51 protein-coding genes (1 of these 51 running past the window's edge) are annotated in these 55,964 nt (G+C 68.7%); 22 read left to right on the forward strand and 29 right to left on the reverse strand.

Annotation, left to right across the window (positions count from 1 at the left end):
* Positions 1-56: 56 nt before the first annotated feature.
* Positions 57-500 (reverse strand): DUF2784 domain-containing protein, encoded by a 444-nt coding sequence (locus tag ACFPOU_RS02470; protein WP_379716697.1) that lies wholly within the window; start codon positions 498-500, stop codon positions 57-59.
* A gap of 180 nt (positions 501-680) precedes the next feature.
* Between ACFPOU_RS02470 and ACFPOU_RS02475 the strand changes: the two genes are divergently transcribed.
* On the forward strand, positions 681-1,049 hold the full coding sequence (locus tag ACFPOU_RS02475; RefSeq protein WP_379716700.1) for a hypothetical protein: 369 nt from the start codon (positions 681-683) through the stop codon (positions 1,047-1,049).
* Between the two features lie 66 nt (positions 1,050-1,115).
* On the opposite strand, the gene ACFPOU_RS02480 is transcribed toward ACFPOU_RS02475, so the two are convergent.
* The 3 genes from ACFPOU_RS02480 to ACFPOU_RS02490 all read right to left on the reverse strand — a co-directional run bounded on the left by ACFPOU_RS02480 (position 1,116) and on the right by ACFPOU_RS02490 (position 4,171).
* Positions 1,116-1,625, reverse strand: a complete 510-nt coding sequence (locus ACFPOU_RS02480; RefSeq protein ID WP_379716703.1) for a pyridoxamine 5'-phosphate oxidase family protein — start codon at positions 1,623-1,625, stop codon at positions 1,116-1,118.
* Between the two features lie 129 nt (positions 1,626-1,754).
* Positions 1,755-3,425 (reverse strand): FAD-binding oxidoreductase, encoded by a 1,671-nt coding sequence (locus ACFPOU_RS02485; protein WP_379716706.1) that lies wholly within the window; start codon positions 3,423-3,425, stop codon positions 1,755-1,757.
* Complete coding sequence (locus tag ACFPOU_RS02490) at positions 3,422-4,171, reverse strand: N-acyl amino acid synthase FeeM domain-containing protein (RefSeq protein WP_379716709.1); 750 nt, start codon at positions 4,169-4,171, stop codon at positions 3,422-3,424. The genes ACFPOU_RS02485 and ACFPOU_RS02490 overlap by 4 nt, the downstream gene beginning before the upstream one ends.
* 372 nt (positions 4,172-4,543) lie before the next feature.
* Between ACFPOU_RS02490 and ACFPOU_RS02495 the strand changes: the two genes are divergently transcribed.
* Positions 4,544-5,713 (forward strand): glycosyltransferase, encoded by a 1,170-nt coding sequence (locus tag ACFPOU_RS02495; protein ID WP_379716711.1) that lies wholly within the window; start codon positions 4,544-4,546, stop codon positions 5,711-5,713.
* Between the two features lie 61 nt (positions 5,714-5,774).
* Here ACFPOU_RS02495 and ACFPOU_RS02500 read toward each other — a convergent pair whose 3' ends face one another.
* Positions 5,775-7,601, reverse strand: a complete 1,827-nt coding sequence (locus ACFPOU_RS02500) for an asparagine synthase-related protein (protein WP_379716714.1) — start codon at positions 7,599-7,601, stop codon at positions 5,775-5,777.
* A complete protein-coding gene (locus ACFPOU_RS02505) occupies positions 7,598-9,229 on the reverse strand; it encodes an AMP-binding protein (protein ID WP_379716717.1) in 1,632 nt (543 codons plus the stop codon). The genes ACFPOU_RS02500 and ACFPOU_RS02505 overlap by 4 nt, the downstream gene beginning before the upstream one ends.
* A gap of 226 nt (positions 9,230-9,455) precedes the next feature.
* Between ACFPOU_RS02505 and ACFPOU_RS02510 the strand changes: the two genes are divergently transcribed.
* The 6 genes from ACFPOU_RS02510 to ACFPOU_RS02535 all read left to right on the forward strand — a co-directional run bounded on the left by ACFPOU_RS02510 (position 9,456) and on the right by ACFPOU_RS02535 (position 15,868).
* On the forward strand, positions 9,456-10,298 hold the full coding sequence (locus ACFPOU_RS02510) for a hydrolase 2, exosortase A system-associated (RefSeq protein WP_379716719.1): 843 nt from the start codon (positions 9,456-9,458) through the stop codon (positions 10,296-10,298).
* Positions 10,295-11,065, forward strand: coding sequence for an alpha/beta hydrolase family protein (locus ACFPOU_RS02515; RefSeq protein WP_379716722.1), 771 nt, complete (start codon positions 10,295-10,297; stop codon positions 11,063-11,065). The genes ACFPOU_RS02510 and ACFPOU_RS02515 overlap by 4 nt, the downstream gene beginning before the upstream one ends.
* Before the next feature lie 117 nt (positions 11,066-11,182).
* The gene (gene nadB / locus ACFPOU_RS02520; RefSeq protein WP_379716725.1) at positions 11,183-12,823 is read left to right on the forward strand and encodes an L-aspartate oxidase; all 1,641 of its coding nucleotides are present in this window, start codon (positions 11,183-11,185) and stop codon (positions 12,821-12,823) included.
* Between the two features lie 58 nt (positions 12,824-12,881).
* Positions 12,882-13,778: a DMT family transporter gene (locus ACFPOU_RS02525; RefSeq protein ID WP_379716728.1), complete on the forward strand. Its 897-nt coding sequence runs from the start codon at positions 12,882-12,884 to the stop codon at positions 13,776-13,778.
* A gap of 153 nt (positions 13,779-13,931) precedes the next feature.
* Positions 13,932-14,825: an NAD-dependent protein deacetylase gene (locus ACFPOU_RS02530; protein ID WP_379716731.1), complete on the forward strand. Its 894-nt coding sequence runs from the start codon at positions 13,932-13,934 to the stop codon at positions 14,823-14,825.
* Between the two features lie 35 nt (positions 14,826-14,860).
* Positions 14,861-15,868 (forward strand): alpha/beta fold hydrolase, encoded by a 1,008-nt coding sequence (locus tag ACFPOU_RS02535; RefSeq protein ID WP_379716734.1) that lies wholly within the window; start codon positions 14,861-14,863, stop codon positions 15,866-15,868.
* A 55-nt stretch (positions 15,869-15,923) separates the two neighbouring features.
* On the opposite strand, the gene nadC is transcribed toward ACFPOU_RS02535, so the two are convergent.
* The 8 genes from nadC to queE form a co-directional block, all read right to left on the reverse strand.
* On the reverse strand, positions 15,924-16,790 hold the full coding sequence (gene nadC, locus ACFPOU_RS02540; RefSeq protein WP_379716737.1) for a carboxylating nicotinate-nucleotide diphosphorylase: 867 nt from the start codon (positions 16,788-16,790) through the stop codon (positions 15,924-15,926).
* Positions 16,787-17,920, reverse strand: coding sequence for a quinolinate synthase NadA (gene nadA / locus ACFPOU_RS02545; protein WP_379716740.1), 1,134 nt, complete (start codon positions 17,918-17,920; stop codon positions 16,787-16,789). Before nadA ends, nadC begins: the two co-directional genes overlap by 4 nt.
* A 155-nt stretch (positions 17,921-18,075) precedes the next feature.
* On the reverse strand, positions 18,076-19,677 hold the full coding sequence (locus ACFPOU_RS02550; RefSeq protein WP_379716743.1) for an ABC-F family ATPase: 1,602 nt from the start codon (positions 19,675-19,677) through the stop codon (positions 18,076-18,078).
* Between the two features lie 118 nt (positions 19,678-19,795).
* Positions 19,796-20,710: a muramoyltetrapeptide carboxypeptidase gene (ldcA, locus tag ACFPOU_RS02555; protein WP_379716746.1), complete on the reverse strand. Its 915-nt coding sequence runs from the start codon at positions 20,708-20,710 to the stop codon at positions 19,796-19,798.
* A 6-nt stretch (positions 20,711-20,716) separates the two neighbouring features.
* On the reverse strand, positions 20,717-21,643 hold the full coding sequence (locus ACFPOU_RS02560; RefSeq protein ID WP_379716995.1) for an alpha/beta fold hydrolase: 927 nt from the start codon (positions 21,641-21,643) through the stop codon (positions 20,717-20,719).
* A 228-nt stretch (positions 21,644-21,871) separates the two neighbouring features.
* Entirely contained in the window at positions 21,872-22,345 is a 474-nt protein-coding gene (gene tadA / locus ACFPOU_RS02565; RefSeq protein WP_379716999.1) for a tRNA adenosine(34) deaminase TadA, read from the reverse strand.
* 52 nt (positions 22,346-22,397) lie between these two features.
* Positions 22,398-22,844 carry a 6-carboxytetrahydropterin synthase QueD gene (gene queD / locus ACFPOU_RS02570; protein ID WP_379716749.1) on the reverse strand — a complete coding sequence of 149 codons (447 nt, stop codon included), beginning with the start codon at positions 22,842-22,844 and terminating at the stop codon, positions 22,398-22,400.
* A 15-nt stretch (positions 22,845-22,859) separates the two neighbouring features.
* A complete protein-coding gene (gene queE / locus ACFPOU_RS02575) occupies positions 22,860-23,495 on the reverse strand; it encodes a 7-carboxy-7-deazaguanine synthase (RefSeq protein ID WP_379716751.1) in 636 nt (211 codons plus the stop codon).
* Between the two features lie 227 nt (positions 23,496-23,722).
* Here queE and ACFPOU_RS02580 point away from each other — a divergent pair, with 227 nt between their 5' ends.
* A complete protein-coding gene (locus ACFPOU_RS02580; protein ID WP_379716754.1) occupies positions 23,723-24,658 on the forward strand; it encodes a sensor histidine kinase in 936 nt (311 codons plus the stop codon).
* Between the two features lie 229 nt (positions 24,659-24,887).
* Positions 24,888-25,856: a sensor domain-containing diguanylate cyclase gene (locus ACFPOU_RS02585; RefSeq protein WP_379717002.1), complete on the forward strand. Its 969-nt coding sequence runs from the start codon at positions 24,888-24,890 to the stop codon at positions 25,854-25,856.
* A 398-nt stretch (positions 25,857-26,254) separates the two neighbouring features.
* Here ACFPOU_RS02585 and ACFPOU_RS02590 read toward each other — a convergent pair whose 3' ends face one another.
* The 4 genes from ACFPOU_RS02590 to ACFPOU_RS02605 form a co-directional block, all read right to left on the reverse strand.
* On the reverse strand, positions 26,255-27,817 hold the full coding sequence (locus ACFPOU_RS02590; RefSeq protein ID WP_379716757.1) for a YsnF/AvaK domain-containing protein: 1,563 nt from the start codon (positions 27,815-27,817) through the stop codon (positions 26,255-26,257).
* Positions 27,818-27,854: 37 nt separating this feature from the next.
* Positions 27,855-28,280: a YsnF/AvaK domain-containing protein gene (locus tag ACFPOU_RS02595; protein WP_379717005.1), complete on the reverse strand. Its 426-nt coding sequence runs from the start codon at positions 28,278-28,280 to the stop codon at positions 27,855-27,857.
* 306 nt (positions 28,281-28,586) lie between these two features.
* The gene (locus ACFPOU_RS02600; protein WP_379716760.1) at positions 28,587-28,847 is read right to left on the reverse strand and encodes a hypothetical protein; all 261 of its coding nucleotides are present in this window, start codon (positions 28,845-28,847) and stop codon (positions 28,587-28,589) included.
* A gap of 32 nt (positions 28,848-28,879) precedes the next feature.
* Complete coding sequence (locus ACFPOU_RS02605) at positions 28,880-29,659, reverse strand: DNA/RNA non-specific endonuclease (protein WP_379716767.1); 780 nt, start codon at positions 29,657-29,659, stop codon at positions 28,880-28,882.
* Between the two features lie 184 nt (positions 29,660-29,843).
* Here ACFPOU_RS02605 and ACFPOU_RS02610 point away from each other — a divergent pair, with 184 nt between their 5' ends.
* From ACFPOU_RS02610 to ACFPOU_RS02625, 4 genes are all read left to right on the forward strand, one after another.
* Positions 29,844-30,236: a hypothetical protein gene (locus ACFPOU_RS02610; protein WP_379716770.1), complete on the forward strand. Its 393-nt coding sequence runs from the start codon at positions 29,844-29,846 to the stop codon at positions 30,234-30,236.
* A complete protein-coding gene (locus ACFPOU_RS02615; protein WP_379716773.1) occupies positions 30,237-30,494 on the forward strand; it encodes a DUF5985 family protein in 258 nt (85 codons plus the stop codon).
* 1 nt (position 30,495) lies between these two features.
* Positions 30,496-30,765, forward strand: coding sequence for a DUF5985 family protein (locus ACFPOU_RS02620; RefSeq protein WP_379716776.1), 270 nt, complete (start codon positions 30,496-30,498; stop codon positions 30,763-30,765).
* 67 nt (positions 30,766-30,832) lie between these two features.
* Positions 30,833-31,084 carry a hypothetical protein gene (locus ACFPOU_RS02625; RefSeq protein ID WP_379716779.1) on the forward strand — a complete coding sequence of 84 codons (252 nt, stop codon included), beginning with the start codon at positions 30,833-30,835 and terminating at the stop codon, positions 31,082-31,084.
* 86 nt (positions 31,085-31,170) lie between these two features.
* Here the strand turns inward: ACFPOU_RS02625 and ACFPOU_RS02630 are convergent, their stop codons facing one another.
* The 6 genes from ACFPOU_RS02630 to ACFPOU_RS02655 form a co-directional block, all read right to left on the reverse strand.
* The gene (locus ACFPOU_RS02630) at positions 31,171-32,007 is read right to left on the reverse strand and encodes a phytanoyl-CoA dioxygenase family protein (protein ID WP_379716781.1); all 837 of its coding nucleotides are present in this window, start codon (positions 32,005-32,007) and stop codon (positions 31,171-31,173) included.
* Positions 32,008-32,119: 112 nt separating this feature from the next.
* The gene (locus ACFPOU_RS02635) at positions 32,120-32,545 is read right to left on the reverse strand and encodes an NUDIX hydrolase (protein ID WP_379716784.1); all 426 of its coding nucleotides are present in this window, start codon (positions 32,543-32,545) and stop codon (positions 32,120-32,122) included.
* A 42-nt stretch (positions 32,546-32,587) separates the two neighbouring features.
* The gene (locus ACFPOU_RS02640; RefSeq protein WP_379716787.1) at positions 32,588-36,598 is read right to left on the reverse strand and encodes a PAS domain S-box protein; all 4,011 of its coding nucleotides are present in this window, start codon (positions 36,596-36,598) and stop codon (positions 32,588-32,590) included.
* A 196-nt stretch (positions 36,599-36,794) separates the two neighbouring features.
* A complete protein-coding gene (locus ACFPOU_RS02645; RefSeq protein ID WP_379716790.1) occupies positions 36,795-37,979 on the reverse strand; it encodes a glycosyltransferase in 1,185 nt (394 codons plus the stop codon).
* A gap of 435 nt (positions 37,980-38,414) precedes the next feature.
* Positions 38,415-39,620: a hypothetical protein gene (locus tag ACFPOU_RS02650; RefSeq protein WP_379716793.1), complete on the reverse strand. Its 1,206-nt coding sequence runs from the start codon at positions 39,618-39,620 to the stop codon at positions 38,415-38,417.
* Between the two features lie 77 nt (positions 39,621-39,697).
* On the reverse strand, positions 39,698-41,944 hold the full coding sequence (locus ACFPOU_RS02655; RefSeq protein ID WP_379716796.1) for a hybrid sensor histidine kinase/response regulator: 2,247 nt from the start codon (positions 41,942-41,944) through the stop codon (positions 39,698-39,700).
* Positions 41,945-42,151: 207 nt separating this feature from the next.
* Here ACFPOU_RS02655 and ACFPOU_RS02660 point away from each other — a divergent pair, with 207 nt between their 5' ends.
* From ACFPOU_RS02660 to ACFPOU_RS02670, 3 genes are all read left to right on the forward strand, one after another.
* On the forward strand, positions 42,152-43,450 hold the full coding sequence (locus tag ACFPOU_RS02660; RefSeq protein WP_379716799.1) for an NCS2 family permease: 1,299 nt from the start codon (positions 42,152-42,154) through the stop codon (positions 43,448-43,450).
* Positions 43,451-43,618: 168 nt separating this feature from the next.
* Positions 43,619-44,425 carry a DUF481 domain-containing protein gene (locus tag ACFPOU_RS02665; protein WP_379716802.1) on the forward strand — a complete coding sequence of 269 codons (807 nt, stop codon included), beginning with the start codon at positions 43,619-43,621 and terminating at the stop codon, positions 44,423-44,425.
* Between the two features lie 20 nt (positions 44,426-44,445).
* Positions 44,446-44,628 carry a hypothetical protein gene (locus ACFPOU_RS02670; RefSeq protein ID WP_379716805.1) on the forward strand — a complete coding sequence of 61 codons (183 nt, stop codon included), beginning with the start codon at positions 44,446-44,448 and terminating at the stop codon, positions 44,626-44,628.
* Positions 44,629-44,643: 15 nt separating this feature from the next.
* Here ACFPOU_RS02670 and ACFPOU_RS02675 read toward each other — a convergent pair whose 3' ends face one another.
* On the reverse strand, positions 44,644-45,729 hold the full coding sequence (locus ACFPOU_RS02675; protein ID WP_379716808.1) for an endonuclease/exonuclease/phosphatase family protein: 1,086 nt from the start codon (positions 45,727-45,729) through the stop codon (positions 44,644-44,646).
* 198 nt (positions 45,730-45,927) lie between these two features.
* Between ACFPOU_RS02675 and ACFPOU_RS02680 the strand changes: the two genes are divergently transcribed.
* Positions 45,928-47,379, forward strand: a complete 1,452-nt coding sequence (locus ACFPOU_RS02680; protein ID WP_379716811.1) for an App1 family protein — start codon at positions 45,928-45,930, stop codon at positions 47,377-47,379.
* A 45-nt stretch (positions 47,380-47,424) separates the two neighbouring features.
* On the opposite strand, the gene ACFPOU_RS02685 is transcribed toward ACFPOU_RS02680, so the two are convergent.
* Together ACFPOU_RS02685 and ACFPOU_RS02690 are read right to left on the reverse strand one after the other, a co-directional pair.
* A complete protein-coding gene (locus tag ACFPOU_RS02685) occupies positions 47,425-48,708 on the reverse strand; it encodes an MFS transporter (protein WP_379716814.1) in 1,284 nt (427 codons plus the stop codon).
* Positions 48,705-49,022: a thioredoxin family protein gene (locus tag ACFPOU_RS02690; RefSeq protein ID WP_379716817.1), complete on the reverse strand. Its 318-nt coding sequence runs from the start codon at positions 49,020-49,022 to the stop codon at positions 48,705-48,707. The genes ACFPOU_RS02685 and ACFPOU_RS02690 overlap by 4 nt, the downstream gene beginning before the upstream one ends.
* A 408-nt stretch (positions 49,023-49,430) precedes the next feature.
* Here ACFPOU_RS02690 and ACFPOU_RS02695 point away from each other — a divergent pair, with 408 nt between their 5' ends.
* The 3 genes from ACFPOU_RS02695 to ACFPOU_RS02705 all read left to right on the forward strand — a co-directional run bounded on the left by ACFPOU_RS02695 (position 49,431) and on the right by ACFPOU_RS02705 (position 51,905).
* Complete coding sequence (locus ACFPOU_RS02695) at positions 49,431-49,613, forward strand: DUF3606 domain-containing protein (RefSeq protein ID WP_379716820.1); 183 nt, start codon at positions 49,431-49,433, stop codon at positions 49,611-49,613.
* A 276-nt stretch (positions 49,614-49,889) separates the two neighbouring features.
* Positions 49,890-51,032, forward strand: coding sequence for a mechanosensitive ion channel family protein (locus tag ACFPOU_RS02700; protein WP_379716823.1), 1,143 nt, complete (start codon positions 49,890-49,892; stop codon positions 51,030-51,032).
* 33 nt (positions 51,033-51,065) lie between these two features.
* A complete protein-coding gene (locus tag ACFPOU_RS02705; RefSeq protein WP_379716826.1) occupies positions 51,066-51,905 on the forward strand; it encodes a glucose 1-dehydrogenase in 840 nt (279 codons plus the stop codon).
* A gap of 67 nt (positions 51,906-51,972) precedes the next feature.
* On the opposite strand, the gene ACFPOU_RS02710 is transcribed toward ACFPOU_RS02705, so the two are convergent.
* A complete protein-coding gene (locus ACFPOU_RS02710; protein WP_379716829.1) occupies positions 51,973-54,393 on the reverse strand; it encodes a penicillin-binding protein 1A in 2,421 nt (806 codons plus the stop codon).
* A 139-nt stretch (positions 54,394-54,532) separates the two neighbouring features.
* Here ACFPOU_RS02710 and ACFPOU_RS02715 point away from each other — a divergent pair, with 139 nt between their 5' ends.
* Positions 54,533-55,027: a MarR family winged helix-turn-helix transcriptional regulator gene (locus ACFPOU_RS02715; protein WP_379716832.1), complete on the forward strand. Its 495-nt coding sequence runs from the start codon at positions 54,533-54,535 to the stop codon at positions 55,025-55,027.
* Positions 55,028-55,165: 138 nt separating this feature from the next.
* Here the strand turns inward: ACFPOU_RS02715 and ACFPOU_RS02720 are convergent, their stop codons facing one another.
* On the reverse strand, positions 55,166-55,964 hold the 3' portion of the coding sequence (locus tag ACFPOU_RS02720; RefSeq protein ID WP_379716835.1) for a hypothetical protein. It continues 170 nt past the right edge of the window; the window shows 799 of its 969 coding nt (coding positions 171-969); its start codon lies beyond the right edge, outside the window; it ends in the stop codon at positions 55,166-55,168.

Genomic DNA, 55,964 nt, shown 5'->3' on the forward strand with positions numbered 1-55,964 from the left:
GTTCGGCTCATCGCCTTCTGACCTCCTGGACTCAATTTCGTTCAGTCAGACACACCCTAGCGCGGCGGCGCCGTCCGGCCACGCCAGACCCAGGCGTAAAGCGAGAGGTTGATGACGAGGACCACGCCGGCCAGCACGAACTGGACCTCGCGCGTCAGGCCGCCCGGATACAGCAGCCACAACAGGTAATGCTCGAGGAAGCCTTCGCCGTAGCCGTCGAGGCCTGCGCGCAGGCGCAGGCTGTTTTCCAGCAAGGTCAAGGGACAGCCGCGCCCGCTCACTTCGATGAACACGCCCCAGACGGCCGCCGGCAGGTGCAGCCAGAGCAGGCGCGGCCAGCGCCGCACCAGGCAGGCGCCGAACACGACGAACAGGACAAAAGCGAGGTGGGCGGCCAGGACCAGGACGGCGGCGGCGGCGTACAGCATCGGCAGGCTCCTGGCGCGCGGGTTGGCAAGACTGTCATCGGCCGTGCGCCCGGCGTCGGGCGTCTGTGCCATGCGCGAGGATACACGAAGCGCGGGTCCGTGATTCGACGCCCGCCTGCTTTTCCCCCTGCGCACCCTGCATGGTTTGCGCGTTCGAGCTGGCCTGGCCTCCTACAGGCGCACGGTACGCGCACCGATGGCGCCGGCAAGGTCCACGCGCATAATAGGCGCATTCATCAACGGGAGACCCAAATGACAGCACCAGCTTCGAATCCAGGCACGGGACAGAATGACGCCTCGACCACGGTCGGCATCGGCGGCGCCACCAGCGGTCAGGCCGGCGCCACGCCGACGCACGAAACCCAGCAGGAAACAGGCGGCAGCGGCGGCGCCCAGCTGACCCATAGCACCGGCGAGATCGATGCGCCTGCGGGCAAGCCGTCCGGCACCCCGCAAGCCGAAGCCGCAGCCGGCACCGAGGCGCACGACAGCGCCGTGCAAAGCGGCGCGCGCGGGTCGCTCGACACGCGCGCGCGGCAGGGAGGCGGTACCGGTACCGGCCTGGGGACGCCCGAAACCGGGGCCAACCAGTCGGAACAGGACTTGCCGCCCGCGCGCTAGGCGCTCCGACGCACGCCGGCACCGGGGCGCCGGCGGCGTCCCGGTGCAGCACGCCCCGGCGGCCGGTCAGGATTGCAGGTGGATCATGCCGTGCTCGCCGGGATCGACGTCCGGCGTGGTGCCGGTGACGGCTGCCTTGGCCATCTGGAACAGGCGCACCATCTTGCTGTCGTTCGAATCCCAGTATTCGGCGCTGTGCGGCGCCACGCGCACCAGCACCACGTGCTCGTCCTCGGGACCGTGCGGGAACCAGGCCTGCACCATCGGATTCCACAGGGCGCGGATACGTTCGCGGTCGACCACGCGCTCGGCGGTTCCGCTGATGGAAACGTACAGGCTCTCGTCCGGCTGGGCGAAGCTGACGTTGACTTCCGGTTGGACGGCGATGTTCTGCCACAGCGGCGCGTGGATCGACGTGTAGAACCACAGGCTGCCCTGCTCGTCCGTTTCCTGGTTGGTCATCGGATGGCTGATCAGGTGGCCGTGCTCGTCGACGGTCGTAAACATCGCAAAACGCATCGAGCGGATCTTGTCCGCCAGCGCGGCCGCCTGGGTGGACGCATTCGTCATGGGCATGGTGTTTCCTCGAATATTGAATGAACCGCCATCCTAGACCGCCGCCATGCGGCGCTCCGTGCGGCGCCGAACGCTGGCGCACGCACGGGAACGGGACCGGCCGCGATTTCATCTTTCGCCGCCGACGCTTCAGCTTCCACCGCGGCCCGCGGCGGCGGCGGCCGCGGGCTGGTAGCGTCCGGGCGCCAGAATGCCGGCCGGATCGAGCGCGCCCTTGATCGCCGCCACCGTGCGCCAGTAGCTGTCGCCTTGCGGGTCGAGCCGCCCCATCGCGTGGTTGCCGACACGGTAGGGAATATAGCCGGCCTCGAACATGGCGCCGAACACCTCGTCATGGCAGGCGCGCGCGCGCGCGGCCTCCTCCGGGTCGTCCTTGTCGTAGGCCACCGTCAGCACGCCGCCCAGCGATCGCTCGTTGATCATGCTGAAGGTGGCGAACAGGTCGAAGCCATGCCGCTCGAAGCCGGTGCGTGCCAGCGCATGGACCGCCAGCATGTCTTCGCCGCGCAGCGGCAATACCGGCGAGATCCAGAGCAGGCCGCAATTGTCCTGGGCCGGATCGGCGTGGGCGGGAAAGGTGGCGGGCACGCCGCCGCGGCGGCGCCAGTAGGCGCCCGCCAGGAAGCGGCCGTCGGGCACGCCGCGGTTCATCGCGAACAGCGATTCGCCCAGGGCGACGCGGGCGCGCAGGCGGCGGCCCGCGCGGGTGCCGCCCAGCAGGCGCGCGGCCAGGGCCCCGAGGCGCAAGCTGCGCTCGCTGACGAAGGCCGGCCTTGCGCCTGTTCCGCGCAAGGCGCGCCGGAGCGCCGCGCGCGCGGCCGCCACCTGGGCATGCGAACCGTAGAGCGCGCCGGACACGGTCCAGGCGCCGACCCCGGCGGCGGCACGCATCTGCGCGCGCAGCGCCTCGGGCAGGCGCGCGCCCTGCGCGACCAGCTCGCGCGGGAAAGCGCCGCCGCCGGAAAACACCCGCATGTCGTTGCCGATGTGGACGATGCTGCGCAGGGTACCGTCCAGGCGCAGAGGACGCAGGGCGTCGACCACCGGCCCGATGTCGGCATGGGCCGGCACGGCGCACAGGAAATGGTTGACGCATGCGGCCTGCGGCATCAGCCACAGGCCCAGGCGCGTGACGATGCCCATGTTCGATTGGGTGAACAGGCCGTCCAGGAACGGCCCGACCCCGTAGGGAAACAGGTGCGCGGCGCGTGCCTGGCGGTAGTGCCCGAAGCCCGTCTCGAGCAGTTCGCCCGAAGCCAGCACGACCTGCATCCCGGCCACGTGCTGCAGCCGGTTGCCGTAGGGCGAGTGGCCGAAGCCGCGCTCCATGATGTTGCCGACGTAGCTGGTATCCGGCCCGGCGCCGGTGCAGTCGGCCCAGAGCCGATAGCCGCGGTCGCGCAGGAAATCGGACAGCTGGCGCTGGGTCACGCCCGGCTCGATCACGGCATACGCGAGCTCGGGGTCGACGTGGACGATACGGTTCATGCGCGACAGGTCGAGCAGCACCTGCCCGGCGCCGATGGCGCAGGCATCGCCATAGCCCCAGTTCTTCCCCGTGCTGACGGGATACACGGCAAGGCCGGCACCGGCGGCGACCCCGAGCACCTGGGCGACCTCGGCGGCATTGCCCGGGCGCACCAGCGCCAGCGGCAGGACCGGGGACGCCGCCGTGCTGCGCGCATAGCGTTCGCGCGTGGCCTCGTCGGCCCGCACATGGGCGGCGCCGAGCGCGCCGGCCATCGCCGCCAGCGCGGCCTCGATGCGGGCGCGCTCGTGCGGATCGCGCATCCGGCTCATGCCCGTTCCCTTCCCTGGCACAGCGCCCGCAGGCGCGCGCTGATGCCGGGCTCGTCGCGCGAGGGGAAAAACCACGGATAGAAGGACCGTTCGCCGGCGTGCTGCCCGAAGCTGCCGGCCCACTTCCCGATCTGGGCGCCCATCTGGTCGAGCGGCAGGCGCAGCAGGACCGCGGGCGCGCCGACGCGGCTGCATGCGCGCTCGCCGCCGAAGTCGGTGAAGCCGAGCATGCGCCGGTAGAACGCGACATGGCGCGGGTTGACCTCGATGACGTAGTCGGTGAAGCCGTGCAGCTTGCAGGCGTACAGGTAGGAAATGTGGATCAGGGCGGCGAAGACCCGCTTCGACATGCCGGCGTCGATCGCCAGGCGCGAAGGTTCGCACAGGCGCCGGCCCTCGCGGCGCAGGATGGCCAGCCGGTCGCCGAAATTCTCGTCGGCAGGCAAGTCATTGCCGCGGTCCAGGCACAGGCTCATCGTGCCGACCAGCTCGCCGCCGGTCTCGGCATACAGGGTCAGCTTGTCGGCCGTGGCCGCGCCGCTTTCGAAGGCATAGCCGCGCCAGGCGTACATGCGGCGCACCAGCGCGCCCGAGTCGGCGCGGCGGTCGGCCGACAGGGCGACCCGGATATTGAATACCTGGGGCGCGCCCGGGCGCGGCGCCGGCCCGTGACCGCCGGCGCGTGCAGCCGGCGGCGATACGGGTGGCGCCTGGAACGATACGATCGGCATTTCATCTACCAACATGCTGGTCTCCCTGTGAAAGCGTCCCGCCGCTATTGGCGAAAACGTCATGACTGGTTTTCAGACAAGGTCAGCAGTAAGGGGTTCCCGGTGTTTCGCGAAGTTCTTTGCTATCTGGATATGGATCAAGCCTTCGCGACAGTTCCAGCGACAACGCGGTCGCTTTGACCGGTATCAACCGAAAAAAGGGTTACGCGGCGCGCCGTCGGCGCGGCCATATAATCGACGGACCTGCCGATCCGCGCCGTCCAGGCATTCACCGGAGACCGTTCCATGCTGCTCGCACACCGTCAACGGCCGGCCCGGCCTTTCCAGATCGGGCGCGAATGAGCGCCGTTTCCATCGCGGCGTACGCGCCGTCCCCGGCCGCACGCCATGGATAACCGTCCCCTCGCCGCCATGGCGCCCGGCTTCGCACCGCCCCGGCTGATCGCCCACGTGATCAACCGGCTCGATGCCGGCAGCGGCAACGGCCTGCTCGACCTGATCGCCCACATGCCGGGCGAGCGCTACCGCCATGCGGTGCTGTGCCTGCGCGATCACGGGAAATTCCACGACGACCTGCGCGAATACGGGGTCGAAGTGATCGCCCTCCACAAACGCGAGGGCGCCGATCCCGGGCATTTCCTGCGCATGGTACGGGTGTTGCGGGCGCTGCGGCCCGACCTGGTCCACACGCGCAATGTCGGCGGCCTCGAGGGCCAGCTGGCGGCGGCCCTGGCCGGCGTGCGCCTGCGCGTGCATGGCGAATACGGACGCGATCCCGCCGAACGCTGCCGCGCGCGGCCGCCGGGCCTGTTGCGCCGCGCGCTGCGACCGCTGGTCGGCCACTACATCGCCGTCAGCGCCGAGCAGGAGCGCTGGCTGATCGAGCAGGTCGGCGCCGAGCCTTCGCGCGTCTCGCACATCGCCAACGCCGTCGACAGCCTCGAATTCCACCCGCGCCTGGGGCCGCATGCCGCGGTCGGTCCCGACGGTTTCATGCGCGACGACGCCTTCGTGATCGGCAGCGTCGGGCGCATGGACGACGCCAAGAACGACACCACGCTGATCGAAGCCTTCCTGCGGCTCATCTCCTCGCCGCATGCCTCGCACAAGCGCCTGCGCCTGCTCCTGGTGGGCGACGGGCCGATGCGCGCCGAGTGCCAGGCGATGCTCGAACGCGCCGGCGCCGGGCACCGCGCCTGGCTGCCGGGCGAACGCCCCGATACCGCGCAGCTGATGCGCGCCATGGACTTGATGGTACTGCCGGCGCTGGCCGAAGGCAGCGGCAATGTGCTGCTCGAAGCGATGGCGACCGGGCTGCCGGTGGTGGCGACCTCGGTCGGGGTCCACAAGGAGCTGGTCCAGCCCGGCCTCACCGGCATCCTGGTGCCGCCGATGTCGCCGGACGTGATGGCCTCGGCCATCGCGGATTATTGCCGCATTCCCGAGATGGGCGCGCGCCACGGCGCCCGCGCGCGCGGCCAGGTGATCGCCCATCACAGTCTGCCGGCGATGGCGCGCAGCTACCTGGCGGTGTACGACGCGCTGGCCGGCGCCTGAGCGCGCCGGGCGCAAGCGCGAACCGGGACGGCAGGCGCCGTTCCGGCCGCCCGCGACACCTTTATTCCTGGCCCAGCGCTGCGCCTTCCAGGGCCGGCGTTTCCGCGCTCGCCTCTGCGAAAGCGCTATCGCGCCCTTCGCGCGCCAGCCAGTGTTCCAGCATCATCAGCCGCCACACGGTGTCGCCATGCGCCGCCGGATCCTCGGGCAAGCGACGCGCCAGCAGCAGGTCGATGAATGCGCGGCGCAGGATGCCGCGCCCGGCCAGGGTCGAGAGGCTGTCGCAAGCCAGCGCGCGCAGCCGGGCGTCGCTTTGCAGCCAGCGGCCGAAGGGCAGCACCGGCGCCGAGGCGCTGCGCGCGGGCGGCGCCGCGCCGAGCTCGCGCAGGGCCCGCAGGAACAGGCGGCGCGGACCCTTGCCGCTCTTGTGGCGCGGCGCCAGGCGCGCGGCCATGGCGACCACCGCGTCGCCCAGGTAGGGAACGACCGCCTGGACGCCTGCCGCCGTGCAGGCCGCGGCAAAGGCCGGCACGATGCGGCACGGGAGATCGCCCTGCAGGTCGAGGTCGAGCGCGCGGTTGACGCTGCTGCGGGCCTGCGCCAGCCACCATGCCGCGTGCTGGGCGTTCGCCGGCGCGTCCGGGTCGACCAGTTCGAGGAAGGCCGGTTCGAAGATGTCCGCCGCACCCTGCACGAGCAGCGCATTCCGGTTGCGCAGCCGCAGCAGGGGCGGCGCCATCGCCGCCTCGATGCGGGTACGCAGTCCCTGCAAGACGGCCAGGCGGGCGCCGGGTCCGAACAGGAGCGGCTCGATCAGCAGCTGGCGTAGCGCGCCGGGAAGGCGTTCGTAGCGGTTCGCCCGGGCCAGGCAGGCATAGCGGCTGCCGCGGCCGAACAGCTGGGCCGCGCCGAAGGCGCCATGCAGCCGCAGCAGGCCATCGGCGCGCGCCATGCGCGCCGCGAACAGCATCGCGACGGCGCCCGGGTCGCCGCAGGGGGCGTCGCAGGCGCGTGCCAGCGCGGCCACGGCGTCGGCGACATCGGCGGCGTCGATGCATTGCTCGCGGTGCCGGCTTCCGGCGCGGCGCGCCGCCGCGCGCGCCCCCGAGAGCGCGGCGCCGCCCTCGATGCCGAAGCCGACCGCATAGCTGTTGACAGGTGCTTCGGCACCGCGCTGCAGCAGGTGGGCCAGCAGCGTGCCGGCGCAGCCGCCGCCCAGCATCAGTCCCGCTTCCTGGCGCGCGCCGGCGGCCTCGACGGTGCAGGACAAGGCATCGGCCAGTTCGGTGTGCGGCGCGGCCGCGGCGGCGTGTTCGGTATAGCGCATGCGCCAGTAGCCGATGCGCTCGACCCGCCCGCCATGCAGGTGCAGGCATTCGCCCGGGGCCAGGCGACGCTGGCCGGCGAAGAGCGAGCGCGGTCCGTGCACCGCGTGCAGGCAGAGGTAGTCGAACAGCGCCTGCGGATCGAGCTCGCGCCCGCCGCCCGGGTGGCGCGCCAGCGCCTCGCCGCTGCTGGCGAACAGCAGGCTGCGCCCGGCCATCCGGTAGAAGATCGGATGGGTGGCGCAGCGGTCGACCGCCAGCAAGGCTTCGGCCCCCCGTTCGTCGAGCAGCGCGAACGCGAAATGGCCGGTCAGCGCCGCGCAGGCCCGCGCCCCGTGCGTGCGCCAGAGGCGCGCCAGGGTATCGGCGCGCACGCCGAAGCTGGCGATCAGGAGACCTTGCCGGTGATACAGGCTCGCCTCGTCGAGCCCGGCGACCAGGGCCACGCTGCCCAGGCCGTGGCCGGCACTGCGCACAGCGCGCGTTCGCGCGAACGGCGCGGCCATGTCTGCCGGCGCCAGCGCCGCCGGTTCGCGCGAAAACCACCCGCACAGGCCGCTCATGGCGCCGCGTGCAGGGCCACGTCGGCAAACAGCGGTGCCAGCTCGCCGGCCAGCAGGGCGCGGTCGATCTGGCCGTCGCGCGCGCGCGGCAGGGGCGAGCGCCGCACGTCGACCATCGCCGGCAGCATGTGCTGCGGCAGGCGCGCGCGGCAGGCGCCGAACAGGATCGTGGAGTCCAGCCTGGCGCCGCGCCGCGGCGTGGCCAGCACGGCGATGACCTGGCCCAGCACCGGATGCGCCACCCCGACCGCGGCCGCTTCGGCCACGAGGCCGGTGCCGACCACGATCTTCTCGACCTCGCGCCCGCTGATCCGGAAGCCGCCGCTGGTGATGGTGTCGTTGCGCCCTTCGCTCAGGTACAGGTAGCCGTCCAGGTCCTTGCGCGCGCCGACGCCGGGCCAATAGCCGGTGGCGCGCCCCGCCAGCCCGGGCGCGGGCGGCAGGAAGCGGAAATGCTCGGCGCTGGCGCGCGCATCGTTCCAGTAACCCAGCGCGACCTGGGCGCCACGGCGCACCAGTTCGCCGGTCTCGCCGGGCGCGCATTCGCTGCCGTCGGCGCGCACCACCAGCCAGTCCGAATAGGGCAGCGCGCGCCCGATCGAGCAAGGACGCTCGTCGAGCTGGGCCGGCGTCAGGCTGGTCGAGCGGCAGGCGTCGCCGACGTCGTACAGCAGGTGGATGCGGGTGCGCGGCAAGGCCTGGCGCAGCGCCGCCAGCGCCTCGCCTGCGAGCCCGCCGCCGGCGCAGGCGGCATAGCGCAGGCAATCGGCGGCGCGTCCGAGGTCATGGCCGGCCAGGGCCTGCCAGGTGGCGGGCAGCGCGACGATTCCGGTGATGTCGCCGCGCTCGAGCAGACCGGCCAGGGCCGCATGATCGGGGCCAGCGCCAGCGGCCAGCGCGCGCGGCGCGGCCGGCACCATGTCGAGCACGGCGGTGGCGCCGGCGGAAAAGGCCGCGAGCAAGACGTTCAAACCGTCGTCGCCATGAAACGGCAGTGCCGCCAGGACCCGGTCGCCCTGGCGGATGCCCAGGCATCGCGCGGTCGAGACCGCCCCGGCCACGAGGTTGCGGTGCGACAACGCCAGCATGCGCCCGGCCGCGCCGCCGACGGCGGCCGTGTGCACCAGTGCGCCCAGGGTCGCAGCGGCCGGCGCCGGCGGGCCAGCCTGAATCGCCGAAGCCAGGAAGTCCTCCCAGGCGAGCACGGGGACGGGGCAAGCGCGCGGTGCGGCGCCGCCGTGCAGGACGACGGTGCGCAGCGACGGACAATCCTCGAGCAGTTCTTCCAGCGCGTCGAGGCCGGCCGGGTCGGTGACCAGCAGGCGCGCGCCGCTGGCGCGCAGGAAGGCGGCGCCGGCGCCGGGCTCCCCGTGCGGATCGAGCGCAACAAATGCGCAGCCGGCGCCGGAGGCCCCGAGCAAGGCCGTCACCGCGGTGGCCGACGCCGGCAAGCGCACGGCGACGCGCTCGCCCTCGGCCAGGCCGAGCGCCTGCAGGGCGGCGCCGCAGGCCGCGATGGCGCCGGCCAGCCCGGCGTAGCTGATGCGCTCGGCGCCGTGGCGCAGGGCTGCCGCGCCCGGCGCCCAGGCGGCCACCGCTTCCACCAATTCATGTGCCAGCTGGGCCATTCTTTCCTCCAATCAAGCAAACGTAACAATGCATGATTGAGAAAAACTGCAAACAGGTCATTGAGCCCTATCAATAGAACCTGCTTAGGTTCAGCTGTCTGCGCGCAAGGTCAGCCAGTGGCACGCGTGTCTAATTGACATAAATACACGATCGCAGCACCGACAAACCGGCTTCGACACGCGTGTCCAGCGCGCCGGGCCCCACCAGTGCAGGAGATGACCGGCCATGAATGCTCCGCTGTTGACCACGCCCCGCGTGGAGCCGTTTTTCTTCGACGCCGAGCCTGGCACCCGATTCAGTCTCTACCATGCGCCGAATCCCCAGGCCGCCCCGCGCGGCGCCATTCTCTACGTCCACCCCTTTGCCGGCGAACTGGGCCGCACGCGGCGGATGGCGGCGCTGCAGGCGCGCGCGTTTGCCGAGCTCGGCTACGCCGTATTGCAGATCGACCTGTTTGGTTGCGGCGACAGTTGCGGCGAATTCAATGCCGGACGATGGCAAATCTGGCATGAGGACCTGGCCCTGGCCGCAGCCTGGCTTGCCGAGCGCGACAGCGGGCCCCTGACCCTGTGGGGCTTGCGCCTGGGCGGCCTGCTCGCGCTCGACGCGGCGGCACGCCTGGACGTGCGCCGCGTCTTGCTGTGGCAACCCTTCATGAGCGGACGCGCCTGCATCAACCAGTTCCTGCGCCTGTCCGAGCAGCTCCATGACCCGGCGCCCGGCGCGCCGCGCAGTACCGCCGCCTTGCGGGCGCAACTGGCCGTGCATGGCGCGATCGAGGTCGGCGGCTTCGAGGTGGCGGTGCCGCTGGTGAAGGCGATCGATGCCTGCGACGCCGCCCATGTGGTCTTGCCGCGCTGCGCCGTGCACTGGTTCGCCCACGGCGGCCCGGCGCCGGCCAAGGTCGGGGCCGGCGCCGCGCGCCTGGGCGAACGCTGGGCCAGGGCGGGCGCCGCCCTGCACTTTCACCCGCTCGACGGCGCGCCGCTCTGGCATGGAGCGGGCGAACTCGATCTGCCCGGCCTGCGCGCGGCCACCACCCGCCTGTTTTCAGGAGACCCGGCATGAAACTCGAACAACGCGCCCTGCGCTTCCACGCACGCGGCCATGCACTGATCGGCATCGTCGACGTCCCCGAGCGGCCGCTCGCGCGCGGCATGCTGATCCTGGCCGACAGCACCGAGACGCGCTCGGGCAGCCATCGCCAGTTCACCCTGCTCTCGCGCCTGCTGGCAGCGCGCGGCGTGGCCGTGATGCGCTTCGACCGCCTGGGTGGCGGCGACAGCGAGGGCGAGGCGGCGCAACAGGGACTCGACGACATCGGCGCGGCGATGAAAGAATTTTTCATCCATGTGCCCGAAATGAAAGAATCTGTCATCCTCGCCCCGGGCGACGCCGCCGCCTGCGCCGCCCTGTACGCCGTCGGCGACGCGCGTATCACGGGCCTGGCCCTGCTCGATCCGCTGCTGCCGCCGGAGGCCGAGGTGGCGGGAACCGGGCACCGGGCGGCCGAGGCAAGGCTGCGCTACGGTCCGCGCTCGGCCGCGGACCGCCTGTTGCGGCGCGCGGCCGCCTTCGGGCGCGCCGCCAGCCGCGCCATCGGGCGCGACGTGCCGGAGCCGCGCGGCGCACCGAGGCTGGCCGGATTCGGCGGCCGTGTCCTGCTGGTCTGCGCCGGCGCGGCGGCCGCCGGCCAGGACGCCACCCGCGCCCTCGACGAACGGCACCCGCGCAGCCGCCGCGTCGAGATTGCCCATGCCGGGCGCGACGTGCGGCGCGGCGCCTGGCGCGACGCGGTGGCGTTCGCCTGCGCGAGCTGGCTCGGTTCCTGGTGAAACGTGAAGCCCGGCGTCAACCGGGCCGATGCGCGCCCGGCATGGCCCCGGGCTGCGCGGGACGCATGCAGCGCAAATGGTCTATGATGATGCCTCTGTACAAAACATCAAAGTGCCATGAAATTTGACGTCGCAATCGTCGGCAGCGGCCTAGCCGGCCTGTCGGTGGCCCTGCACCTTGCGCAAACGCGCACGGTCGCCATCATCTCGAAACGCGCGCTGCTCGACGGCGCCAGCAACTGGGCTCAGGGCGGCATTGCCGCCGTCCTCGATTCCGGCGACAGCCATGACCAGCACATCGCCGACACCCTCGTCGCCGGCGCCGGCCTGTGCGACGAGGCGGCCACCCGCTACATCGTCGAACACGGCCGCGAGGCGATCGAATGGCTGATCGAGCAGGGCGTGCCCTTCACCCGCGACGCCAGCGCCGAGCTGGGCTTTCACCTGACGCGCGAGGGCGGCCACAGCCAGCGCCGCATCATCCACGCCGCCGACGCCACCGGCCACGCGGTCCAGGTCACGCTGGAACAGAAGGTGCGCGCCCATCCGAACATCAGCCTGTTCGAGCAGCACTGCGCGATCGACGTCATTACCTCGGACAAGCTGACCGGAAAGGCCGGACAGGGCGGCGTCCACGGCGGCACGCCGCATCTGGTCGGCCAGCCGCGCTGCCACGGCCTCTACGTGCAGGACGAAAAAAGCGGGCGGGTACTCACCTTCGAGGCCGAGCACACGGTGCTGGCCACCGGTGGCGCCGGCAAGGTCTACCTGTACACCACCAATCCCGACACCGCCACCGGCGACGGCATCGCCATGGCCTGGCGCGCCGGCTGCCGCGTCTCGAACATGGAATTCATCCAGTTCCATCCCACCTGCCTGTACCACCCGTACGCGAAATCCTTCCTGATCACGGAAGCGATCCGCGGCGAAGGCGGGCTATTGATGCTGCCGCCGGAAGCGGGCGTCGCGGCCGGCACGCGCTTCATGCCGGCCCACGACGAACGGGGCGAACTGGCGCCACGCGACGTGGTCGCGCGCGCCATCGACTTCGAGATGAAAAAGCGCGGCCTGGACTACGTCAACCTCGACATCAGCCACCAGCCGCCGGAGTTCTTGAAGGAGCATTTCCCGACCATCTACGCGCGCTGCCTGGAGCTGGGCATCGACATCACACGGGAACCGATCCCGGTCGTTCCGGCCGTGCACTTCACCTGCGGCGGTGTCGTCACCGACCTGGCCGGGCGCACCGACATCCCCGGCCTGTACGCGGTCGGCGAGACGGCGTGTACCGGTTTGCACGGCGCCAACCGCCTGGCCAGCAATTCGCTGCTCGAATGCGTCGTCATCGGCCGCGCCTGCGCCAGCCAGATCGCCGCCGCCCCGCGCGCCGGCAATCCGGTGCTGCCGCCCTGGGACGAGAGCCGCGTGACGAACGCCGACGAGGAAGTGGTGATCGCCCATAACTGGGACGAACTGCGCCGCTTCATGTGGAACTACGTCGGCATCGTGCGCACCACCAAGCGCCTCGAACGCGCCCAGCACCGGATCGCACTCCTGAAGGAAGAGATCGACGAGTACTACCGCAATTTCCGCATCACGCACGACTTGCTGGAGCTGCGCAACCTGGTCGACGTGGCCTCGCTGATCGTCAACAGCGCCCTGTCGCGCCGCGAAAGCCGCGGCCTGCACTACTCGCGCGACTATCCGGACACGCTGCCCAAAGCCCTGCCGAGCGTGCTGACGCCGGACCGGCGCTGAGCGGCCCGCGGCTGCGGCGCGCCCGCCCGCATGCGGCGGGCAGCGCGCGGCGACGACCATGAAGCGCGTACTGACCCTCTCCACGGCCCTGCTGCTGACCGTGCCGCCCCTGCTCTGGGCCGGCAACGCGATCGTCGGGCGCATGGTGCGCGACGCCGTGCCGCCGATGACCCTGAACCTGCTACGCTGGAGCATCGCCCTGCTGGTGCTGGTGCCCCTCGGACGCGCCGTGTTCGCGCCGGGCAGCGGCGTACTGGGCAACTGGCGCCGCTACAGCATGCTCGGCCTGCTCGGCATCGGCCTCTATAACTCGCTGCAATACCTGGCCCTGCAAAGCTCCACGCCGATCAACGTGACCCTGGTCGCCTCCGGCATGCCGGTCTGGATGCTGCTGGTCGGTAAGCTGTTCTACCAGGCGCCGGTCAAGCCGCGCCAGGTGGGCGGCGCGCTGCTCTCGATCGCGGGAGTGCTGGTGGTACTGTGCCGCGGCGACGCGGGCCAACTGGCCGCGCTGCGCCTGGTGCCCGGCGACCTGTACATGATCCTGGCCACCATCGCCTGGTCCTTCTACAGCTGGATGCTGATGCAGCAGCGCGACGTGCCCGCCCTGCGCGCCGACTGGGCCGCCTTCTTGCTGGCCCAGGTCGGCTACGGCGTGCTGTGGTCGGCCGCCCTGAGCGGGGCCGAGTGGGCGTTCGCCGGGGTCGACGTCGCCTGGAGCTGGCCGCTGGCGGCCGCCCTGCTGTACGTGGCGCTCGGGCCGGCCATCCTCGCCATGCGCTGCTGGGGCGCCGGCCTGCAAAAGGCAGGTCCGACGCTGGGCGCCTTCTTCATCAACCTCACGCCGCTGTTCGCCGCGCTGTTTTCATCGGCCTTCCTGGGCGAGGCGCCGCACCTGTATCACGCGCTGGCCTTCGCCCTGATCGTGGGCGGCATCGCGGTGTCGGCACGCTAGCCACGGCGTCTTCGCAACGCGGCATCACAGGAGCGCGCTCGCGGCGCCGCCCGCCACTGCAAGCGTGTACAACCGGAATCGTGTGTCGGATGAACCGGCAAGGGTGCTAGGATTGCAACGGAACAGAAGGCGCACAACAGGAGGCGCGCGACGATGGCTGAAGGATCCGACGACCACCACCAGGCTGACGCACTGGCGGACTTCCTTGCGCACCACCCGAAGACACTCGTACTGACCGGCGCGGGCCTGTCGACCGCTTCCGGCATTCCCGACTACCGCGACCGCGATGGCGTGCGGCGCGGCCGGCTGCCGATCCAGGGTCCGGAATTTCGGCGCTTCCCCCACGTTCGACGGCGCTACTGGGCACGCAGCATGATCGGCTGGCCGGTGCTGGCGCAGGCGCGTCCGAATGCGGGACACGAAGCGCTGGCCATGCTCGAAGGCGACGGCCGGCTGGGCGCGCTGCTGACGCAAAACGTCGACGGCCTGCATCAACGGGCCGGCAGCCAGGCCGTGCTCGAGTTGCACGGGAATATACACACGGTCTACTGCCTCGACTGCGGCACCCGCGTGCCGCGCGCAGCCGTGCAGGCGCAGTTGACCGAACTGAATCCGCAAATGGCCGGCGCGGCGGCGCAGCCGCTGCCGGACGGCGACGCCCGGGTCGAACCGGAATCGCTCGACGATTTCCAGGTGCCGGGCTGCGGCCACTGCGGCGGCACCCTGATGCCCGATGTCGTTTTCTTCGGCGACAACGTCCCTGCGGCCCGCACCGCCTGCGCCCTGGCGCGGATGGAAGCGGCCGACGCCCTGCTCGTGGTGGGCTCGTCGCTGATGGTGTATTCGGGCTTTCGCTTCTGCCGCCTCGCCCATGAAGCGGGCAAGCCGATCGCCGCCGTCAACCTGGGGCGCACGCGCGCCGACCACATGATCGGCCTGAAGATCGAACAATCCGCGGAAACCTTGCTGCCGCAGGCCGCACGCCTGCTGCGCACGGGTCCGGTACCACCGTCCATAAGCATCATCAACGAAAGGGAAATATTTTGACAACATCGCTCGACAGACCTCGCAGCAGTAACCGATTGCGCACCGGCGCCGCGCTGGGCGCACTGGCCCTCGTGGCGTCCTTCCTGGTCGTACGCAGCAAGACGGCCCAGGCCGAACGCGACAATCCGCCGCGCGGCAAGTTCGTCGACGTCGACGGCGTGCGCCTGCATTATCTCGAGCGCGGCAGCGGACCGGTCCTGGTCCTGCTGCACGGGAACGGCGTGTTCGCCAACGACTTCGAATACAGCGGCCTGATGGCACAGCTAAGCGAACGCTACCGGGTGATCGCCTTCGACCGCCCCGGCTACGGCTACAGCGAGCGTCCGCGCAGCACGGTCTGGACGCCGGATGCCCAGGCGCGCCTGCTGCACCACGCGCTGCAGCAGATCGGGGTCGATTCGGCCATCGTGCTGGGCCACTCCTGGGGCACGATGGTGGCCCTGGCCATGGGCTTGCAGGTGCCGGACTTCGTGCGCGGCCTGGTACTGCTGTCGGGCTATTACTACCCTACCCTGCGCCTGGACGTGCCGCTCGTGGCCCAGCCGGCGATTCCGGTCATCGGCGACCTCATGCGTTACACGGTATCGCCGCTCGTCGCGCGTATGCTGTGGCCGCTGCTTACCAAGCGCGTGTTCGCGCCAATGAAGGTGGCGGAACGCTTCCGCCAGCTGCCGGTCTGGCTGGCGCTGCGCCCCGGCCAGTTGCGCGCCGCCGGCGCCGAAGCGGCGCTGATGGCGCCGGCGGCGCTGTCGCTCTCCAGGCGCCTCGGCAGCTTGCGCGTGCCGGTCCAGATCGTCACGGGCACGCAGGACAAGATCGTCAAGCCGGCCACGCATTCGGAGCGGCTGCACGAAGCCTTGCAGGCCCACGGGCAGTCGAGCGAGCTGCATGTGCAGCCGGGCGTGGGGCACATGGTGCATTACGCCCATCCCGAGCAGGTAGCCGGCGCGGTCGACGCGATCGCGGCCCAGGTGGGCGAGCCGCTCGTGGTGCGCAGTGCGCAGGCCGAAGCGCTGGCGCGGGCCAGCGAAAGCGGCGTGTAGGTTTGGAAACACCGCGTCGGCAACCGTGTCCGCGCGGCGGCCCGATCGGATCCGTTCAGCCCAGGATCCGCAGCGAATAATCCGTCGCCTTGACGTCCTTGGTCAGGCTGCCGATCGAAATCCGGTCGACGCCTGTCTCGGCGATCGCGCGCACGGTCGCCATGTTGATCCCGCCCGAGGCCTCCAGCAGCGCACGGCCGCCATTCACCCGCACCGCCTCGCGCATCATGTCGAGGTCGAAGTTATCCAGCAGCACCGACTGCACGCCCGCGGCCAGCGCTTCTTCGAGCTGGGCGATGGTCTCGACCTCGATCTGCACGGTCACGCCGGCGTCGAGCGCCGTCGCATTGGCCAGCGCGCGCGTGACGCCGCCGGCGGCCGCGATGTGGTTTTCCTTGATCAGGATGCCGTCGTACAAGGCCATGCGCTGGTTCTTGCCGCCGCCGACGCGCACCGCGTACTTCTGCGCCTGGCGCAATCCGGGAAGGGTCTTGCGCGTGTCGAGGATGGCCGCACCGGTGCCCGCGATGACATCGACGTACTTGCGCGTCGCGCTGGCCACGCCGGAGAGCAGCTGCATGAAGTTCAGGGCGGCGCGTTCGGCCGTCAGCAGCGAACGGGGCGAGCCTTCGATCGTGCAGACCGCGCTGTCCGGGGTCATCAGGTCGCCCTCGGCGTAGTGCCAGTCGATGGCGGTGTCCTGGTCGACGGCCAGCATCACGCCTTCGAACCAGGGGGCGCCGCACAGCACGGCCGCTTCGCGCACGATCACGCGCGCCCTGGCGCGTGGCGCTTCGGGCACCAGCTTGCCGGTCAGGTCGCCGGTGCCGATGTCTTCCAGCAGCGCGGCGAGGATGTTCTGCTCGAACGCGGCTTGCAGCTTGTCGTCGAAAGCGGCGTGGGGATTACGGAGGTTCGTCATGCCGGTCCCACGTTCGCATACAGGTCGGCGTTGCGCTCGAGCGCGCCGGACGGCAGCGCCGCGGCTTTCCTGGCGGCGGCGAAATCGAGCATGCGGTCGATCGCGCGCACGGCCTGCACGCCGATGGCGGGGTCGACCCACACTTCATTGGCGCCCGACTCGAGCACCTCGGCCAGGTTTTTCAAGCCGTTCATCGCCATCCACGGGCAATGGGCACAGCTCTTGCACGTGGCGCTGTTGCCGGCGGTCGGCGCTTCGATGAAGTGTTTGCCGGGCGCGGCGGCGCGCATCTTGTGCAGGATGCCGTTGTCGGTGGCGACGATGAAGTGGGTGGCCGGCAGCGTGACCGCGGCATTGATCAGCTGGGTGGTCGAGCCGACCACGTCGGCCTGGGCCACGACATTCGCCGGCGACTCCGGGTGCACCAGCACCTTGGCGTCCGGGTATTGCGCTTTCAGCAGGTCGAGCTCGACGCCCTTGAACTCGTCGTGCACGATGCACGAACCCTGCCACAGCAGCATGTCGGCGCCGGTCTGCTTCTGGATGTAGGATCCCAGGTGGCGGTCGGGCGCCCACAGGATTTTCTTGCCCTGCTCGTGCAGGTGCCGGACGATGTCCAGGCCGATCGAGGACGTCACCATCCAGTCGGCGCGCGCCTTTACGGCGGCGCTGGTGTTGGCGTAGACCACGACCGTACGGTCCGGGTGCTGGTCGCAGAAGGCGGCGAATTCATCGGCGGGGCAACCCAGGTCCAGGGAACAGGTCGCTTCAAGGTCCGGCATCAGGATCGTCTTTTCCGGGCTCAGGATCTTCGCGGTCTCGCCCATGAACCGCACGCCCGCCACGACCAGGGTCCTGGCCGGATGGTCGCGGCCGAAGCGCGCCATCTCCAGCGAGTCCGACACGCAGCCGCCGGTTTCCTCGGCCAGGTCCTGCAGGTCGGGATCGACATAGTAGTGGGCGACCAGGACGGCTTCCTTTTCCTTGAGGAGGCGGCGGATGCGGTCCTTGAGTTCGGCTTTTTCCTCGGCCGTCGGGGTGGCCGGGATGCGCGCCCAGGCCTGGGCGGTGCAGGCATTGCCGCCTTGCGGGTGGTCGTATTCGTAGGTCTGGATGGGCAGGATGTTCATGCGCGGTATGCTCTCAGGGATGGCAGTTGGACCGGCGCCGGACGGGCCGGCGCTGGCTGAACGCGTGGACGGCCGGACCGTCCACCCTACAGGTGCTTGATCGACGCTTAGTCGATGCGATGCTCAGTCGATGCGATGCTCAGTCGACGCGGTGCTCAGTCGATGCCCTGGCTGGTCAGGTACTCCTCGTAGGTGCCGCGGAAGTCGACCACTTCGTTTTCCTTCACTTCCAGCACGCGCGTGGCGAGGGAAGAGACGAATTCGCGGTCGTGCGAGACGAAGATCAGCGTGCCCTCGTACTTGTCGAGCGCGATGTTCAGGGACTCGATCGATTCCATGTCCATGTGGTTGGTCGGCTCGTCGAGCAGCATCACGTTGTGGCGGCCCAGCATCAACTTGCCGTACATCATGCGGCCCTTTTCGCCACCCGAGAGCACCCGCACCGATTTCTTGACTTCGTCGCCGCCGAACAGCAGGCGGCCCAGGATCGAGCGCACGGCGAGGTCGTCGTCGCCCTCTTTCGTCCAGCGGCCCATCCAGTCGGTCAGGACGGTGTCGGTCGGGAATTCCTCGGTCGGATCCTGCGGCATGTAGCCGACGCTGGCGTTCTCGGCCCACTTGGTGCGGCCGTGGTCGGCGTCCAGGCCGGTGATGTCCTTGCCGCCTATGCAGCGCAGCAAGGTGGTCTTGCCGGCGCCGTTGGCGCCGATGATCGCCACGCGCTCGCCGGCTTCGATCATGATCGAGAAGTTCTTGAACAGCGTGCGGTCGTAGGCCTTGGTCAGGCCCTCGGTCTCGACGGCCAGGCGGTGCAGCTTCTTCTCGCCCTCGAAGCGCACGAACGGATAGGCGCGCGAGGACGGCTTGAAGTCCTCGATCTTGATCTTGTCGATCTGCTTCGCGCGTGAGGTCGCCTGGCGCGCCTTCGACTTGTTGGCCGAGAAGCGGCGCACGAATTCCTGCAGTTCCGCGACCTTTTCCTTGGCCTTGGCATTGTTCGCAAGCTGCTGGTTGCGCGCCTGGGTCGAGGCCAGCATGTAGTCGTCGTAGGAACCCGGATACACCTTCAGGGTGCCGTAATCCATGTCGGCGATGTGGGTGCAGACCTGGTTCAGGAAGTGACGATCGTGCGAAATGATGATCATCGTCGAGTTGCGCTGGTTCAGCACGTCTTCCAGCCAGCGGATCGTGTTGATGTCGAGGTTGTTGGTCGGCTCGTCGAGCAGCAGGATGTCGGGGTTCGAGAACAGGGCCTGGGCCAGCAGCACGCGCAGCTTCCAGCCGGGCGCGACGGCGCTCATCGGACCCTGGTGCAGGTCGCTCGCGATTTCCAGGCCCAGCAGCAGTTCGCCGGCACGGGCTTCGGCCGAGTAGCCGTCGTATTCGGCGACCTTGCCTTCGAGCTCGGCGGCGCGCATGTAGTCGTCGTCGGTCGCTTCCGGATTGGCGTAGATGGCGTCGCGCTGGGCGATGGCGTCCCACAGCTCGGTGTGGCCCATCATCACGACGTCGAGCACGCGCACGTCTTCGTAGGCAAACTGATCCTGGCGCAATTTACCGAGGCGCTCGCCCGGATCGAGGCTGACATTGCCGGCCGAGGGTTCGAGGTCGCCGCCGAGGATCTTCATGAAGGTCGACTTGCCGCAGCCGTTGGCGCCGATCAGGCCATAACGGTTGCCATCGCCGAACTTGACGGAGATGTTCTCGAAGAGCGGCTTGGCGCCGAATTGCATTGTGATGTTAGCGGTGGAGAGCACTGATAAAGCCTTATCGATGATGAGGTGCGTCGCTGGGTGCGGCGATGTACACGATTAACCAAGTATTTTACCATTGTGCGGGCCGCGTGGGGCGGCCGGACCGATCCCGCACGCGGGCTCAGCCCTGCCGGGTCGGATAGTCGCTCATGGTCAGGCGGAACCCTTGCGCGTTCGACGCCAGCGTCGCCCGCGCCCCGAACGGGATCGTCACCCGGCGCGGGACGTGGCCGAACGAGAGCCCGTCGATCACCGGGATCGGCAGCGCCTGGCGCAGGTAGGCGAGCATGGCCGCGAAATCGTAGCCGTTGTCCAGCGCGCCGAGCCGGTAGCCGGAAAAGTCGCCCAGCACCAGCGCCTGCTGGCGCGCCAGCACGCCGGTATGCAGCAGTTGCAGCAGCAGGCGTTCGACCCGGTACGGGTGCTCGGCGATATCCTCGACGAACAGGATGCCGCCTTCGATGCGCGGAAACCATGCGGTGCCGATCAACGAGCACAGCATCGCCAGATTGCCGCCCCAGATCGTGCCCGCCGCCTCCACCCGCGGATTGCCCGTCACGGCCTCCATGACCGTGTGCGTCGGCCCCGCCAGGCAGGACCAGAAATCGTCCAGCGTGAACTGCTCGGGTTCGAGCGCGCCGAAGTCGCTGGCCAGGAAGGGCCCGGCGTAGCTCGGCGTCCCCGTCCGTGCATACAGGCCCATCTGCAGAGCGGTCATGTCGGAATAACCGACGAACAGTTTCCCGCTCGCGGCCAAGCGCTCGAAATCGATGGACGGCAGCAGGCGCGTGAGGCCGTAGCCGCCGCGCACGGCCATCACCAGGTCGACCTGCGGGTTGTCGGCGGCGGCGTACAGGGCGGCCAGGCGGGCGGCATCGGTGCCGCCGAAGCGCTGGTGGATCGCGCCATGGTCGTAGTGGTTGAAGACGAGGCAGCCGCGCGCTTCGAGACAGGCAATGCCGCGCTCGACGGCAAGCGGGTCCGGCACATGGCCGGAGGGCGCCACGATGGCGACGCCGAGGGGTCGATTGGTCATTCGGTTCTACTGTCTGACGAACAGGCGCGGTGTTGAGCTGAAGGCCATCTTACCGCGCGCATGGGCGTCGATCAAGGCGAGCATCCGTTCGTTCAGCTGGGCCGGCAGGTCGTGCCCCATGCCCTGGATGACTTCCAGGCGCGCCCCGGGCACCTGGGCCGCCGTGTCTTCGCCGCAGGCGAGCGGCATGAACGGATCGGCCGCGCCGTGGATGACCAGGGTCGGCACCTCGATCGAGCGCAGCAGCGCGCTGCGCTCGGGCGCGGCGCCGACGGCCAGCATCTGGCGCGCCTTGCCGGCCGGGCAATAGCAGCGCCGCAGCGCGCGCGCGGCGCGGCGGCGCAGCTGCTTCTCGGGCGTGGGATAGGCCGGACTGCCGATGGCCTGCTGCAGGGCGACGGCCGCGTCGATGAGCGAATCGAGGTCGTCCGGGTCGTCCGGCCGGCGCTGCAGCGCCTGGCGCACCGCCTGCGTCGGACCGGGCAAGCCGCGCTTGCCGCTGCTCGACATGACCGACGTGAGGCTCAGTACGCGCTGGGGATGGCGGGCCGCCAGGATTTGCGCGACCATGCCGCCCATCGCGACGCCGACCACGTGGGCGCGCGCCACGCCCAGGGCGGACAGCACGCCGAGGGCGTCGTCGGCCAGGTCGTCGAGGTGGTAGGCGGGTTTCATCGGCAGCCGCAGGCGCGACCGCAGCCAGCTCCAGGCCAGGTTGGACTTGCCGGTGCGGTCGAACTTGGTCGACAGGCCGCAGTCGCGGTGGTCGAAACGGATGACGTAGAAGCCCAGCTCGACCAGGCCGTCGACGAAGGCCTCGGGCCAGCTCGTGAGCTGCATGTCGAGGCCGCCGACCAGCAGCACCGGGGGGGACCTGGCGTCCCCGGCGGTATCGAAGGCGATGCGGATTGCGTTGGCGGTCAGCGTCGGCATGGTCGTGGAGGCGGCGCCGTGCGCACGCGCCGGCATGGTAGGGAGCTTGTCACAGGGACCGCTGTCACAGGGACCGCTGTCACGGCGACCGCTGTCACAGGGTCCGCCGTCACTGCGCTGTCACTGCGGGCCGCAGCTTGAAAACCAGCATAGCATTTTCAGGCCATGCATGGCGCATGCGGGCACGCGTGCGCGGCGCCTGCGGCGCGCTCGCCACGGTTCGGCCGGCTAATCCGCGACGCTGCGGCGCGCAGCTGCGCGCCGTTCGGCAAAGAAGGTTTTCAGCATGGCGCTCGCGTCCCTGGCCAGCACCCCGCCGACCACATCGGTATGATGGTTCAGGGCCGCCTGCGCGAACAGGTCGAGCACCGAGCCGCACACGCCGGTCTTCGGATCGCTGGCCGCATAGACGACCCGCGCCAGGCGCGCATGCATCATCGCTCCCGAACACATCGCGCACGGCTCCAGCGTCACGTAGAGCGCGCAGCCGGGCAGGCGGTAATTGCCCAGCTTTCCGGCGGCCAGGCGCAATGCGACGATCTCGGCGTGCGCGGTCGGATCGTGGCGGCCGATCGGCTGGTTGTGGCCGACCGCGATCACCTCGCCATCCTTCACGACGACGGCGCCGACCGGCACCTCCCCGGCGGCGCGCGCCAGCTCGGCCTGCGCCAGCGCGAGACGCATGAAATGCGCGTCCAGCATCGCCGCTTCGGCCACGGCGGCGTCGACGACGAGCTCGGGCGCGATCAGGCTGTCAGTCTTCAAGGATCTCGGCCCAGCAGTTCGGCGTTTCGTGCAGCACCAGCTTGTGCAGGTGCAGGCCGGTGCCGTAGCGGTCGGTATACGCCGCCTTCAGAATGGCGAAAGCCACCTGCGCCAGGTTTTCCACGGTCGGGATGCGGTCGATCACGACCGTCTTGTGGCCTGGCAGGCTGGCCAGGAACTCGCGCACCTTGTCGTCCTTGTCGTAGACGATGAAGGCGTGGTCCCAGACATCGACCAGGTGCTCCTTGGCAAGCGCCTTGATGTCGGAAAAGTCCATGATCATGCCGTTGTCGGAATTGCCTTCGGCCTGGATCACTGCACCGACGAGGGTGATTTCCAGGGTGTAGCGGTGTCCGTGCAGGTTGCGGCATTGGCTCTTGTGGTCGGGAATCCGGTGTCCGGCATCGAATTCGAGCTTGCGGGTAATGGTCAGCATCAGCGTAGCGATCTTTTACGGAATGTGCAGCAGTTTATGGGTCTGGAGGCTGAGCTTCCACTTCGGGTTGCGGCGGCAGGTCTCGATCGCCAGGCGCGTGTTCTGCGCGGCCAGCAAGCCGTCCATCGGCTGCACGAAGAAATGCTCGAAGTCGAGATGCTCGTAGGCGGCCAGGTCCTGGCTCGCCTGCGGAATCACGACCTTGATTTCGTTGCCCTTGGCGAGCACCAGCTGCGCTCCCATTTTCGGGCTCACGCAAATCCAGTCGACGCCCGGCGGCACCGGCAAGGTGCCATTGGTCTCGATGGCGATCGTGAAGCCGCGCGCATGCATGGCCGCGATCAGCGCCTCGTCGAGCTGCAGCAGGGGTTCGCCGCCGGTGAAGACCACGTATTTGCTGGGCGCATGCGTGGCCGGCCACAAGCTGTCGATCTCGGCGGCCAGGCCCTCGGCGTCGCGGAACTTGCCGCCGCGTTCGCCATCGGTGCCGACGAAATCGGTGTCGCAGAACGTGCACACCGCGCTGGCGCGGTCCTGCTCGCGCCCGGTCCACAAGTTACATCCGGAAAACCGGCAAAATACCGCCGGCCGTCCGGCATGGGCGCCCTCGCCCTGCAAGGTGTAGAAAATTTCTTTGATGCTGTAAGTCACGTTAAGCCCCTCGTCAACCTTCCATTATAACGCCGGCCAAAGGACTTGCCGAGCCCCGCCCCAGTCCCTGCTCCAGTCCCAGTCCCGCCCCTGCCCAGGCTGGCTGCCCGCGCGCAGGCTGCCGTCCTGCGATCCGGCACGTGTATTGAGTACAGACAAGACAATTGGACGCGACACGCGCTAACTTTACTAGAGGAAATTTCTTAAAATCCGTAGGAAGGAGCGTCATGAAGACCTTGTTTTCCCGGTGCGCCAGCTACCTGCCGGTCATAACAATCACGTTCGCCTGCGCGCTCGGCGCGATCCTCCCTACCGGAACGTCCACCCTGTCGGCGCTTGCCGCCATCCTCTGGCTGCTCGTCACCGGCGGCGCCATCTGCCTGCTGCTGCGGCGCGCGATCGACGCCGACGACCGTACGCGCGACCTGGCCGCGCGCCTGGCGCGCGAACAGGACGCCCGGCGCGGGGCCGAAGACATCCTGGCCGATACCCAGACCGTGCTGTCGAAAGTGGTGCGCCAGCAGGACGGTGCGCGCGACGGCGAACGCGGCCGCATTGCCCGCGCCATCCACGACGAACTTGGCCAGACCCTGTTGACCCTGCGCGTCGAACTCTGCCTGCTGCAGGCCGCTTCCGGCGGCATCCAGCCGTCGGTGCACCAGAAGGCCGGCTGCATGATCGGCACCCTCGACCTGGCGCTGCACGCACTGCGCACGCTGGTCGGCGAACTGGCCCCGCTCTTGCCCGGCGAAGGACTGGGCGGCGCGATCGAACGCCAGCTCGAGCAGTTCACGCGCCTGAACGGCATCGCCCACCGGCTCGACGTCGCACCCGGCCCCAGGGACGAACCGGAATGCGCGCTGCCCGAGAACGATGCCCTGCTCTACCGCGTGCTGCAGGAGGCGCTGGCCGACGTCGCGCGCCAGGGCGGCGCCACCGAGGTGCGGGTCGGCCTGCGGCGCACCGCCGGCGCGCTGACGTTGCAGATCGACGACAACGGCAGCGGCGGCGAGCGAGCGCCCACGGCGTGCGCCTGCGGCCTGGCAGGCATGCGCGAGCGGGTCGAAGGCTGCGGCGGCGCCCTGCGCATCACGGCCACAGCCGACGGCGGCACTTCCCTGCTGCTGACCATCCCCCGGGTGGGCGGCCTGGCCCCCGCCTGAAAGTCAAGCCAGGGCATATTGCGTCACATCAATAACCCGCAGGTGGGGCGGTTGCAGAATCGGACCTTGTCAGCAATCAATTGATTGCTCAACAGAATGTTGGAGAGGCCGACTGATGACCAGTACAGCGATGCAATACGCGTCCAACCCGAATGACGGCCTGGCGGGCCTGGCGATCGCCCCGGCCACCGGTTCCGTACCCGGCGCGGTGCCGGCGGCGCTGGCCAGCATGCCCCCTTCCATCGCACCGGCCGCCGATCTTGCTTTTGCCTACCAGCTGATGGAAGTGCTGGCGATCCCCGCCTTCGTCCTCGACGCCCAGGCCCAGGTCTTGATCTGGAACCGCGCCTGCGAGCGCCTGACCGGGGTGCCGGCGCGCGAAATCGTCGGCACCGACCACCACCTGCGCTGCTTCTACGAGGAGCCGCGCCCGACGCTGGCGGACCTGGTGATCCAGGACCGCCTCGAAGACATCCGCCACATCTACCCGCGCCACGGCAAGCCGCACAGCGCCGCGTCGCCGCTCTCGGTCGAAACCTGGTGCGACATGCCGCGCGCCGGCAAGCGCCGCTACCTGGCGGCCGACGCCAGCCCGATCGTCGACGACAACGGCCGCCTGAAAGCCGTCGTCGAGACCCTGCGCGACCTGACCGAGGAGAAGATGGCGCAGCTGGCGCTGGAAAAACTGGCCAGCCGCGACGGCTTGACCGGCCTGGCCAACCGCCGCTGCTTCGACGATACCCTGGCCGCCGAGTGGGCGCGCGCGCTGCGCCAGTGCCAGCCGATTTCGCTGCTGATGGTCGACGTCGACAGCTTCAAGGCCTACAACGACGCCAACGGCCACCTGGGCGGCGACGAATGCCTGAAGCGCATCGCCACCGCGGTGGCCAGCGAAATGCGCGCCAACGACCTGGTGGCGCGCTACGGCGGCGAGGAATTCGCGGTGATCCTGCCGAACCAGTCGCTCAAGGGCGCGGCCATCGTCGCCGAGCGCATCCGGCGCCGCGTCGAACTGCTGCGCCTGCCGAACGGCCTGGCGCCGCTGCGCCAGGTGACGGTCTCGATCGGCGCGGCCACCGCGATCGCCGGCCCCGACACCAGCGCCAGCGAACTGGTGGCGATCGCCGATGCCGCCCTCTACCGCGCCAAGCACCTCGGTCGCAACCGCATCAGCCTGCCGCTGGGCGATGGCGCCTGAGACATGCCGGCCGCATGCCGCTGTCGAGTCGACGGGGAAAGCCGGACGCTTCGCGCCAGGTTTTTCCCCGCGCTGACAGTGGGCCCTTCTGCACGCCGACGTCGTTCGTGCCGTCCGCGCCGGTCCTGCGCGCTGCACGCCGTGGATCCGCGGCCCCGCCCACGCCCCCCGAAGCCAGCTGCGCTGCCGCCGTCATGCCGGTCGAAGCGACCGAAGAAACCCTGGCCCGCGGCCTGAAGCTCGTCGCGCCGGCCGCGCAGGCTTTGGGCTCGATCGACAAAAAGCGCTCATGAATCCCTAGGCCTATTCATGCATGCAGCGCATGAATTGAAAAAGGCGCCCGCGGGCGCCCTCTGCTGTTGCGAAAACCGGCACCCGGCTCCGCGAACATGGATCGATTACTTCGTCATCTTGTTCCAGCCATGACGCACCGCATCCTTCATGTTTTCCCAGGTAGAACCGGTACCGGCATTGCGGGTTTCCCAGTCGCTGCGCAGGTTCGGCTCGACTTCGTCCCACGGACGGTTACGGTACATCTGGCTGCGGCTCATTTCCGAACCATAGCTGTAGGCCGGCTTGTACTTGTCGTAATCGTTCGCGCCCGCGGTGCTGCTGTAGGTCGCGTCGTAGTGATTGCGGTAGTAGCTGTCGTCGTCGTCGTCGTTCGTCATGCGGTTCCAGCCCTGCTTGACCGCATCCTTCATCTTTTCCCAGGTCGAACCGGTGCTGCCGCCACGGCTGCTCCAGTCGCTGCGCAGGTCGTTTTCGACTTCGTCCCACTTGCGCCCGCTGTACTTCTGGTTGCGCGCCATTTCCGAGCCATAGCTGTAGGCCGGCGCGTAGTCGTCGTACTTGTCGCCGGTGCTGCCGTAGGTGCTGGTAAAGTGCTGGCGGAAGTAGTCGTCGTCGTTCGTCATGCTCGACCGGGCGGAGCCGGCGCCGAGTTGCTCGACCTCGACTTCGGTGTGGCGCACGGTGTCGGAAATCGTCTGCTCGCGCTGCGTCACTTGCTTGTTGATCGTCACCTCCTCGACGACGCGGGCCGACTTCTCGACCACGGCTTCCTCGGCCGTTTCGCGCATCTCGATCGACTGCTCCTTGAACGCGCTGGCGTCGGCGCCGCTGATCGGCTGGTTGACGGCATGGCGCTCGACGTTCACGTGCTCTTCGCGCAGGCCGATGCTTTCGTTGACCGGGGTTTCCACGACGCGCGAGAACACGCGCACGCCGCCGCGCTGGACTTCACGCTTGCCGATCTTGAGCTCCTCCTGCACCACCGGAATGGCGGCGCTGCTGGTGTCGCGCTGCTGCGAACCGGTCAGCGACGAGCCGCCCTGGTTCTGCTGCAGGCTCGAACCGCTGCTGGCGCCGTAGCTGCCGGTCGACAGTTCGTCGCGCGAACCCATCGGCTCCTGGTAGGTCGTGCCCATCGGATTCGGGTCGTTGAGCGACTGCTGGTTCAGCGGCAGGCGGTCCTTATCGGACTGCAGCGACATCGAGGACGTGCTGCCGCTCATGCTGCCGGCGCCGCCCATGGCCATGCCGGTGCTGCCGGCCCATTTTTCCGACTGCTCGTCGATGTCGATCGGGCCGAAGCGCTCGACGATGTCGGCGGCGCGCTCGACTTCCGGCTCGCTGTCCGTGTTCACGGTCAGCACGTGGTTGCCGCGCTGGACGGCGTTCGAGTATTTGTTGCTGTAGTCGTCGGTATCGCTGCCGAACAGATCGCTGAAGAAGTTCTTGATGCTGGCGCCGATGCCTGGCTCGTTATCGTCGCTGGTGCTGGCGCTGGTGCTGGTGCTGGTCGACGGGGAAACGCTGGACATCGATCCGCCGGGCGCGGTTTCGTCCCCGTGCGACAGGCGTACGTCGGCGCTCGAGAAGCCCGACGACAGCAGTTCGTTCTTGGCGCTGGTAGCGTCGGCGTGATTGTCGAAGACGGCGATCAAAGTATGTTGCATAATGAATCCTCCAGAGTGCGTTGATTACTTCAGTGGCTTACTTCAGTGGCGGGGTGCCGGAATCGTCGAAGCGTTCGACGCTGACCTGTTCGGCCTTCAGGACGACTTCTTCCTGATAGCGTTCCTCGCGACGGATCCGGGTAATGTGTAGCTCTTCCTTGATGCGCACGCGGCGCTCGACAACCAGTACTTCCTCGAGGATGGGCACGATCAAGGTGTCGCCCTCGTAGCGGTTGGCGGGCGCCTCGTCGGGGCCGACGATGCGGTCGACCGGGACATGCCTGACTTCCACCTCGTCGCGTGCGAGACGCTCGTCGATGGTGACCGGCTGTTCGAGCACGGTCTTGTGAACGCGAACCCCGCGCCCCGTGTCCACCGTACGTGTACCGACAGCGAGCTGCTCCGCGATGACGGGAACCCGGATCACGTCCGGCACTACCTGATCTTCGGGATTGACTGCCATTGATTTCACTCCGGTTGGTTGCTTGCGCGAGACAATCCAGAGTACCCGAAACAGCCGGGGCACCGCGCACCATTGACTCCTGTAAATGTTGAGGTCGTGAAGCAGGAAAAAAAGCGGAACGCGCGTCAGTAAAGGCGAAAGGCCGCACTGGCCAAGCGCGCCGCGCGCATGCTGGAATGCAGCGCGCGGTCCATGCGAGGCGGGTCGGCCCGGCACGCGGGCAGCGCACGCGCGCCATGGCGAGGGACGCGAAAAGGGTCTCGAACGAGACCCCGGAATCGTGCGCCGCGAAGCGCGCCGGCGTCGTCAGCTGAACGGATTGTCGACGTGCTTCACGTCGGGCGGCGGCAGGCGCTCCGGCAGCTCCTGGCCTTCGAGTGTGGCGACCACCGCGTCGACCACTTCTTTCAAGCGGCGTGCCAGCGCCAGGCCGGCCTGGTCGGCCGTGAGGTCGACGTCGCCCGAGATCGTGATGCGGTCGAGCCGGTTCTCGATCATCAGGTGATCGATCTGCAGGACGTCGGCCTCGTTCGCGTACGGCACCATGGTCTTCTTCTTTGCGTTCATGTCGTTCTCCGATTCTTAAATAGGGATAGACCTCAAAAATAGCGCGTCTTTTTCTGTCGAATCTTGGGCAGGTGCAGCAAGCGCTCCTTCTGCTGGGGCGTCAGCGATGGCAGCAATTCGATCCCGACGATGCGCTCGAGCTCGGCCACCGGCAGCACCTGGATCTCGGCGTTCGCGCGGTTCTCCGTGAACCAGGCCGCGGCCGCCTTCTGGCGCGGGCTGTAGACGACCTTGTACAAATGGGTCGGCACCAGCACGTTGCCGACCTTGCGCAGGCTGGTCCCGAGGAAGGCCGGTCCGGTGATCACGTACAGCTGCCCTTCCTTCTTCGCCATCTTGCGCACCGCGCCTTCGATCGGCGCCCAGATGTGGCGGTTGTGGTCGCTATCCTGGGGCACCATGTTGGCCAGCGTGAAGCTCTCGCGCTGGGTGCGGCGGTCGGGCATGTCGCCGTTCGGGGTCATGTGGCCGCGGTCGAAACCGCTGCGCGCATAGTCTTCGAGTTCGGCACGCTGGCCACGCGGCAGGCGCGGCTCGGCGTGGAAGGCATTGTCGCGCTTCAAGCCCTGGGCCGACTCGACGTTTTCGGCGCGCAGGTTCTCGGCCGACCACAGCGGCGTGCGCGTGATCCCCGAATGCATGACGCCGAACACGCCGTAGCACAGCTCGCGCGTGGCGGCCGCCAGCTTCGGATTGCGGATCTCGGGCGCGCGCCCGTCCGCGTAATGGTCGGGGCAGCTGGAAGCGAGCGCGGGCGCCGGCGCGAGCAGCGCAGCGACGAAGGCGGCCCCGGCAAAGAGTTTCTGGAACATGGATCAATCGACAGTGTGTGACAAAAGCGCATTGTATCCGACACAGATTTTCGCCTGGACGGGACGGTTTCCCCTGGCGCGCCACACCTTCGCACGATAGGAACCGCGCCGCGCATGGTCGAACAGAATGCTCTAGAATTGCGGCTCTTTCGATAAAATTCCAAACCGGAAACATCCACCGTCAATGGACAAGGTCCCGTTCCCGGAGGACTTGCGGCGCTTTGTGCTCACCAGCATCCCGTCCGTGCCCTTCCTCGAAGCACTGCTCATCCTGCGCGCGGATCCGGCGCAGCAATGGCATGGCAACACCCTCGCGCAGCGCCTCTACGTGCGCGAGCGCACCGCCCAGGCCCTGCTCGAAGAGCTGACCCGCGCCGGCATGGCCGTGCCCTGCGCCGCGCCGCACGGCGACTGCTACCAGTACCGGCCATCCTCGCCCCAGCTGGGCGAGCGCATCGACGCGCTGGCTAGCCTGTACGCGCGCCACCTGGTCGAAGTGACCCACCTGATTCATTCCTCCCTCGACCGCAAGGCCCAGCAATTCGCGAATGCCTTCAAACTGCGAAAGGACGTATAAGTGGCGGAAACGATCTATACCCTCTGCATCCTGACCTCCTTGGCCTGTGCCTGGCTGCTGTTCGCCAGCTACCGGCGCACGCGCTACCGCCTGCTGTTCTGGAGCGGCGCCTGCTTTGCGGTGATGACGGTGAATAACCTGTTCCTGCTGCTCGACAAGATCGTGTTCCCCACCGTCGACTTCCTGCCGGCGCGCCTCGTCAGCGCCCTGGTCGCGATTTCGATGCTGCTGTACGGGCTGATCTACGAGAAGGAATGACATGACCGACCTGCTGACCGGCGCTATCTGCATGGGCTCGCTTATCGTCGCCCTGTTCTTCCTGCGCTTCTGGCGCGATTCGGGCGACCGCTTCTTCCTGTATTTCGCGGCTTCCTTCTTCATCGAGGGCCTGCATCGCCTGTATGCCGCCCTTGCCAACGCCAACGCCGAGGATTCGCCGCTGCACTACCTGATCCGCCTGCTCGCCTATGGCTTGATCCTGTGGGCGATCCTGGAAAAGAACCTGCCGCGCGAACGGGACAGGAAATAGCGTGCGCCCGCGCCCGCTGGGCTCGGACATAATGCAGCCATGTCAACATGTCGATAGGGAGAACAGCATGGCAGGCACCGATCCACGCAACCAGCCGCAGGCGCCGCAAGCGCCTGCCGACGACCACAACCGCTCCGAGAACCTGCTGCCGGGAGAAGAAGGCGCCGGGGACGGCCGCTTCGAGATCGCCGAGGAAGTCAACCTCGACATCCAGTCCGACGACACCCGCCGGGTAGGGCAACTGCCCGGCAGCGTGACCGAGTCGATGCCCGACACGGTCGGGACCGCGTCCGGGGACGAGACCAAGGGCAAGCCTTAAATCCAGGCACGCAGTAAAAGGGCGCCGCGCGGGCGCCCTGGCCGGACCTGCTACCGGACGTGGCGCGCGATCCGCGCCGCCTTCCCTTACATCTGCACGCCCATCCTGAGGCCTTCGATCGTATGCGCCTGCACGATCGGCTCGAGGCGCTCGACCACGCGGCAGGTCATGTGGCGGCGCAGCTCGGGCGCCAGGCGCTCGTAATAGGCCGCCGTCAGCTGCAGGTCGTGCTTGTCGGCGTTGCGCGCGTCCGGCGCGTCGACCCCGAGCACGAATACGGGACGCGACCGGCCGGACCGGTTGGCCGTGCCGCGGTGGATCGTCAGCGCCGAGCGTGCCGAGATATCCCCCATCCTGGGCAGCTTGCGCTGGGCGCGCGCCTCGTAGCGCGGCCACAGCGCCTGCGGCGGGAACATCGGGTCGCCCTCGCCCAGGTCGTCCCACTGGGTCCCGGGCGCGATCTCGAACGGGCCCATGTCCTCGGTGACGTCGACCGTGGTAATGTTGAAGGCGAGCGAATTGAGGCGGCGGCCGGTCAGGGTCGCGTCGGGCGAGCGGAAATCGCGGTGCCAGGGCTGGTGCAGCGCGCCGGGTCCAGGCAAGTCGAAGCCGGCTTCGACGACGCGGTAGTCGGGGCCGAGGACGGCGCGGCAAACCGCGATCACCCAGGGATGGCCGATGATGTCGGCGAAGCCGGAGATGCGTTCGGGATGGACCTCGACGTAGTAGCGGTTCGGCCCGCGCGCGAGCGCCCCGCCCGGCTGGCGCCTGGCTTCCTCGAACAGCGTGGCGATGTCGGACCCGAGCCGTTCGACCCAGGCGCGCTCGAACGCCCCCTTGCAGGCGATGATGCCGTCGCCATACAGGCCGCCCATGATGGTGGCGACGTCGTAGGTGTCGGCGGCGGTGGCTTGGCTGGTCATGGCGATCCTCCTGGTTTTTCGGCGGGTTCATGGTACTGCGAAAGTCCAGGTCCGGCGCGCACGGGGCGCCCGCCGCGCCGCGACGGCGCCGCCGAGGCGCAACCCGAGGCCGTCACCAGTCGAGCGTCAGCAACAGCGTTCCCATGCGCGGCCAGCACAGCTGGCTGATCTCGCCCCTGCGCGCCCACCGGAAGCCGTCCATCTCGGGCGTCGGCTTGCCGCTTTTAGGGTGCGGGAAATAGCTGCTGCACGCCAGCCCCGCCAGATTCCCCAGCTCGTCCCCGGCGTCGACCCGGAACAGGTGCAGGCGCTTGTCGCGCCGGTAGTCGAACTCGCCCAGGTCGACAAAGCGCGCCGCGTCGAACAGGACGCCGGCCTCCTCGCGCATTTCGCGCACGGCAGCCTCGAGCGAAGTCTCGCCTGGATCGCGCATGCCTTTCGGGATGTCCCAGGCGGCGGTATCGGTCACGTGGCAGAGCAGCAGTTCGCCGGCCGAGTTGAGCACCAGGGTGCCGCAGGAAACCGTGTATTTGCTCATGTCGTGCTCATTTCCCATCCCTGCTCGTCGCCCAGCTTCCGCTCATGCGCGCTCCTCGCCGACCGTTTCCAGCACCCCCTCGAGCGCGTCGCGGCTGACCGGCTTGGTGAGATGCCGGTCGAAGCCGGCCTCGTGCGACAGCGTCAGGTCGCTGGCCGCTCCCCAGCCGGTCAGGGCGACCAGCATGGCGCCCCGCAGCTCGCCGCTGGCGCGCAGCGCGCGCGCCAGCTCGCGCCCGTTCATGCCGGGCAGGCCGATGTCGAGCAGGGCCAGGTCGGGATGGAAGTCGCGCGCCGCCGCCAGTCCGGACAGGCCGTCGTGGGCCATGCGGGTGTCGTGTCCGAGCGCGCCCAGCAGCGCGACCAGGCTCTCGGCGGCGTCGCGGTTGTCGTCCACCACCAGTACCCGCAGCCGGCGGCCCGGCGCGCGCGCCGCCGGTACCGTGTCGGGCTGCTTCGGCTCGCCGGCGCCGCGCGCGAGCGGCAGGCGCACGGTGAAGGTGCTGCCCTGTCCGCGTCCGGCGCTGAAGGCCTGCACCCGCCCGCCGTGCAGTTCGACCAGGCGGCGCACCAGCGACAGGCCGATCCCGAGCCCGCCCTGGGCCCGGTCGAGGCTGCTGCGCACCTGGGTGAACATGTCGAACACCGAGCCGATCACCTCGGGAGAAATGCCGATCCCGCTGTCGCTCACGTCCACCACGGCCTGCGTGCCGTCGCGCCACACCTTCAGGCCGATCCGCCCGCCGCCCGGCGTGTACTTGGCCGCGTTGTTAAGCAGGTTCGAGAGCACCTGGACCAGCCGCGTCAGGTCGGCGTCCAGCGGCAGCGGCTCGTCCGGCAGTTCGACCTGCAGTTGGTGCCCGCCGGCCCGGACCAGCCCGCTGCTCGATTCGACCGCCATCGACACCGCCGTACGCAGGTCGAGCGCCACCTTTTTCAGTTCGATCCGGCCGCGCGTGATGCGGGCGATGTCGAGCAGGTCGTCGACCAGGTGGATCAACTGGCCGAGCTGGCGGTCCATCATTTCGTACACGCGCTCGGCCGTGACGGCGGCGGAGGCCGCGTTCGCGGGCGCCATGCGCAGCAAGTCCAGGCCGGTGCGGATCGGCGCCAGCGGATTGCGCAGCTCGTGCGCCAGCGTGGCGAGGAATTCGCTCTTGCGGTGGTCGGCCTCGGACAGGTCGGCCGCGATGCGCCGCAATTCGTCCTCGGCCCGCTTTTGCTCGGTAATGTCGCGCGTGATCGCCGCCAGGCCGAGGTGGGCGCCGTCGGCCCCGTGCACGGCGAAGCCCTTGAAGCAGACAGGCACCGCGGCGCCGCCCCCGGGCGCGGCGAAACGCAGTTCGCCTTCCCATTTCTGCGCCTCGCCGGTGAGCGCCGGCAGCACCTCGCCGTGGACGAACGCGCGGCAGTCGGCGGAAAAGAAATCGATCAGGCGCGCGCCGCGGATATCGGCATCCGGACCGATGCCCGCCATCGCGCGCCCGGCGGGATTGAGGTAGAGACCCGCGCCGTCGGGCGCGAAGATGCCGATGAAGTCGGACGACTGCTCGGCCACCGCCGCCAGGCGCCGCACGCCCTCCTCGGCCAGGCGGCGCTCGCTCTCGTCGCGCAGGTACAGGGCAATCCCGCCATCCGGGGTGGGGAAGGCATTGATCTCGTACCAGCCGCCCCAGGCCGGCATGTAGGCTTCGGTGCGCGTCGCATTGCGGGCGCTCGCGCAGCGCCGGCAAGCCTGCTCGTGGGCGCTGCCCTGCCAGTCGGGGAACAGGTCCCAGAACACCTCGCCCATCAACTGCTCGCGGTCCAGGCCCGTGATGCTTTCGGCGGCGGCATTCGCGTAGCCGATGCGCCAGGCGCCGTCGAGGGCAAGGAAGCCGTCGGTCATGCTTTCCAGGATCGCGTGCGAGCGCTCCTCGGCGGCCTGGCGCGCGGCCGCTTCGGCGCGCTGGCCGATCACGAGCGAGGCGGTATTGGCCAGCAGTTCCAGCGCCGAAGCGTCGCGCCCGCTGCGCGCCGCCCCCGCGCGGTAGTACCAGGTAAAGGCGCCGAGCACGGCGCCGGCCGGCGCCAGGATCGGCAGCGCGCGGCAGGCGGCAAGCCCGGCATCGAGCGCCTCGGCGCGGCAGCGCTCCCACAGCGGATCGGTGGCGATGTCGGGGCAGTCGACCGGCTCGGCGCGCCAGGCGGCCGCGCCGCCGGCCCCGCCGAGCGGCGACACGCCGAGCGCGTCGAGCGCCAGGCGCAGCTGGTCCGGCAGACTGGGCGCGGCCGCGTGCACCAGCGTATTGTCCGCGGCCGCAAGCTGGATGCCGGCCAGCGCGGCGCCATCGGCATACTCCTCGGCGGTGCGCGCCAGCAGGTCGAGCACGTCGCCCAGCGGCGCGTCCGACACCGCCAGCTCGAGCGCGCCGCGCTGGCCCACGGCCAGCAAATTGGCGCGCGTGCGCTCGGTGACGTCGACGCCGTGGACCAGCACGCCCGAGACGCGCCCGTCCGGCTCGCGCAGGGCCATGTAGATGAAGTCGACGTAATAGGTATCGAGTTCGCCGCGCTCGGTATGCAGCTGCAGGCGCACGTTGCTGCCGACATGCGCTTCGCCGCTGCGGTAGACCGCTTCCAGCAGTTCGAGCAGGCCCTGGCCGGCCAGCTCGGGCAGCGCGGCGCGCAGCGGCTTGCCGAGCAGCGCGCGGCGCCCGACCAGGTCGGCGAAGCGTTCGTTGGCCATCTCGAAGACCATGTCGGCGCCGCGCATGACCGCCATGAAGGCCGGCGCTTCGTAGAAGATGTCGCGCATGCGCTCGTTGGCCGCGCGCAGCTGGGCGACCAGGCGCTCGCGCTCGATGCCGCCCTGCCGGCGCGCGCTGATGTCGGTGAAAGTCAGCACCGCGCCGCCGGGACCGGCGCCGGTCGCCATCGGATGCACCGAGCAGGCCACCGGCAGGCTCGTGCCGTCCTTGCGCAGCAAGAGCGCGTCGTCCGAGCGCAGCGTGGCGCCGGCGCGCAGCGCCCCCAGCAGCCTGGCCTCGTCGATGCCCTCCGGCGCGCCGCTCGCCGGCAGCAAGGCGCCTACCGCCATCCCGGCCAGCTCGGCCGGAGCGTAGCCAAGGCAGGCGGCGCCGGCCGCGTTGAGGAAGGTGCAGCGGCCGTCGGCGTCGAGGCCGACGATGCCGTCGCCCGAGGATTCGAGCAGGCGCGCGAAGCGCTCGGTGCTCTCGTGCAGCGCGCGTTCGCTGGCGGCGAGCTGTTCGGCGGCCTCGTGTTCGGCGGTGGCGTCGCGCATGATCTTGGCATAGCCGCGCAGCTGCCCCTGTTCGCGCAGGGCGATCATCATGCCGTCGGCAAAGAAGCGCCCGCCATCCTTCCTCACATGCCAGCGCCTGTCTTCCGAGCGGCCGGTGGCGCGGGCGCGCGCCGCTTCCTCGTCGGGACGGCCGGCGGCGCGGTCGTCGGGCGTGAAGATGATGTCGGCCGACTGGCCCAGCGCTTCGCGCGCCGTCCAGCCGGTGACCGCTTCGGCCCCCGCTTCCCATTCGGTGATGCGGCGCCCGGTGTCGGTGCCGATGAAGGCGTAGTCGTGCAGGTTATCCAGGATCAGGCGCAGGCGGCTGGCCTGGCCGCCTGCCGCGTGCGCCTGGAGCGCGCGCAGGCGCGCCAGTTCGGCATCCTTGCGGTACAGGGCGAGGCTCTGGCCGACCCGGGCGCGCAGCACGTGTGGATTCAGGGGCATGGGCAGGTAGTCGACCCCGCCCAGCGCATCGGCCTGCTCGAAGGGAAACGCGTCCGCATCGGCGGGGGTGACGAAGAGGATGGGCACCGTTCGCGAGTGCGGATGGTCGCGCATCCAGGCGCCAATCCGCAAGCCGTCCAGGGCAGGCATCCGGGCGTCGAGCAGCACGAGGGCAAAGTCGCTGCCGTCGTGCGCGTTGCCGTCCTGCGTGCCGGCCCGGAGCGCGCGCAGGGCCGCGTCGCCGGAATCGACGGAGACGAGCGCAGCGTCCAGGCCGGCCAGCAGCGCTTCGAGTACCGCGAGGTTGGCAGGCTGATCGTCCACGAGAAGGATGCGGGGTTGGACGGCAGCACTCATCGATAGGTGGTCAGTGGGTCGCGGCGTGCGCGTATGCGTGAGTAATTGCAAAGAAAACAATGTATGCCTCACGCATCCGAATGTCAATGGCCGGCGCCAGCGACGGGCGTAAAAAAACCCGCCGGGCCGGGAGGCCGGGCGGGTCTTGCGGCGCACCTGGCAATCAGGCGGCGGTTTTTTGCGCGACCGGCAGCGGGCTGACGCGGGCGGCGGTGCCGGCTTCGAGCACGGCGGCGGCGGCCGAACGGGCCTCGCCCGGCGCCGTGGTGCTGATCAGCTCATGCATGCGGCTGGCGGTCTTGTCCCACGACGTGTTGGCGACGATGTCGCGCATGCGCTCGACCATCCTGGCCGTCTCGTTCTCGCCAGCGGCCAGCATGCGCTCGCAGGCGGCGATGTATTCATCGGCGCTCGACGCGATCGCCACGACGTCGCCGTAAGGCACTTTCACATCGGTGATCGGGGTACTGACGCTCGGCTTTTCGGCCGCCATGTATTCCAGCACCTTGGTCGGGCTGATGAACTTGGTCGAGTCGTTCATGGCGAACGGCAGCAGGCACAGGTCCCAGCCGGCCAGGAACTTCGGCAGCTCGTCGTAGTTGCGCTGGCCCATGTAGTGGACATTGTCGGCGCGCGGCAGTTCGGCCGGATCGATCTTGACCACCGGACCGACCAGCACGATCTGCCATTCAGGGTGGGCGGCGGCCATCTGGCGCACCAGGTCGGTGTCGAAACGCTCGTCGATCACGCCATAGAAGCCCAGGCGGGGACCGGGGATGTGGTCCTGCTCCGGGTGCGAGATGGCGCTGTCGAGGGCCTGGCGGAAATGCTTCGCGTCGACGCTGCTCGAGAAGCAGTGGGCGTTCGCGTGGCGGTCTTTCTTCGCTTCGTACAGGCTCGGGCCGCCGGTAAAGACGAGGTCGGCGAGATTGAGCAGGGCCGATTCGCGCTGCAGCAGCTGCTTCGGCGGGTTCTTGAAGGCAGCCAGTTCATCCATGCAATCGTAGACGACCAGGGCGGGGTTCAGGCCTTGCAGCAGCGGCAGCGCCATCGGGGTGTAGAACCAGACGACCGGACGCTCGCCTTCGGGCACCAGGTCGGCCAGCAGGCCTTGCAGGGTCGGCAACTGGTCGTCATGGAAGCCCCATTGCTGGATCGGGGTGTGCGGACGGTACACGGTGATGTTCGGGGCGACGGCCATCTTCTCGAGACGGGCCTGGCCTTCGGTATGCATCGGTTCTTCGACGAACAGGATATTGTAGTGTTGCGCCAGCCGCGTCATGAGGTGCTGGGGGCGTTGGAAGACGAAGTCCCAGCGGAGATGGCAAAACACGATCAGGGTTGGCATGTTGGTTTCCTTTCGCCTTTGTGGCGCTTTAGTTGATCTTGGATCGTTGATCTTGGATCCGGTGCAGTTCAAGGCGGCGGTGGAGAGGCTTCACACCCTGCCGTTGATGCCGGAGCAGCGAATCGTATCATGCAAATTTACTATGATTTTCATTTATGCATCGCAACATTCGCTGGTAGAAAGGACTTTATGGAAACGCTGAGCATTTCCACATAGGAGAGTACGGTGTCCCACAGGAATCTTTGTAGGCGCAATCCTACGCTGAGACAAGGAAATCCACTACGAAAACTCATCCATACGCGGGGCGTGCGCAAGCGTGCGCGACCTTGGGAAAAGGGCCGCGCAGGCGGGTTCGGGTCAAATCCGGGTCAACCGGCGAAGCTGAAAGAGGATGTAGGCATACTCTGCGGTGGCGCGCCCTGGCGGCGCGTCGCTTCAGCCCGGCTGGTACGGCTGCGCGCCTTCGGGATGGCCCTGGCCGTCGAAAGCATCGGCGGTCGAGACGTCGTCGATGCCGATCGAGCCGAGCGCATCGCATAATTCGTCGACTTCGGCGCCCAGGTCGGCGGCCAGGTCGACCGCCTTGGCCACCCCGCCCCAGGGCGGTCCGCCGTCGAGCGCGTACAGGTTGACGCGCAGTTCGATGTGATCGCCGGCAGCGAGCGGCGCGACGACGGCGCGCACGCGGTCGGCGGCCAGCTCCTTGGCCGAGAGCAAGCCGTTGATCTCGGACAGCGTGCCCAGCAACGCCAATTCCGACACGCCCTGCTCCTTGGCGCCGTGGAAGAGGTCCTGGTAAAGGAAGTCGATGCCGAGCCGGTCCGGGTCGCGCGCCAGGCAGCGCCGCACCAGCGGGGCCACGCGTGCGGTCCAGGCGCGGTAGCGGCGCATGCGGTCGGCAAAATACACGTCGGCGTCGATCTCGTCCTTCGGCACGGCATAGAACGGGTCGTCGACGCGCTTGAGCGAAAAACCGAACAGGAAGCGCAGCTCCATTGCCGTCTCGTCGGGCGCGAAGCGCTCGCCGGTCCAGCCGCGGATGCTCGCTTCGAGCAGGGGCGCGGCGACCGGTTTGCGGCTCGTCATCGTGGCCGCTGCTTCGCGCAGCAGGTCCTGCAAGGCGGAATAACCGATATGGTCGGCCTCGGCAAGGTCGTAGGCATGGCGCACCAGGGCGACCCTGGCCTTTGGACTGTCGAGTTCTGCGGCGACGAAGCTGGCCGCCAGTTCTTCATACGCGGCGTCGTCGACGAAAGTTTCCTCGGCCACCAGGCCGCCGGTGCTGCGCACGAACAGGGGAATCAGGAAGGCGTCGATTTCGAGTTCGGGCTCGTCGTCGCGGCGCAGGCGCAAGGTGGCCGAATGCTCGCCGATGTGGCCGCGCAGCAGGCGGCAAGCCTCGGGATCGGTGAAACGCGCCAGTTCGATCGCGCCGTAGAGCACCTCGTCGCGCTTCTTGCGCAAGGCCTTGCGTATGGCAACGAGCAATGCTTCCTCGCGCGCGGCGGCCAGCTCCGGGTCGGTCTCCTCGCCTTCGGCCACCTCGAGCGCGAGGTCGGCCAGGGCCTGGGCCAGCGCATCGGTATCGGGTTCGGCGGCGCACGCCGGCTTGCGCGGGACCGGCTTTTTATTTTTCGGCATGGTAGGCGGAATCATCGATGAAAGCGCCATGGTAGCGCATCGGGCGCCCTTCGAGCCAGCGCCCCCGGCCGCCCGGTTCAGGTTTCGGCGTGCACGCCGGCCAGGGCCAGCGCCGCCAGGATTTCTTCCGGTTCGGCCGGCTTGGCGATGTGCAGATCGAAACCGGCTTCGCGCGCCCGCACCTTGTCGGCCAGCTGGCCGTAGCCGGTGAGCGCGATCAGCAGCGTATCGGCGAATTGCGGCATCGCGCGCAGGCGCCGCGCCAGCTCGTAGCCGTTCATGTCGGGCAGGCCGATGTCGAGGATGAACACGTCGGGCCGCTCGAAGGCCGCCCACTCGAGCGCGCTGGCGGCGTCGTAATAGGTCGAGACCAGGTGTTCGCCGGCCGCTTCCAGCAGCAGCGACAGACTGACGGCGGCATCGATGTTGTCGTCCACCAGCATCACGCGCAGCGCCGCCGGCGGCGCATGGCGCACGCTTTCGCGGGTCCGGCGCAGGCTCGGCGCGGGCGTGGTCAGCGCCGCCAGCTCATGCTTCAGGGGCAGGTGGACGGTAAAGATGCTGCCGCCGCCGCGTCCGGGACTGCTGGCGTCGACATTGCCGCCGTGCAGATGGACCAGGCTGCGCACCAGGGCCAGGCCCAGGCCCAGGCCGCCCTCGGCGCGGTCGGGTTTGCGTTCGCCCTGCGAAAACAGGTCGAACACGCGCGGCAGCAGCTCGGCCGTGATGCCGTCGCCGTCGTCGGCCACCGACAGGCTGGCCTCGTCGCCGCTGGCGGCCAGCGACAGCTGGATCGAACCGCGCTGCGGCGTGTACTTGGCGGAATTGGTCAGCAGGTTGGCCACCACCTGGGTCAGGCGGGTCTGGTCGCCGCGCACCGTGACCGGGGCCTTCGGCACGCGCAGTTCGAGCCGGTGCTGGCGCTCCTCCATCAGCGGACGGGTTTGCTCGACGGCGCGCTCGACGATGTTGCGCAGGTCGACGTCTTCCAGGTTCAGCGTCACCAGGCCGCGCGTGACGCGCGAGACGTCGAGCATGTCGGAGAGCAGCCTGTTCATGTGCTCGACCTGGCGCCCGATCACGTCGCCGGCGTAGCGCGCGCGGTGGCCGTCAAGGTCCGGCAGCTTGAGCAACTGGGCGGCGGTGCCGATCGGCGCCAGCGGATTGCGCAGTTCGTGACCGAGCATGGCGAGGAACTGGTCCTTGGCGCGGTTTTCCTCTTCGGCCATCTGGCGTGCCTGCTGGGCCCGTTCGAGCTGGGTCTGGCGCTCGCTGCCGGCGCTCTCGCGCGTGCTCTGGGCGCGCCGCAGTTCATTGCCGGCCTGGCGCAGCGCGCCCAGCAGGCGGTCGATCTCGATGATGCGCGAGCGCCGTTGCGCCGGCATGTCGCCGCGCCCGAGGGCGCTGGCCGCGTCGAGCGCAGCCCGGATCGAGCGCGCATGCCCGCGCGAGAAGCAGGCCGAGACCGCCACTGCGAAGGCCAGGGCGGCGACCAGGTCCAGCGCCGACGCGCGCCGCGCGCCGCCCGGTGCGGGCGCCACCGCGCTCGCCGGCGCGCCGACCGCGAGCAGCCAGCCGGCCAGCGGCGCGCGCGCGAAGGCCACGGCGCCAGGGTCGCCGTCGCGCAGCGGCATGTCGAGCATGCCCTGGCCGGCTAACGCGCCGGCAGCCACCAGCGCCGCCGGCGCGCTGCGCCCCACCAGCGTGGCCGCGCCGTGGTTCGACGCCACCAGCTTGCCATTGCGGTCGACGAGGTCGACCTGCCAGCCGGCGGGCAGCGAGGCCTGCGCCAGCAGGCGCCGGAAATGGTCGCTGCCGAACGCCGTGCCCAGCACGTAGCGGCGCCCGCCGGCCACCACCGGCATGGCGACCGCGGTGGCCAGCCCCCCGCCGGCGCCCCCCGGCAACAGGTCGGTGACGACGGCCCGGTTGGTGGCGAGCATGGCGGGAAAATAGGCAGGAACCGGTCCGGCGGGCCGGGCCGCGCCGGACCCGGCCGGGGTCTCGAACAGCAGGCGTCCATGCACGTCCATCAGGACCGGCCAGGCGTGCGGACCGCCGGCGGCGGCCCGGGCTTCGGTCCGGTAAGCGTCGAGGTCGCCCCGCACCAGCGCCGGCGAGGCGGCCAGCACGGCCAGGGCCGCCTGCCGGGCCGACAATTCGGCGTCCACCGTCCAGGCGGCGCGCTCGGCGGCGCGGACGACGGCGGCGCGCGCCAGTTCGCGCTCGCCCGCTTCCAGCAGGCGCAGGGCGAAGCCGGCGAAGAGGATCACCGGGACCAGGATTGCCGCAGCCATCAAGTACAGGTAGGCACGGATTTGCATCGCGAGCTCACAGGTAGACGGCCGTCGACATGACAGCCAGCAAAATCGATGATACCGATCCTGCAAGGTAAAGCAAGGAAAGAGTGGAGAAACGCAACGGCGGCCACGCCCGCCCTCCCCGCCATGGCGGGCTGTGCGGTGTTATGCTTCGCCCATCCCAACCGCAGCCTGCAGGCGCCGACTTCGGCGCACCCATCCTTCCATTCCATGACGATGCTCGACAACTACTTCAAACTCAAGGAAAGCGGCACCGACGTTCGCACCGAACTGCTCGCCGGCCTGACCACTTTCCTGACCATGGCCTACATCATTTTCGTCAACCCCTCGATCCTGGGCGACGCCGGGATGCCGAAGGAAGCGGTGTTCGTGGCGACCTGCCTGGTGGCCGCCCTCGGCAGCGCCGTGATGGGGCTGTACGCCAACTACCCGATCGGCATGGCCCCAGGCATGGGCCTGAACGCCTATTTCGCCTACGCCGTCGTGCTCGGCATGGGGGTGGCCTGGCAGGCCGCCCTGGGCGCCGTGTTCATCTCGGGCTGCCTGTTCATCCTGGTCTCGGTGCTCGGCCTGCGCGGCATGATCGTGAACGGCATCCCGCATTCGCTGCGGGTGGCCATCACGGTCGGTCTCGGCATGTTCCTGGCCCTCATCGCCCTGAAGAACGCGGGCATCGTCGTCGGCAGCGAGCCGACCCTGGTGAAAGCGGGCGACCTGCACAAGCCGGAAGCGATCATGGCCATCGTCGGCTTCCTCCTCATCGTCACGCTCGACCGCCTGAAGGTGCGCGGCGCGATCCTGATCGGGATCATCGTCGTCACCGTGCTCAGCTTCTTCTTTGGCGGCAATACCTTCAGGGGCGTGTTCTCGGCCCCGCCGTCGATCGACCCGACCCTGTTCCAGCTCGATATCCCGGGCGCCTTATCGAGCGGCATCATCAACGTGGTGCTGGTCTTCTTCCTGGTCGAACTGTTCGATGCGACCGGCACCCTGATGGGCGTGGCCAGCCGCGCCGGCCTGCTGGTCGAAGGCAAGATGGCGCGTTTGAACAAGGCCCTGCTGGCCGACAGCGGCGCGATCGTGGCCGGAGCCGTCCTCGGCACGTCCAGCACCACGGCCTATATCGAAAGCGCGGCCGGCGTGCAGGCCGGCGGACGCACCGGCCTGACCGCCCTGGCCGTGGCCGTGCTGTTCCTGGCCTGCCTGTTCATCGCGCCGCTGGCCGGCGTGGTACCGGCCTACGCCACCGCGCCGGCCCTGCTGTTCGTTGCCTGCCTGATGCTGCGCGACCTCGGCGAGATCGAATGGGGCGACACCACCGAGAGCATCCCGGCGGCGATCACGGCGCTGGTGATTCCGTTCACCTATTCGATCGCCGAAGGCATTGCCTTCGGCTTCATCACCTACGCCGCCCTGAAGCTCACCACCGGCCGCGCGCGCGACGTCAAGCCGGTGGTATGGGTGATCGCGGGACTGTTCATTTTCAAGATCGTCTACGTCGGCACCTGAGCCGGCCTGCGGTTGCGGTCGGGCGCGGGCGACCCGTTTCTACTGCTTCTAAGATACAATCAGCGCCGGGCCCCTCTGCCGCACAGCGTGCACCGGCGCTCATCCGCTGAACGACCGGACGGTACGCGCCCCGGCTTCTCCGCCGGCGGCGCGGCCGCACACAAGCCCATGAGACTTTTTCCGTTTTTCACGCTGGCCCTCCTCGGACTGGCGCACAGCCCCGCCTTCGCCGGCGGCGACGAGCTGCCCGAGATCGGCAGCATCCACGACGCCCTGACAGTGGCGCGTCCCGACACCATTCCCGACGGCAGCTGGTTGACGTCGGCCGAACTCGGCGCGATCAGCACCTCCGGCAATACCACCGGCACTTCGATCAGCGGCAAGGTCGACGCCCGCCACGAAACGGCCAACTGGAGCAATGAGTACATCGTCGCCGGCTTCTTCAAGGAAGACGAGATCACGGACGACGACGGCGGCCGCTACCGCCAGCGCTCGGCCGAGCGCTGGGCGCTGTCGGCGAAAGCGGCCTACAAGCTGATGAAGGAAGGCGCGCGCGCGTTTGTCCTCGGCTCGCACGTCAACGACAAGTTCGGCGCCTACACGCGCTACACCTCGTTCGCCGTCGGCCACGGCTCGCAGCTCTACAGCACCGACGACAGGGTGCTCGACGTCGAAATCGGCCCGGGCTATTTCAGGGGCCAGCGCGAGACCGGCGAGCTCGAAAGCGGCATGACAGTGCGCGGCGCGGCGCGTCTGCGCTGGCAGGTCAGCCCGTCGGCGGCATTCGTGCAGACGGTGAGCGTCGAGCGCGGCACCTCGAACGTGCACTCGATCGCCGAGTCGGCCCTGTCCACGAAAATCAACGACACGATGCAGATGAAGGCGGCCTTCTCGGCGCGTAATGATACCAACGTACCGGCCGACAAGAAAAATACCGATACGCAGACCTCGCTGACGCTGGTCTACTCGTTCTGAGCGCACGCGAACATCGCCGCATGGACCGGCGCACCGACTACAAGACCGCGCTGCTGATCGACGCAGCGCTGCGGGCCGGCGGCTCGCCGGCGCGCGCGCTGGCCGGCATGGGCGTTGCGTTCGCCACCGCCCGCCGCGTGCTGACCCGTCCCGACGCGCGCCGCCATCCGGCCCCGGCGCCGGAATTCAAGCGCGCATCGTAACGGCCGGGGAGCGCGTCACGCCTGCGGCTCGTGCACGTCGTCCTCGGTGACCGGTTCCGCGGCGATCTTTTCCTCGGCCAGCTTGTGGTCTTCCTCGTCGGCCGCCAGGCCCTCCTGTTCGGCGCCGCGCACATGGTCGTAGACCAGCTCGACCAGCATCGGAAAATGGTCCGAGCCGAAATGCGGCAGGCGACGGATCAGGCCAAGGGTGAAATGGCGGCTGTGGAACAGATGGTCGAGCGGCCAGCGCAGGAACCAGTGGTCGGCATGGAAGGTATTGAACATGCCGCGCCCGATGCGCGGGTCGAGCAGGCCGCTGATCTTGCGGAACAGCCGCGTGGTGGTCGACCACGCCACGTCGTTCAGGTCGCCGGCGACGATCACCGGCGTATCCAGGCCGGCCACGCTCTTGGCCACCACCAGCAGCTCGGCATCGCGCTCGGTCGATTCGTCATGCTCGGTCGGGCTGGGCGGGGCCGGATGCAGGAAGTGGATGCGCACCTTGCGCCCCGAGGGCAGCACGACGATCGCGTGCATCGAGGGGATGTCGTCCTCGACCAGGAACTGGATCTTGCCGTCTTCCAGCGGCAGCTTCGAATACACGTGCATGCCGTACAGGTTGTCGAGCGGGCATTTCATCGCATACGGGTACTCCGGCTCGAGCGCGTCGAGCCGGTCCTGCCACCACTGGTCCGTTTCCAGCGTCACGAAGACGTGCGGCCGGTGTTCGCGGATGAGCGCGATCAGGGCGTCGGACTTGCGGTTCGGGGTGAGGACATTCGCGGTCAGGATGCGGATGCGGTCGCCCGGAGCGTCCTTCACCGCCAGCTTGACCTCGTTCTTGAACGGACGCGTGTACGGGATGATCCACCACGCCTGGTAGGCCAGGCACAGCGCGGTGACGATCATCAGGAGCGGCGTTGTACGCTCGCCCATGTCGAGCAAGACGAGTTCCGCCACCAGCACGCACAGCGCCAGGAAAGTGATCTGCAGGCGCGGGAAATCGAAGTCGCGCACCCACCATTCGGCGTGTTTCGACAGGGGCACGAGCGTGGCGAGAACGATCAGTACGACCAGACCGGTGATGATGGCAAAAGACATAGTGAGTCGATCCTGAAAGCTGTTCCGCGTCTGATGACAATCAGACAATACCTGAAGTATGCACGGTTCCTAAGAATCGGACTGTGCGCTAGCGTGCGCAGTTCACCACCTCGGTGCGCCACTTGCCAGCAGTGCGTTGGGACGACGGCCAACTACGCGATACTGGATGCCCGACCCTTTGCCGCGACAGTCCAATCGATGACCACACCCAGCCCGGAAAGCGCATTCCTGATCCTGACCCCGGACGGCCTTGCCGACATCGGCGCGCGCGTGCACCACGCCGGCGCCGCCTTCTATCTGAACCCGGGCGTCGCCTCCGGAGCGGAAGTGGCGCGCCTGCGCGCGGCCGGCGCCCAGGTGCACGTGCTGCCGCAGGCGCTCCCCTTCGACCTGTCCGGCCAGTTCGAGCAGGTGCTGCTGGCCGCCGGCCTGCCCGCCGGGCGGCTCTGGATCGAGCATCCGGCACGCGAACCCGCGCGCGATACCGCCCCGGCGCCGCTGGCCGCGCTCGACACCGCCGAGGCGGAACCGGCACTGCACGAACGCCTGGCGACGGGCGCCGCGCGCCTGGCCGGCGGTGCCCTGCGGCGCCTGCGCAGCGCGGGCGGCGACCGGCCGCTGCTGGTGCTGCCCTACCTCGGCTTCGGCAACGCGCGCAAGCTCTGGATCAGGGGCCGCGTGCTCGACGAGGCGAGCTTTCGCGAGCAGACCGGCCAGGACAGCAGCTGGAGCAACCTGGTCGCACTGTACCACCGGCTCGAATCGGACGAGGTGGCCGGCGCGCGCGTGCTTGCCCACTTCGACGGACGCACCTGGGAAAGCGTGACCGACGGCGGCGGCTATTTCGAATTCGAGATCACGCCCGCGTCCGCGCTGGCCGGCGGCTCGCACCGGATCGGGCTGGAACTGCCGGAATGGAAGGGCACCGACGGCGCGCCGATCCGTGCCTCGGCCGAGGCCTTCGTGCCGGCCGCCGGCGCCCGCTTCGGCATCATCAGCGACATCGACGACACGGTCCTGTGGACCAATGTCACGAACAAGCTGAACATGGCCCTGATGCTGGCGCGCACCAACGCGCATACGCGCAAACCCTTCAAGGGCGTGGCCGCCTTCTACCGCGCGCTGCGCGACGGCGCCGCCGGCAACGAGGACAATCCACTCTTCTACGTCTCGAGCAGCCCCTGGCACCTGTTCGGCTTCCTGGTTGATTTCCTGAAGCTGCAGGGCATTCCGGTCGGTCCCCTGCTGCTGCGCGAACTGGGCCTGCGCGACGTGTTCAAGCCGACCCAGCACGGCAACCACAAGCTCGACAAGATCGAGCTGATCCTGAGTTTTTATCCCGACATGCAGTTCGTGCTGATCGGCGACAGCGGCGAGAAGGACCCGGAAATCTATACCGAGATCGTGCGCCGCCATCCGCAACAGGTGCGCATGATCTACATCCGCAACGTCAACCCGGACCCGGCCCGCATCGACGCGCTCGACAGCCTGATCGAGGAAGTGAGCACGACGGGCACCCAGCTGGTTCTGGCGCCGGACAGCGTGTTCGCCGCCGCGCATGCGGCGGCCGAGGGGCTGATCGGGGTGGACCGGCTGGCGGCGGTGCGCTCGGACAAGAAGGAAGACGATGGCATCCTGTCGGCGGGGTGAACCGGTACCGGTCCAGGCCCGCCGGGCCGCCGTCCCGCTTGCCCGTCAAGCCAGCGACACCCCGGTCCGCCGCCCTTCGCTACGCACCAGCATCAGGGCCGCCAGGCTCAGCAAGGCCGCACCCGTCAGGTAATACCCGACGTATTCGATCCCGTGCCTGGTCGCCAGCGAGGTCGCCACGTACGGCGCCAGCGAGGCCCCCAGGATACCGGCCAGGTTGAAGGTCAGCGACGACCCGGTATAGCGCACCTCGGGCGGGAACAGTTCCGCCAGCAGCGTGCCCAGCGGACCGTAGGTCAGCCCCATCAGCGACAGGCCGATCACCAGGAACAGGCCCACCGCGACCAGGTCGCCGGCCACGAACAGCGCGCCGAAGAACAGGCCGAAGAGCGCGATCGCCAGCGTCACGCCGATCATCGCGGCGCGGCGCCCGAAGCGGTCCGCGAGCAGCGCCGATGGCGGGATCAGGAGGCCGAAGAAGATCACGGCGCCCAGCTGCAGCACCAGGAACTCGGTACGCGAATAGCCCAGCCCGGTCGTGCCCCAGCTCAGCGCGAACACGGTCAGCAGGTAGAACAGCACGAAGGTCGACGTCGCCATCAGCGTGCCCAGCACCAGGGCGCGGCCATGGTCCTTGAACACGGTCACGACCGGCACCTTGACGCGTTCGTTCTTGTCGAGCACGGCCTGGAAGTCCGGCGTTTCATGGATCTTCAGGCGCACGTACAGGCCCACGCCCACCAGCAGCGCGCTCGACAGGAATGGCACGCGCCAGCCCCACTCGAAGAACTGGGCCTCGGTGAGCGACTGCGTCAGCAGCAGGAACACGCCGCCCGACAGGAAGAAGCCGATCGGCGCGCCCAGTTGCGGGAACATGCCGTACCAGGCGCGCTTGCCCGGGGGCGCGTTTTCGGTGGCGAGCAGCACCGCCCCGCCCCACTCGCCGCCCAGGCCCAGGCCCTGGCCGAAGCGGCACAGGGCCAGCAGCAAGGGCGCGAGCGTGCCGATGCTGGCATAGGTCGGCAGCAGGCCGATCACGATGGTCGAGATGCCCATCGTCAGCAGCGCCGCGACCAGCGTGGCCTTGCGGCCGATGCGGTCGCCGAAGTGGCCGAACAGGGCCGAGCCGACCGGGCGCGCGAAGAAAGCGATGGCGAAGGTGGCGAAGGATTGCAGGACGGCGGCGGCCGGGTCGGCCGCCGGGAAGAACAGTTTCGGGAACACCAGCACGGCGGCGGTGGCGTAGATGTAGAAATCGAAGAATTCGATGGTGGTGCCGATCAGGCTGGCGAACAGGACGGTACGCGCCTTATTCTTTGGCGGCGTCATGCGCTCACCGCCTTCGCCAGCGCCGCGCGCACGTCGTCGATGCTGTCGGGACGGGTGACGCGCGCGACTTCGACGCCGTCCTTCAGGACGACGACGGTCGGCCACAGCTTGATCTTGAACGAGCGGCCGAGCGGGCGGCCCGGACCGTCTTCGACCTGGAGGTGCCTGGCATCTGGGAATCCGGCGAGCGCAGCGGCGATGAGCGGCTCGCCGGCGCGGCAATAGCCGCACCAGTCGGTGCCGAAGTCGAGAGCGACAAGGCCGGGCAGCGCGTCGACAGCGCTGCGCTCGGGCTGGGAGGTTTCATAAGTCATTGGTTACTCCTCAATAGTGCCGATCGGACAAGCGTAACCGAAACACCCGGCCCTAGCCAAGGACTTATTGCACTTACAACAATAGACGCTGTCACCGCTGCGTATAGAAATTGAACTGCTGGGCTCTATCATGGTCGAACCGCGATCGACCATCGAGCGCAGTCTGGCATGCAGGCAAGACGCTTCACACTATGGCTAAGGCAATTGAGTACATTACCGTGGCGCCAGCGCGCGCACCTCGTACCTCGTCGATGCCGGGGGCCAGCCGCCCGCGGCTGGGGCGCATGCGCGGGAACTTTCCAACATCGGCGCGGCAACCGGGCAATACGCGCCCAAGGTGAGGTGCTTAACCGACGATGCCGGGGCTGGCTGGCATAGTTGTTTTTAATTCGTCAACAGGAGGCCAGCATGTCCGATAATCTGCAAAAGTCCGGTCAGCAAGACCGCAGCCGCATCAACGTGCATGAAGAATGGGAAGTACGCTACTGGACCGAAGCGCTTGGCGTGACCCGCGAAGAATTGGAAAAGGCCGTGTCCGACGTGGGCGTTTCGGCCAACGCGGTGCGCGAGCACCTCAACAAGCGCAAGTGAGCGCGCCTGGCGGGCGCCGCGACTGAACCCCGGTACCCGGGCCCGGCGAGCCCGTCGTCATCGATCGGACGCCATGCGCGTCCCACCGGCCGCGGCGCCACGCCGCCGCCATCCCCGCGACAGCAGGTCCACCGGCCCGCTCCACGCCTGATCCACGGTCGATCCACGCACGATCCGATCGCAGCCGGGTCGCACACCGCCTGCCGGGCTGCCGGGCTGCCGCCCGGCGCTCCGCGCGCCTTCGCGCCACCTCTTCCATAAAAAAAGGAGCCCAGAGTGGATATCCGCGCCTTCGTTACCTCTCTCGACATCACCGTTCCCAACGCGCTGTTCGCGCTCAGCCTGGCCGTGGCCAGCTTCGTCGTCATCCATGGCACCCTGGCCCTGTTCCGGCGCCGCCTCGACCAGCTGGCCGGCGAGTCGGCGCACCGGCCCGTGGCCGACGTATTGCGGCGCACGCTGGCGCGCACCAGCAACCTGGTCGTTCTCGCCACCAGCCTGCTGATCGGGCTTTCCGCGCTCGACCTGCCGCCGCCCTGGAACGGCCGCGTCAGCCACCTGTGGTTCCTGACCCTCGGCCTGCAGCTGGCCATCTACCTGCACAGCGCCATCAAGGTCGGCGCCAGGCGCTATTTCCAGACCCACGGCCACGCGGCGGCCGACGCCCAGGTCACGGTCGCGCATACCCTCATCATCTGGGTGCTGCAAACGAGCGTCTGGGTCATCTTCGCGCTGGCCCTGCTGGCCAACCTCGGCATCAACATCTCGACCTTCGTGGCCAGCCTGGGCATCGGCGGCATCGCCATCGCCCTGGCCGTGCAGAACGTGCTCGGCGACCTGTTCGCCTCGCTCTCGATCGCCATCGACAAGCCCTTCGAAGTGGGCGACTTCATCTCGACCTCCGACACCTCCGGCACCGTGGAAAAGGTCGGCTTGAAGACGACCCGCCTGCGCGCCCAGAGCGGCGAGCAGATCATCGTCTCGAACGCCGAGCTGCTCAAGGACACGGTCTCGAACTTCAAGCGCATGGTCACGCGCCGCATCGTCTACAACGTGCGCGCCCATCCGGACACGCCGCCGGCGCTGGCGGCGAAGGTGCCGACCGCGGTGGCCGAGTTCGTCGCCCGCCACGACAAGGTGCGCTTCGACCGCGCGCACCTGTCGAAATACACCCAGGACTACATCGAGTGGGAAATCGTTTATACGATACTGGACGCCGACTACGAGCTGTTCATGGATACCCAGCAGGCCATCATCCTGGCCTCGATGCAGATGTTCGCCGAGCTCGGCATCTCGACCGCCCCGCGCGCCCAGCAACTGCTGCTGCAGGAAGCGCTCGAACCGGGAGCGCCGGAGCTGCCGCAGGACCGCGGCGCGCGCCAGCGCGCCGCCTTGCGCAGCCTGCCCAAGGCAACTTGAACGGAAATGCCAGTCATTCACGAGGAGGATGCGATGAACCAGCCGAAGCAACAGCAGGACCCGCCGGGCCAGGAGAGCGCCCTGCGGCCGCAGGCCGACCACGGCGAAACGAGCTACCGGGGATCGGGCAAGCTGGCCGGAAAAGCGGCCGTCATTACCGGCGGCGACAGCGGCATTGGCCGCGCGGTGGCGATCGCCTTCGCGCGCGAAGGCGCCGATGTGCTGATCGCCTACCTGAACGAGCATGAGGACGCGCGCGCGACGGCGCGCCTGGTCGAGCAGGCCGGCCGGCGCGCCGTCCTGTTGGCGGGCGACCTGGCCGAACCCGCCCACTGCCGCGCCATCGTCGCCCGCGCCGTGCAGGAATTCGGCCGCATCGACGTGCTGGTCAACAACGCCGCTTTCCAGATGAGCCGCGATTCGATCGAAGAAATCCCCGACGAGGAATGGGACTACACCTTCGCGGTGAACATCACGGCCATGTTCCATACCTGCAAAGCCGCCGTCAGGCACATGAAGCCCGGCTCTTCCATCATCAATACCAGTTCGGTGAACTCGGACAATCCGAAACCGACGCTGCTGGCCTATGCCACGACCAAGGGCGCGATCGCGAACTTCACCGGCGGGCTGGCGCAGCTGCTGGCCGAAAAAGGGATCCGCGTGAACTCGGTGGCGCCGGGGCCGATCTGGACGCCCCTGATTCCGGCGACGATGCCGCCGGACCAGGTGGAGAGCTTCGGCCAGCAGGTGCCGATGAAGCGGCCCGGGCAGCCGGCCGAGGTGGCACCGGTGTATGTGCTGCTGGCGTCGGACCAGGCCAGCTACATTTCGGGCGCGCGCATCGCCGTCACGGGCGGCACGCCGATCCTGTAAAGGCTGCCGGCCCCGGTTGCGGCGCCGGACAGCGCCGCGCCCCGCGACATGCGGGCGCCGCGATCGCTCACTCGAGCTGCGTCGACACCGGCTGCGCCGGCACGCCTTCCATCGGCGCCTCGATCACTTCCTCGGCCTCGTCTTCTTCCGGCTCCTCCACCTGCGGCTGCGGCTGCGGCTCGTCGGCCGGAATGCCCTCGATCATGTCCTCCGGCTCGATGAATTCCTCCTGCGGCGCTTCCGGCGCGGCCCGCACCGGCGCCGGCGCGCGGCCGCCCGGGAACAGCGCCGCGCGGTCGATCTTGCCGGCGTCGAGCGCGGTGCGGAAGAAGTCGCCCACCAGCAGCAGCGCGTTGTGGCCGCCCTGCCCCCAGTAGCTCGAGCGCATCGTCATGCGATTGTCGTTGAAGCCGACCCAGGCGCCCGCCACCAGGTTCGGGTGCATCAGGATGAACCAGCCGTCGGCGTTGTTCTGGGTGGTGCCGGTCTTGCCGGCGACGTCGCCGTTGATGCCGAAGCGGTAGCGCACGCCGGTGCCCGTGCCGCGGTTGACGACGCCGCGCAGCATGTCGATCAGGGTCACGCTCGACGCCTGCGACATCGCGCGCTCGGGCCTGTTGCTCGCGAAATCGGCGATCACGTTGCCTTCGCGGTCGGTGATGCGGCGCACGAAGACGGGCTTGCGGTACTCGCCTTGCGCGGCGATGGTGGCGTAGCTGCTGACCATTTCGAGCAGGGTGACCGGACTGGTACCCAGCGCCAGCGAAGGCACGGCCGACAGTTTGCTCTGGCGGATGCCGAGGTTCTGCGCCAGCTTCACCACCGGCGGCAGGCCGACGTCGCGCATCACCTGGGCCGTGATGGTGTTCTTCGAGAATACCAGGCCGTCGCGCATCGTCATCTGGCGGCCGGACGTGCCCGACATGTCGGTCGGGCGCCAGACGGTGCCGTCGGCGGCGCGGATATCCATGACCGCGTCGACGTAGGCCTGCTCGGGCGAGAGCCCGCTTTCGAGCGCGGCGCCATACACGAAGGGCTTGAAGGTGGACCCCGGCTGGCGCATGGCCTGCGAAACGTGGTCGAACTGGTCGCGCGCGAAATCTCGGCTGCCCACCCAGGCCTTGACTTCGCCGCTGGCCGGATCGATGGCGACGAAGCCCGCTTCCAGGCGCGCCTTCGATTCGCGCAGCTTGCGCATGAAGTCGCGGTCGGCCTTGATGCGCTTGAGCGCGGCGGCCGGTGCCTCGCCGCCCTCGACGGCCTTGCGGTAATCGGGCGTCTCGCGCACGAAGGCATCGAGCTGGGCGCGGTGCGTGGCCCAGTAATAGTCGAAGGGCGCGATGCTGCTGCGCATGGAGGTGTAAGTGCCGATCGAGGTCGAGCCAGGCAAGCCCGGATTGGCCCACTCGACGTCGGCCACCGCCTGCAGCGCCCCGGCCTGCTTCTCGACCGCGCGCAGCGCCGCTTCCTGCAATCCGGCGTCGAGCGTGGTCGTGACGATCAGGCCGTCGAGCGCCAGGTCGTAGTCGTTTTCGTCGGCCCATTCGAGCAACCACTTGCGCACGTGGGCCGTGAAGTGATTGTCGCGGCCGCTGCGCTCGGCCTGGCGCTCGAAGTCCAGCCGGATCGGGCGCCGCGCCAGTGCCTTGTAGCGTGCTTCGTTGAAGGCGCCATGCTTGTACATCTGCCCGAGCACGACGTTGCGGCGCGCGAGCGAGCGCTCCGGGTTGGTCACCGGGTTGTAATAGTAGGTTCCCTTGAGCATGCCCACCAGTGTGGCCGCTTCGAGCACGTCGAGCTTCGCGGCCGGCTTGTCGAAATAAGTACGCGCCGCCATCTCGATGCCGCGCGCGTTGTACAGGAAAGGCACCGTGTTCAGGTAGGCTTCCAGGATCTCGGTCTTGCTGTAGGTATTCTCGATCTTGATCGCAGTGATCAGTTCCTTGAGCTTGCGGTTGATGCTGCGCGCACGCCCGATCTCTTCCGGGAACATGTTGCGCGCCAGCTGCTGGGTGATGGTCGAGCCGCCCTGGGCGTCGCCCTTCAGGCTGGCCAGCAAGGCGCCCGCGATGCGCGTGAAGTCGACCCCGTGGTGATCGTAGAAGCGGTGGTCCTCGGTGGAGATCAAGGCTTTCACCACATGCGGCGAGACCTGCGACAGTTTCACCCGCTCCTGCAGGCCCTGCTCGAAGGTGCCGAGCTCCTTGCCGTCGGTGGACAGGATGACGGTCGGACGCGCGCTGCTGACCTGCTTGAGGTCGTCGATGCCGGGCGTGAGGGGAATCAGGATGATCAGGTAGACGACGAGCGCGGCGACCAGCGCCGCGAACGACAGCAGCCCGACCAGGAACACCTGCTCGTGGCGCGGCCGGCCGGAAATGAAGCCATGGGCCTGGCGCACCCCCGCCCTGGCCTTGCCCCCTGCGCTGCCGAACAATTCCCGGGCCTGCTGCCGAATACCATTGTCGAGCTTCTCGTCCTGATCCACTGTCTTCCTTGCTGAATTAATCTTCGTGCGCGCAGTATAGCCGACCGCGCCTGCCGCCCGCGCTCGCGCAGGGCGGGCAGCGCGCATGGCGCCGTTCGCAGCCCGCGCGAGGGCTTGTACTTTCCGCTATGATGTCACAATGTCTTTACAATTGAACCCCGCCGAAGCGTCTGAACCCGAGCCCGCCACGCGCGTATTGCGCCAGTTCCAAGTCGTCTTCAACTCCGTGAAAACCCATTTCCGCCAGGTCGAGCGCGAAGCCGGCCTGGGCGGCGCCCAGCTGTGGGCCCTGTCCGTGATCGCGCAGTCGCCGGGCATCGGCGTGACCGAACTGGCGCGCGCGCTCGATATCCACCAGTCCACCGCCAGCAACCTGGTACGTACGCTGGCCGGGCGCGGCCTGGTCTCGACCGCGCGCGAAGGCTTCGACCGGCGCGGCGTCGCGCTGCGCCTCCTGGCCGCCGGCGACGCGCTGCTGCAACGCGCGCCGCTGCCCTTCGCCGGCGTGCTGCCGGGCGCGCTGGCGAGCCTGGATGAAGCGACCCTGCACCGGCTCGAGGCCGATCTTGCATGCCTGATCGCCCGGCTGGCGGCCGACGAAAGCGCGGCCCAGCTGCCGCTCGGGCAGCTATGACGGGCGCGCACGGGAATGGCGCCGCGCCGGCCTAAAAAAAACCCGGCGCGGGGCCGGGTAATGTGCCTGGCTGAACGGCCTAGGGACCGTCGGCACAATTCAGGACTTCCTGAATGCGGGAAAGCGCTGCGCCGGGCATTACTTTGCCGGGAAGTCCGGCTTCAGGCGTTGATCGACCGGCACCGGGAAGGGGAAGCCGAGCACCAGCGCGCGCCCGCGCACGCGGTTGCGCGCCTGGCACTTGCGCACGCAGAGCGTCGACGGCGGCGCGACCTCGACGGCGTCCTCCCCCATCACCTGGCCCATGCGCCCGCCGCTGGCCACCATCCAGCGCGAGACGCGGCCGCAGTGGAGCACCGTCTTGGGGCCGCTGCGGGTGGCGATCTGGTTGCTGCAACCCGGCTCGTCGAGGCGCTCGGCGACCTGGGGGCTGTCGCGGCCGACGAATTTGTGCGAGAAGGAATTACCGAAGTTGATACGGGACGGCACGACGATCGTCGTGTCCTTGTAGGGAACGGTCTCTCCTTCGCGCCTGCGGAAATTGCCGTTATCGAAGTAGAAGGCTTCGGCCGCCAGGATGTGCGTAAACAGGGTACGGGTCTGGTCGTCGCGTTCGGGCTCCATCTGGAACAGGCCGCCGCTGGCGCAATCCTTGGCCTGCACCTTCATGGTCAGGCCCGGTCCTTCGCGCAGGATCACCAGGCCGTCCTCCTTCAGCCGGAGTTCGACGTCACTGGTCAGTACGAGGCCGCGGTGGTTCGGAAGCTTGCTGTCGAACACGCTGGTCGGCCTGCCGGCCGTGAGGTCGAGCGGATTCGGCGCGCCCGTCAACCGGTAGTTGAAAATCCCGAAAGTCTTCTTGTCGATCTCGAACTGGACGTATTTTCCGCGCACGGCAATGACCTCGCCCGTGCCGAGCGCGTTTGCGGCGATGGTG

The sequence above is a fragment of the Massilia jejuensis genome, assembly GCF_042656795.1.
GTDB classification, from domain to species: Bacteria; Pseudomonadota; Gammaproteobacteria; order Burkholderiales; family Burkholderiaceae_D; genus Telluria; species Telluria jejuensis.

Coding starts and splice junctions, on each gene's coding strand:
- ACFPOU_RS02715 (WP_379716832.1), top strand. CDS start 54,533: ATGTCTTTACAATTGAACCCCGCCGAAGCGTCTGAACCCGAGCCCGCC.
- ACFPOU_RS02475 (WP_379716700.1), top strand. CDS start 681: ATGACAGCACCAGCTTCGAATCCAGGCACGGGACAGAATGACGCCTCG.
- ACFPOU_RS02590 (WP_379716757.1), bottom strand. CDS start 27,817: ATGCAACATACTTTGATCGCCGTCTTCGACAATCACGCCGACGCTACC.
- ACFPOU_RS02705 (WP_379716826.1), top strand. CDS start 51,066: ATGAACCAGCCGAAGCAACAGCAGGACCCGCCGGGCCAGGAGAGCGCC.
- ACFPOU_RS02530 (WP_379716731.1), top strand. CDS start 13,932: ATGGCTGAAGGATCCGACGACCACCACCAGGCTGACGCACTGGCGGAC.
- ACFPOU_RS02515 (WP_379716722.1), top strand. CDS start 10,295: ATGAAACTCGAACAACGCGCCCTGCGCTTCCACGCACGCGGCCATGCA.
- ACFPOU_RS02480 (WP_379716703.1), bottom strand. CDS start 1,625: ATGCCCATGACGAATGCGTCCACCCAGGCGGCCGCGCTGGCGGACAAG.
- ACFPOU_RS02580 (WP_379716754.1), top strand. CDS start 23,723: ATGAAGACCTTGTTTTCCCGGTGCGCCAGCTACCTGCCGGTCATAACA.
- ACFPOU_RS02470 (WP_379716697.1), bottom strand. CDS start 500: ATGGCACAGACGCCCGACGCCGGGCGCACGGCCGATGACAGTCTTGCC.
- ACFPOU_RS02655 (WP_379716796.1), bottom strand. CDS start 41,944: ATGCAAATCCGTGCCTACCTGTACTTGATGGCTGCGGCAATCCTGGTC.
- ACFPOU_RS02670 (WP_379716805.1), top strand. CDS start 44,446: ATGGACCGGCGCACCGACTACAAGACCGCGCTGCTGATCGACGCAGCG.
- ACFPOU_RS02635 (WP_379716784.1), bottom strand. CDS start 32,545: ATGAGCAAATACACGGTTTCCTGCGGCACCCTGGTGCTCAACTCGGCC.
- ACFPOU_RS02680 (WP_379716811.1), top strand. CDS start 45,928: ATGACCACACCCAGCCCGGAAAGCGCATTCCTGATCCTGACCCCGGAC.
- ACFPOU_RS02625 (WP_379716779.1), top strand. CDS start 30,833: ATGGCAGGCACCGATCCACGCAACCAGCCGCAGGCGCCGCAAGCGCCT.
- ACFPOU_RS02620 (WP_379716776.1), top strand. CDS start 30,496: ATGACCGACCTGCTGACCGGCGCTATCTGCATGGGCTCGCTTATCGTC.
- ACFPOU_RS02490 (WP_379716709.1), bottom strand. CDS start 4,171: ATGTTGGTAGATGAAATGCCGATCGTATCGTTCCAGGCGCCACCCGTA.
- ACFPOU_RS02495 (WP_379716711.1), top strand. CDS start 4,544: ATGGATAACCGTCCCCTCGCCGCCATGGCGCCCGGCTTCGCACCGCCC.
- ACFPOU_RS02560 (WP_379716995.1), bottom strand. CDS start 21,643: ATGCCGACGCTGACCGCCAACGCAATCCGCATCGCCTTCGATACCGCC.
- ACFPOU_RS02585 (WP_379717002.1), top strand. CDS start 24,888: ATGCCCCCTTCCATCGCACCGGCCGCCGATCTTGCTTTTGCCTACCAG.
- ACFPOU_RS02485 (WP_379716706.1), bottom strand. CDS start 3,425: ATGAGCCGGATGCGCGATCCGCACGAGCGCGCCCGCATCGAGGCCGCG.
- ACFPOU_RS02600 (WP_379716760.1), bottom strand. CDS start 28,847: ATGAACGCAAAGAAGAAGACCATGGTGCCGTACGCGAACGAGGCCGAC.
- ACFPOU_RS02500 (WP_379716714.1), bottom strand. CDS start 7,601: ATGAGCGGCCTGTGCGGGTGGTTTTCGCGCGAACCGGCGGCGCTGGCG.
- ACFPOU_RS02605 (WP_379716767.1), bottom strand. CDS start 29,659: ATGTTCCAGAAACTCTTTGCCGGGGCCGCCTTCGTCGCTGCGCTGCTC.
- ACFPOU_RS02505 (WP_379716717.1), bottom strand. CDS start 9,229: ATGGCCCAGCTGGCACATGAATTGGTGGAAGCGGTGGCCGCCTGGGCG.
- ACFPOU_RS02685 (WP_379716814.1), bottom strand. CDS start 48,708: ATGACGCCGCCAAAGAATAAGGCGCGTACCGTCCTGTTCGCCAGCCTG.
- ACFPOU_RS02665 (WP_379716802.1), top strand. CDS start 43,619: ATGAGACTTTTTCCGTTTTTCACGCTGGCCCTCCTCGGACTGGCGCAC.
- ACFPOU_RS02675 (WP_379716808.1), bottom strand. CDS start 45,729: ATGTCTTTTGCCATCATCACCGGTCTGGTCGTACTGATCGTTCTCGCC.
- nadB (WP_379716725.1), top strand. CDS start 11,183: ATGAAATTTGACGTCGCAATCGTCGGCAGCGGCCTAGCCGGCCTGTCG.
- ACFPOU_RS02525 (WP_379716728.1), top strand. CDS start 12,882: ATGAAGCGCGTACTGACCCTCTCCACGGCCCTGCTGCTGACCGTGCCG.
- nadC (WP_379716737.1), bottom strand. CDS start 16,790: ATGACGAACCTCCGTAATCCCCACGCCGCTTTCGACGACAAGCTGCAA.
- ACFPOU_RS02595 (WP_379717005.1), bottom strand. CDS start 28,280: ATGGCAGTCAATCCCGAAGATCAGGTAGTGCCGGACGTGATCCGGGTT.
- queD (WP_379716749.1), bottom strand. CDS start 22,844: ATGCTGACCATTACCCGCAAGCTCGAATTCGATGCCGGACACCGGATT.
- nadA (WP_379716740.1), bottom strand. CDS start 17,920: ATGAACATCCTGCCCATCCAGACCTACGAATACGACCACCCGCAAGGC.
- ACFPOU_RS02510 (WP_379716719.1), top strand. CDS start 9,456: ATGAATGCTCCGCTGTTGACCACGCCCCGCGTGGAGCCGTTTTTCTTC.
- ACFPOU_RS02660 (WP_379716799.1), top strand. CDS start 42,152: ATGACGATGCTCGACAACTACTTCAAACTCAAGGAAAGCGGCACCGAC.
- ACFPOU_RS02690 (WP_379716817.1), bottom strand. CDS start 49,022: ATGACTTATGAAACCTCCCAGCCCGAGCGCAGCGCTGTCGACGCGCTG.
- ACFPOU_RS02630 (WP_379716781.1), bottom strand. CDS start 32,007: ATGACCAGCCAAGCCACCGCCGCCGACACCTACGACGTCGCCACCATC.
- ACFPOU_RS02695 (WP_379716820.1), top strand. CDS start 49,431: ATGTCCGATAATCTGCAAAAGTCCGGTCAGCAAGACCGCAGCCGCATC.
- ACFPOU_RS02645 (WP_379716790.1), bottom strand. CDS start 37,979: ATGCCAACCCTGATCGTGTTTTGCCATCTCCGCTGGGACTTCGTCTTC.
- tadA (WP_379716999.1), bottom strand. CDS start 22,345: ATGCTGGACGCGCATTTCATGCGTCTCGCGCTGGCGCAGGCCGAGCTG.
- ACFPOU_RS02650 (WP_379716793.1), bottom strand. CDS start 39,620: ATGCCGAAAAATAAAAAGCCGGTCCCGCGCAAGCCGGCGTGCGCCGCC.
- ldcA (WP_379716746.1), bottom strand. CDS start 20,710: ATGACCAATCGACCCCTCGGCGTCGCCATCGTGGCGCCCTCCGGCCAT.
- ACFPOU_RS02610 (WP_379716770.1), top strand. CDS start 29,844: ATGGACAAGGTCCCGTTCCCGGAGGACTTGCGGCGCTTTGTGCTCACC.